The following is a 57671-nucleotide window of genomic DNA, read 5'->3' on the forward strand; positions in this document are numbered from 1 at the left end:
AGATCGCGGGCGATAGCCCGGGACAACACCGCACCGCCAGCCCCGGCGATACCCTGAATAAAGCGGGCGATAATCAACTGGTGGATGTCCTGCGCCAGCGCACACCAGACGGAGGCGGCCAGAAAAATCAGCAGCGAACAGAACAGCGGACGTTTGCGCCCCAGTTTATCGCTCAGCGGGCCGAAGACCAGCTGGCCGGCTCCCAACCCCAGCAGACCCGACGTCAGACTGAGCTGGGAGGCTGAGGCAGAAGTCGATAAATCGAGGGCCAGTTCTGGCAAGGCGGGAAGATAGAGGTCGGTACAAAGCGGGCCGAGGGCGGCCAATAGCCCTAAAATGATTACATAGCCCAGACGGGATGGTGAAGTCATAACGTTAGTCATTGGTAGTGGTTTCAGGAAAAATATGGTTGAAAATGTGTTGGTAGAGCTGGTGAAGTTCCTCTGGCGACGCTTTCAACGGCGCCACCGAGCGGAATGTGGTGCCTTCCGACAATACCGCCATGAGTTCAACCCGGGCGGCGATTTGTGGCGGCGTCAGCTGTGGATAACGTTGTTGCAGGAGGGTGCTGGCTTGCTGAAACAACCGGCTATCGGCTTCCTGTAGGATAGCCGCCACGCGTGGGCTACGGGTAGCTTCTGCGGTGACTTCCAGCATTAACGCCTGATCGTCTTCACGCGTATCGTCGCTCTCCGGTATGATTCGAGTCGACAGCTTTTGTATCATTCGCGAGGTGTGGTCGCCCGTCTGCGTCAGTAGCTGTAATTTGTTGTTCACAATCCGGCTGACGATCTCTTCAATGATGGCGTCCTTATTCTCAAAGTAGCGGTATACCTGACCTACGCTGAGTTGGGCATGTTTGGCGATTTCCGCCATGCCCGCGCCGTGGAAGCCCGAACGCCGAAAACAGAGACGCGCAGCTTTAACAATCTGGTCGCGTCGTGCATGGATACGAGCGGTTTTTGTGTCCGTATGTTGCACGTTTGACTCTCCTTAATGTCAGGATGCTTACCTTTACAAAAACCGGACAAAATCTTGTCGGAAGGGTTAAGGTAGTTTTTTTATAATTGAGAATGAACGTTCATTCTCAATTATAGGGCATGATTTCATGCAAGGTAAACGCTTTATTTTCTTCCTGGTATTTCTACTTTCCGGCTGCGAGCAAGCTTCCCAACCGGCTCAAACTTCCCTACTGGTTGACGTGACCGTTCAGACCTTGCAGGCGCAGCCTGTAACGTTGAATAGCGAGTTAACCGGCCGGACAACGGCGGCAATGGTGTCTGAAGTGCGTCCGCAGGTGGATGGCATTATTCAAAAACGTCTGTTCACGGAAGGCAGTGACGTGCAGGCGGGACAGGTCCTGTACCAGATTGATCCTGCCAGCTATCAGGCGGCCTACGATGAAGCCGCCGCTGCGCTGAAAAATGCGCAGGCCAGCGTCGGCGCGGCGAAACGCAAGGCGCAGCGCTATGCGCGTCTGGTCAAGGAAGAGGGCGTATCCCAACAGGATGCTGATGATGCGCAAACCAGCTATGAGCAAAGTCTGGCCTCGGTGGCGGAAAAACAGGCCGCGTTAAAAACGGCCCGCATTAATCTGGCGTATACGCAGATTAAAGCCCCGATTTCCGGCCGTATCGGTATTTCTTCCGTCACGCCGGGCGCGTTGGTGACGGCCAGCCAGACCACCGCGCTGGCGACCATTCGTCAGCTTGATCCGATGTATGTGGATCTCACCCAGTCGAGCGCGCAGCGGCTGGCGTTGCTGAAGTTACAGAAGAGCAAACAGGCATCGGTATCACTGACGTTGGAAAATGGCGAAGCCTACACATCGCAAGGTTTGTTGCAGCTGGCGGAAGTCGCCGTCGATACCTCCACGGGATCGGTAACCTTACGGGCCGAGTTTCCTAATCCGCAACATATTTTATTGCCCGGCATGTATGTCCAGGCTTCGGTAGAAAATGGTACGGATCCGCAGGGGATTCTGGCGCCGCAGCAGGGGATTACCCGTGATGTGAAAGGTAATGCCACCGCGCTGGTGGTTAACGACAACCAGCAGGTGGAACAGCGTCAGGTGGTCACCGATCGCGTCATTGGCAATAACTGGCTGATTTCCTCAGGGCTGAACGCGGGCGATCGGTTGATTATTGAAGGAACCGACAAGGTCAAGGCTGGCGACACCGTTAAGGCTATGGAAGCGCAGTCCTCTCCGTCAGCGTCGGCATCGGCCACCGCGTCTCAGGGAGATCGCTGATTATGTTCTCCCGTTTCTTTATTTATCGGCCGGTTTTTGCCTGGGTGATTTCGATTGTGATCATGCTGGCCGGCGCGCTGGCTATCCAGTCGCTTTCCATTGCTCAGTATCCCAACGTGGCGCCGCCTTCGGTGTCAATCACCGCTACCTATACCGGCGCCTCAGCGGAGACGCTGGAAAACAGCGTAACGCAGGTGATCGAGCAGCAACTCACCGGGTTGGATGGGTTGCTCTATTTTTCCTCTTCCAGTAGCTCCAGCGGCGAAGTGAAAATCACCGTTACCTTTAAGCAGGGGACCAATGCGGATACTGCTCAGGTTCAGGTGCAAAATAAAGTCCAACAGGCGCTCAGCCGTTTACCGACGGAGGTTCAGCAGTTGGGCGTCACCGTGACCAAGTCGCAAACCAACTTCCTGCTGATCATGTCGCTGTTCGATGTTACGGATAAATCCAGCGGGGCCGATATTGCCGATTACATGGTCAGTAATTTACAGGATCCGCTGGCGCGCGTTGAAGGTGTGGGCAGCGTGCGGGTGTTCGGCTCACAGTATGCGATGCGCATCTGGCTGAACCCGACCCGCCTGGCGTCGTATGATCTGATGCCGTCCGACATCGCTTCGGCGATTGAAGCGCAGAATACGCAGGTTTCCGCCGGCAAGATCGGGGCTCAGCCTTCCCGTAGCGATCAACAACTGACGGCGACCGTAATGGCGCAGTCGCGGTTGAAAACGCCTGAGCAGTTCAGGAATATCATTGTAAAAAGCGAAACCAACGGTGCGATTGTCCGGCTTGGCGATGTCGCCAGCGTCGAGATAGGCGATGAGGATTACAGCACCGTGACCCGGCTGAACGGGCATCCGGCGGCGGGGATTGCGGTGATGCTGGCGCCGGGCGCCAACGCGCTGGCGACGGCCGAACGAGTAAAAGCCAAACTGGCCGAATTCGAGAGTACGATGCCGCAGGGTTACGACATCGCTTACCCGAAAGACAGTACCGATTTCATCAAGATTTCAGTGGAAGAGGTGGTGAAAACCCTGTTCGAGGCCATTCTGCTGGTGGTGATCGTGATGTTCGTTTTCTTGCAGAACCTGCGTTCTACGCTGATCCCGACTATCGCTGTGCCGGTGGTTCTGCTGGGCACCTTTGGCGTGCTGGCGGTCTTTGGCTACTCGATTAATACCCTGACGCTATTCGGGATGGTACTGGCCATCGGGTTGCTGGTCGACGATGCGATTGTGGTCGTAGAAAACGTCGAGCGCGTGATGCGTGATGACGGGCTGTCGCCCAAAGCAGCCACGGAAAAATCAATGGGCGAGATTTCTGGCGCGCTGGTGGGCGTGGCATTGGTACTGAGTGCGGTTTTCCTGCCAATGGCGTTTTTTGGCGGTTCCACCGGGGTCATTTACCGGCAGTTTTCCATCACCATCGTTTCTTCCATGCTGCTGTCCGTGCTGGTGGCGCTGACGCTGACGCCGGCCCTGTGCGCGTCGCTGCTGAAACCGCCGACGCCTCATGTCTCGACGGGGAAAGGCTTTTTCTCCGCCTTTAACCGGCATTATCAGGGAATGCAGGATCGCTATTCCAACAAGGTCGCCCGGATATTGCATAGTCCGCTACGTTACATCCTGCTGTATGGCCTGATTATCGTGGCGATGGGGCTGATGTTTCTCCGTCTTCCGGGCGGATTCTTGCCAACGGAAGATCAGGGCGAAGTGATGGTGCAGTTTACGTTGCCCGCCGGCGCGACCGAAGCCCGGACGTCGAAAGTGGGCAAAGAGATTGAACGTTACTTCCTCACCGAGGAGAAAGCGAATACCGAAGCCATCTTTATTATTTCCGGCTTCAACTTTAGCGGCAGTGGACAAAATGCCGGTATGGCGTTTGTCGCGCTGAAAAACTGGGATCAGCGGCGCGGCGCGGAAAACAGCGCAGATGCCATTTCGGCGCGGGCGTCTAAGGCGCTGTCGGCGACGATCCGGGATGCGCAGATCTTTACGCTGACCCCGCCGTCGGTGGATGGGCTGGGGCAGTCCAGCGGTTTTACCTTTGAGCTTCAGGCCACCGGCACCACCGATCGCGAGAAGCTGTTGCAACTGCGCGATCAATTACTGGCTTCCGCCAATAAAAACGCCCGGCTGGCGGCGGTTCGTCCCAACGATCTGACACAGATGCCGCAGTTGCAGGTTGATATTGATAACGACAAAGCCAGCGCGCTGGGGTTGTCGATAGGCGATATCACCGCGACGCTGAGCAGCGCCTGGGGGGGGACCTATGTTAATGACTTTATCGACCGGGGACGGGTGAAAAAAGTCTATATGCAAGGGGACGAAGATTCGCGCAGCAAGCCGGAGGATCTGAATAAATGGTTTGTGCGCGGCACCGACAGCGCAGGTGACAGCGTGATGACGCCGTTTTCGTCGTTTACCACCACCCGCTGGGTCTATGGCCCGGAAAGCCTGTCGCGCTATAACGGGCTGGCTTCCTACGAAATTCAGGGTACCGGCGCGTCTGGCGTCAGCACCGGGGCGGCGATGGATGAAATGCAGATACTGGCCAAAGCCTTGCCGAAGGGCACAACCTATGCCTGGAGCGGATTGTCCTATCAGGAGCGGTTGGCCAGCGGTCAGGCTTTCTCGCTCTACGCAATCTCGATTCTGGTGGTGTTCCTGTGTCTGGCGGCGCTGTATGAAAGCTGGAGTATTCCTTTCTCGGTCATGCTGGTGATCCCGCTGGGCGTGGTGGGCGCCGTGCTGGCCGCGACGCTGCGCGGACTGGAAAACGACGTTTACTTTCAGGTGGCATTGCTGACGACCATCGGGCTGTCGGCGAAAAATGCCATTCTAATCGTTGAGTTTGCCGAGGCCGCCTACCAGCGTGGCAGCAATCTTTTTGCGGCGGCGCTGGAAGGCGCCACCACGCGTTTGCGTCCGGTATTGATGACGTCGTTGGCATTTATTGTCGGCGTATTCCCGCTGGCGATATCCAGCGGCGCCGGGGCAAACAGCCGCATCTCCATTGGCTCTGGCATTGTCGGCGGAACATTAACCGCCACGGTGTTGGCGATTTTCCTGGTTCCCCTGTTTTTTGTCCTGGTGAGACGCGTTTTCCCCAAACGTGCAGACAAAACCGTGCCCGCTGTTGATGTATCGAAGGAAAAATAATGTTGAGTCATAAATTCATTGCCGTGTTATTTCCGCTGATACTGGGCGGGTGCGTATCACTGGACCCTGACTATCAGCGCCCTGATGCGCCAGTGCCCGCGGTCTGGCCGCAGCAGGGTGTGGCGGCCGGCACGGCGCCTGCGACAACCATCCCCTGGCGTTCGGCGATGATCGACGCCAGATTGCGTCAGGTGATCGATCTGGCGCTCAGCGATAACCGTGACCTGCGCAAAGCGCTGGCCGATATTGAGGCGGCCCGCGCCACCTACGGTATTCAGCGCGCCGATCTGCTGCCTACCGTCAATGCCGGTTTGAGCGGATCGCGCGGTCGCTCGTTATCGAGTTCGTCTGCACAGGGCAACAATGCCACGGCGATAACCCAGAGCTATGAGGCGAATCTGGCCGTGAGTTCGTTTGAGCTTGATCTGTTTGGCAAAACACGCAGCCTGAGCAGGGCGGCGCTGGAGAGTTATTTGTCTACGGAAGCGGCGGGGAAAACTACGCGTCTGACGTTAATTACGGACACGGCAACGGCTTACATCGCGCTGGCGGCGGCACGTAGCGATCTGCTGCTGTCAGAGCAAACCGTACAGAGTGCGCAGAAATCGCTGGAGGTGACGCGTAACCGGCAACGAAACGGCGTCGCCTCCGCGGTTGATGTCGCGCAGGCGGAAACCATCTATCAGCAGGCGCGAGCGGATGTCGCCAGCAATCTCACCGCGGTGGAACAGAGTAAAAATGCGTTGAATCTGCTGGTCGGGCGACCGGTGGACGAAGCGCTGTTGCCGGATAATCTGGATGCGCTGGCTCAGGCGATTGCGCCGGTATCGGCGGGGATTTCTTCTGATGTGCTGTTGCAGCGTCCGGATGTGCTTGAAGCGGAACATAATCTGAAATCGGCAAATGCCAACATCGGCGCGGCGCGCGCCGCGTTTTTTCCCAGCGTGACGTTAACCGCCAGCGGCGGAATGGGCAGCACTGCGCTTTCTTCACTGTTCAGCCATGGCGCGGGCGTGTGGTCTTTTGCGCCCAGCATCAGCCTGCCGCTGTTTGACGGCGGTGCGAATCGGGCATCACTGGCCTACGCCGAGGCGCAGAAAAAGGGCTATATCGCCAGCTATGAAAAAGCCATTCAGTCTGCGTTCAAAGAGGTTGCGGATGCACTGGCGCGCAAAAGCACTATCGATGAGCAACTTTCGGCGCAGCGGGATTATCTGTCGGCGTCTCAGCGCAGCTATCAGCTAGCCGATAGTCGCTATCGGGAAGGGGTGGATACCTATCTGAACGTGCTGGATGCCCAGCGGACATTATACAGTGCGCATCAATCGTTAATTGCGGCAGAGCAAGTTCGGCTGAACAATCTGGTGACGCTATACAATGTGTTGGGCGGCGGGGTGTCGGTAACCCAGTGACGTTTTGCTATTCCTGCGAAGGCTGAACGGTCAGCGTGATGGCTCGCTCGTCGCACTGGATCAGACATTCGCCGCATCCGGAACAACGTGAAGTATCGACAACGGGATATCCGTATTCGTTGGTATCGAGCGCTTGTTCCGTGCAGGACGCCAGACACTGTCCGCAGTGGCGTTGGGGATGAATACAGCGGCTGGTGTCGATAACCGGGCGTAATCCGGTATCAAACTGCGTCTGTGGCTGCAAGGCGCCGCTGGCACAGTGCTGAATGCACTGATTGCAGCCGTCGCAACTGGCATATTCAATGGCAAGCAGGGGATAGCCGTCATCGTCCCGTGTGATGACGCCCATCGGACAATGTTCAATGCATTGCTGGCAGCGAGTGCACTGATGCAGGAATAATTCGGGCGCGATTGCGCCCGGAGGTCGCGGCGTCCGGGCCAGACGCGCCGCTTCCGGCGATGTGTCTGGCGGCACGGTTTTCTGCGAAGCGGTCAGCAGCGCGCGGAACAGCCCGCGCCGGCTGATATAGCGGTGTGAGAGATATTCGCGGTAAAAGTTGTCCGTTTTATCCATCAGCGATATATCCGGTATTCGCGTGGGGACAGCGCGTAACGGTGCTGTATCTCTTGTAGAAATAGCCCGGTAATCTGTGCCAGCTGTGCATAGAACGCGCTCTGGGTGTTGGTGCGCAAAAGAGCCAGATAGCGATGACTCCACGGCAGCAGATGTTCTTCCAGCAGTGTCACCACCGCACTTTCGTTCTCCAGTTCGAGAAAGCAGGCCAAAGCCAGTAACATCAGGCCAAACTGGTCTTCCGGCTCATTATGGAGGCGGTCGAACGTCAACTGGTTGTGTTGTAAAAAGTCCCGATAGCGAGCGGTAGAATCGCCCATCAGCAAATTATCTTTGTCGAGATAGACCGACCCCCAGGGCGGCGCCTGCATTTCGCCCTGACCTTCAAACAGGACGGAAAACTGCCAGGTAAATGTCTCGGCGTCAGGTATGCGCAGTTGCCGGCACAGCTGATATACGGTTTCTTTATCCTGCCAGTGGTACAGTTCAGGGATCTGATCGAGCTTGTCTGTCAGCAGGCTTATTTCCGGCGAACCGGGGGGATAGTAAAACAATGCGCCCAACAAACGCGGTAAGACGGCAACAGATGACATGGTGTATCTCCACGGTGAACAGCGACAGGCCAGCGTGCGCCGGCCTGTCTGCCGGGGCGTTACATCGGTAGCGTCCACAGATTATAGAAAGCAATTCGCCCTGCCAGTTCGCCGACAATCACCACGGCGGCGCTGGCGGCCAGCAGCGTTTGTCCGGCGCGATAGCGCAGATGCAGGACGCCGCCAATCAGGCCGACGGCCAGCAGTATGAGCTGTGCGCTAAACCAGGAAAGCTGGGCGCTGGTCAACGCGCTGTCCGCTGTCATCAGCGTGGATAAATAGCCGGGACGCAAACAGAAGCTTGCCAGTATGGCCAACAGGCTAACGGAGAGTCCCAGACGGCGGGCGCCGAGCGCGGCGGCCAGTGCGCCGCCGCCGATCATGGCCGTCAGCAGCATTGCCGCCGTCGTGTAGCTGTTATCCCAGGTTGCCACGGTCGAAAGCTGGTATACGCGGGGAACGGCCGCCAGAAAGAACAGACCAATCACCGCGGCCAGCCAGGCCAGACCTGAAAACAGCACCCGGCCTCCCCGGTTGAGCAGCAGTCCCAGCGCCGCGACACCGCCGGCGGCGGAGAACAGGGCGGAGAGCACGATCTCGTTGCTCATGGGCGAGTGGCCGACGCGGAACAGCATATTGATGGCCCGCAGCGGTTGGCCGACATGGAAAGTGCCGATGAGCAGGGCCACGCCAAACAGGCACATGGCGCCAAACAGTCCGATGGCCAGACGACGGCTATCAATCTGCCGGCATTGCGCGGCAATCAACAGCAGAATGAATGCGCCGACGGCGCTTTGTGTGAGAACGGTAAAGAATACCAGAGGCAACTCATGCATGGCGAACCTCCTGCAAGTTCTGAATCGATCCTTCCGTATCGCCGGTCAGGCGGGAGTTTGGATGCGGTTTAACAATCAGGTTCGGTTTGGTCAGCGTGGCTGAAGGCAACGGTGCGATTTCATTCTCAGTGCCGTATTTGGCGCGGAGTTCGTCGATTGGACCAAAATCCAGCGCCCGCTGAGGGCATGACTCTACGCAGATGGGTTGCAGATTGTGCTGCAAGCGATCCAGGCAGCCATCGCATTTGCGCATGACTTTTGCCTGATAGTCGAACTGCGGTGCGCCATAGGGACAGCGCATTTCACAATAGCGACAGCCTACGCACAGCTCATCGTTCACCAAAACCAGACCGTCTTCTTCCCGTTTGTGCATGGCGCCGGTGGGGCAGCCCGCCACGCAGGTCGGCTGATCACAGTGGTTACAGGCGATGGAAAGGTAGTAGCTGAACGTATTATTGCGCCAGGCATTACCGTCTTTGATCCAACCGCCGCCGCCATACTCATAAACCCGGCGGAATTTCGGGCCGATATCCAGATCCTTATTATCCTTACAGCTTACCTGGCAGGTTTTACAACCGGAGCAGCGTGAGGAGTCAACAAAAAAGCCATATTGTGTCATCGTTAATCACCTCTTTAGACGCGTCGTATTTCAACCAGATTGGTATGCTGTGGATTGCCTTTGGCCAGCGGCGAGACATCGTGTGTCGTCAGCGTATTAATACAGCCGCCGATATCGACGCCTTCACTGTTGAGTCGCGTCCACGCGCCCTGCGGCATGGCCGCTACGCCCGGCAGGATGCGATTGGTTACCTTGCAGGCGATTTCCACAATGCCCCGATCGTTGAATATTCTGACGCGATCGCCGGACTTCAGATGGCGAGACGTGGCATCAATCGGGTTAATCCATACTTCATCCGGCGCCGCCTCGTGCAGCTGCGACACATTGCTATAAGTCGAGTGGGTATGCCCTTTGGTGTGAAAGCCGCTCAGCTGTAGCGGATATTTCGCCGTCAGCGTTTTATTCAGATGGGATTCACGCGCCGGACAGAATTCAGGGATCGGCGAAATTTTGTCACCGGCAGGCAGCGTCCATTCGCTGGCCAGTTTCGCCAGCGCTTCGGAATAGATCTCCGCTTTCCCCGACGGCGTTTTCAGTGGGTTCGCCTGCGGGTCCTGACGGAAGTCGGCAAACGCGATGCTTTGCTTATCCGTGGCGATTTGCTGATCAATGACCCCTTTATCTTTGGCAATGTCCCAGTCAGGCAGGTAAGGGCGTTGCGCTTTCACCTGTAGGTAATGTTTCTCAACCCACTGCGCCTGCGTTTTTCCTTCGGTAAATTGATCCCGTATGCCGAGATGACCGGCAATGTCTGCACAGATGTCGTAGGTACTGCGCACTTCCCACATCGGATCGATGGTTTTCTGCATCGCGATCATGTAGTTGTGAGCGCCGGACGCATAGGAGTTATTCACCAGATCTTCAGCTTCCAGATAGCTGGTTTCCGGCAGCAGGATATCGGCGAACTTCGCGCTGGGCGTCATATGGTTATCGATGACGATAATGGTTTCACACAGCGTATCGTCTGCCAGTATCTCCCGGGTGCGGTTGATTTGGCCGTGCTGGTTCACCAGCGCGTTGCCCGCCTGATTGACGATGAGTTTGATGCCGACATTGAGCTTGTCCGCACCTTTGACGCCCATGCTGGTCGCCGTCATTTTCTCCGGATTCAGAATGGCGTCTGTCCACAGATAACAGGGAATGGAAACCTTCAGCGGATTCGCGCCGGTAGGCAGTGTCGGTACGCCGTAATCGGTGGCATACGGCCAGTTGCCGTTATTGGTGCCGGGCAAACCGAAGTGTCCGGTAAGCAGTGGCAACGTCTGGATGGCGCGTACGGATTGCTCACCGTTGGCGTGACGCTGCGGCCCCCAGCCTTGTCCGATATAACAGGCATTGGCTCCGGCGATTTCCCGCGCCAGTTGGCGAATGCGTATTGCCGGAATCCCCGTGATGTCGGCTGCCCATTCCGGTGTTTTCTCTATACCGTCTTCGCCCCGACCCAGAATGTAATCTTTATAGCTGGCGTTCGGCGCGGCGGACGCGGGCAGGGTGGAACTGTCGTAACCGACGCAATAGCGATTGATCATCGCTTCATCGATCAGTTTTTCGGTAATTAATGTATGCGCCAGACCGGCGACCAACGCGGCATCGGTTGTCGGCCTGATGGCGAGCCACTCGGCATGTTCAGTGATCACGGAATCGGTATAGCGCGGATCGATAATAATGACTCTGGCCTGCGACTCTTCCAGTGCGCGACGTAACTCTTCCACCTGACCTCCGCCGGACATGCGGGTTTCCGACAGGTTCATGCCAAAAAATACCACCAGATCGGAATGAAGGATCTGGGTGAAATGGCTGCTCACATATGTGCCGTGCGTATAAGGCGTGGCGGCGGCAATCTGCGCGGTAGAATACGTATTGTGGTAATTCAGGTAACCGCCATTCAGGTTTAACAGCCGTTTCCAGGCGTGCGTTCCCTGATTGTGGTAGTAAGCGCCGGACTGATAGTTGTAGTAGATCGCGTCATTGCCATACTTTTCGGCAACCCGTTTTAACTCGGAGGCGACCAGTGCGGTGGCCTCTTCCCAACTGATGCGTTTGAATTTTCCTTCTCCGCGTTTTCCTACCCGTTTCATCGGATATTTCAGTCGGTCGGGGCTATAAACGCGCCAGCGGTTGGAGCGTCCGCGCAGGCAGGGGCGAATTTGATGCTCGCCAAACACGCTGTCGTTTTTGCTGTCTTCCGCTTCGATGCGCACAATGCGGCCGTCTTTGACCACCACCTTTAACGGACAACGACTGCCGCAGTTAACCAGGCAGGCGCTGTGGCGAATGGTTTCCCCCTCATTAACAACGCCAGATGGGGTGGGGGTCCCCGACGGTGAGGCGGATTGCGCATTCACGGCAAAAGGCAAGGTAATACTGCTGGATATAGCCACTGCCGCACTGAGTTTGGCGACATCTTTTACCGCTTCCCTTCGGGATATTTCCCGATGGAGCAGTTCATCGATTATTTTTTTCATCGGTTTCCCCCTTATTGATTGCTTTGCTAACAATAACGCCTGTTATTTATGTGGGATTGATAGCGATCAAGCGAAAGGGGTAAACCGGGTCGAACAAAGTGAGTAATGTGATCTAAATCAGTATTATCTATCGTGTCGTTTCTATTTTTTTAGTTTTTATACTAACTAATTCCTTTGTTTTGGTAAATGATAATGATTTTTATGATCATTTACGGCCTTTGCGTTGGGGCTTGTGCTCCGATCGTCAGTCGCACCTGGACATTACCGTTTGCGCGTGCGGATCGACCCCTGTTGCTGTTCCGTCATAACAACAAAATGGCGGCAACGGGAAGTTTGCTCCTCTTCCCGTCGTCGCCATGTCGTTCCATTTATCAGGATGAGGTCAGCCGTTGCAGGGTGGTCAATTGTTCGACCGCCTCATGCATGGCGTCCATCCCTTTGGCGGCGTCTTTCAACCGTCCCAGATTGGCGGTAACGTTATGACGCTCTTTGCTGGTTTCCTCACTCATGGAGGCAATCTGGTCGGCGGCAGAGATACTCTGATTCGCCATATCCTGAGTCGTTCCGACCGTTTGCGACGCGACATCCCGGATACGGGCGATAGTGTCGACCGCATCGTTGATGCTGTGCCGGGTTGCATCGGACTGCTCTTTGGATGAACGAGCCAGTCGCCTGACTTCTTCGGCAACGACGGCGAATCCCCGACCGGCTTCTCCGGCCCGCGCCGCTTCCACGGCGGCATTGAGGGCGAGCAGGTTGGTTTGATCGGCAATGGTGCTGATCCCGACGGTAATCTGGCTGATATCGTGTGAAATCTGTTCCAACTGATTCAGTTCGTGTTCCAGATGGCTCTGGGCGGTGCGGGTTTGCGTCGCCGCGTCACTGATGGCGCGAATATTGGATTCCGCCATATCCAGCGTTTCCGTTTGCCGCGATGTGGCATGTTCAAGCTGGGGCAGCGCGGTCAGCAACGGACTCAACTCCTCCTGATACGCCACCACCTGATTGATGACTCTGGACTGAATATGATGCATGGCTTCCCAGCGACGCAGCGCCCGCTGGGCATAGTGTCCGGCAAAGGCGGCATACTCGATGGGGAAACGGGTCATGGCCTTGATGTCATGATCGAAAAACGCCAGTGCGGACAGGGTTTGATTGATCGGCACGCCGAAAATCTCGCCAAAACTGGAGAATCCGGCCGCCGGGACATGATCAAATAAGTCTGCCTGCGCCAGACTGTTCGCGTTATTCAGCCTGCGTAGTACACAGTCGTTCAGCAGCAGCCCGACAGGTTTGCCTTTTTCGCTCACGAACTGCTGCCAGTCATGGCGCGTGGCGGCAATAAAGTCGGTCGCCTGGAGCAGATACAGCCGATCGCCAAATTCCAGATCGCAGAAAAAGGTGATGCTATCCGCCTGCATGGTGGCGACGGAACGAATAAAGTATTCATTATCGACCCTCACCCCGAAGGTTTTGCCCTCCAGCTGCTGTGCGATTTGATCGGGTTGGCAGTGAAAATACTCGGTCAGAGCCTGAATAATCGATTGAGGTTTGCCGTTGGCGTCAAACACGGATTGCACCGTACGCGCCACCGGATCGGCTTGCGCCACTAACCAGCTTTGCGGAGTGGGCTCGAAGTTCTGGCTTTTGAAGGGGGCAAAAGATTTACCATCCGCCATTTGGCAAAAAATCAGCACCGCCTTGCCCTGCAATATCTTGCCGTCACAGCCAATATAGGTGGCGCTGAAATCAAGATTGCCGCCCGCCGAGCCGCCGATAGCCATGCACGGAAAACGGCCGCTGGCATACCAGGCCTGCATCAGGAATCCTTCCGATGCGGAAAGTCCGTCGCAGTAAACCATGGCAAACGTCCGATCGGCGGAAAGGCGCATGTTGACATTCAGGCGTTCAAGTTCCTGACGGATAGCCGAGATTCTCTGACTGGCCGAGGCCTTTCCCCTGACATGCAGATCGACAATATGAACTTCGTGATGAGCGATCAGCGTTTGCGGCAGCCACAGCCAGCTACCTTGTCCTCCCGCCATACTGCAATAAGTGGACATGTTGAAGCGATTACACAGGGCGCCTGTTGAAGAGAGCGTAATGACCGTTGTTTTGGCATCAGACAGATGTTGCCAGGCGCTACTGACGGTAGAGAAATCGGCATCCGGCGGAATAAAGATCAGCAAAATACCGCTTTTGTCGGCAATACCGATCTGATGCAGTGACGTGGGCGGAGCATCGCAATCAAAAACGCCGCTGGCGGGAGATTTGAAACCGAAAAAGCCAGCACCAGAACGAAAAGACGATAAAATTCCCATAGTTCCCTCTTTTCAATTTTATCATGGCATAACCAATAGATTTCAAGATGGAGGACAAAACGTTGTCGTTTTAACAACGCAACGCGCCGGCCCTCTACTGTCGAGGTTCATTCATGAGCCTCGTAACGCTGCTTACAGCCAATACTCCTGCGTCTTGAAAGATGAAAGGTATAAAAGAGTCTATGCCGTACATCGATAGAATGTATGAGTTCTATGTCACGTTTATATTCGACATTTCTCAGGTTGCAGGATAAATTCGCTTGAATATATTTACATTTACGTCATCCATGAGATGCCGTTTTTCTGAGGAGAAATAGCAGGGTTTATTTTGAGACAAACAATTCAAATCGGTAATTTTATTATTCGTAATCAGAACGATTAGCGGTTTAATTAACAGACGATCGGCATTTAATTAAATTTACTGAAGTATTATGATTCGCCAATAGGCTATTGGTATATTCCCGTCAGGCTTCACGCTGCCGGCGCGTTGGCCGCATTACCCGGCCCTTCCATGGGCCCCGCGGCAACTCGAGTTATCCGCGTTGACGCACCCGTGCGGTTAACCCTTTCAGAAAGTAGCGCAGGATTTGATCGCCACAGACGCGGTAATTTTTATGATCCGGTGAACGCATCATGGCCGTTAATTCAGGCTGGGAGACTCTGAAATTCTGAGCAGCCAATATTTCCTGAATATCCGTGGTTTTCAGTGAGAATGCAACGCGCAGTTTTTTCAGAATAATGTTATTGGTGATTTTACGCTCGACCTGTAACGCCGGCTGATTTTCATCTTTGCCGCGCTTTTGCAGAATCAGGCCGTTGAGAAAATAGCTCATCACAATATCAGGACACGGCTGGTAGCCGGCTTCATCCTCTTTTTTCACATAGCTTGCCAATTGCTGAGGCGGCACGGTCATTTCCACCAACGCCAGGATCGCCAGCAGGTGGTCGTTATTTAAATTCAGCATATAGCGCACGCTGCGCAGCACGTCGTTATTCATCATTACCGGGTTTTTCTCGCCGTTCATCATCGTTATGGTCGGGTAGTATAAGGGAATGGTGAAAAAATGCAGAGCGGATCTGTGCATCCGATGGCGAAGAGACGGCAAACCGCCTAATGAAAGGTTGTTCTGCCCGCAAAGTGTTCAACCCAGCCTGCCGGATTGGTAAAAACGCGGATCCTATTGGACAGGCAAGAAAAGGAATGGCGTTTGAAAGTCAGTTTACCGAATGGAGTGGGGCAGAAATGGCTATGCGGGAAAACTTATTGAAGTGCTTGATTCTCATCGTACTGATTCGTAAATAATGAACACTCAATACCTCCTGAATATGGTAGAACTGAGTTTTTTATCGATTTCTTTTGCAGGATTTATTTATGAATAACATTATGCTTTAATCGCTATTTTTTTTGGTCAAAACACTAAGAACCATTTTAATAAAATTATCACGGGGCAGGTCATTAATATTGTTGTTCCAAACTAAACCAATATCCCAACTGGCGTGTTCACCAGTCATTTTTTTACAAATCACTTTTGAATTATTTATAGGGATGCTGTTTTGTGGTAAAATGCCTATCCCAATTTGGGATTCCGCCATCGCCATTAAACTATTTACATTATTCACATAGTTAATTGACATTCCATATATCTTGTTTTTTAGCATGAATTGGTTAATTTGAAATGCAGAACCAGGACAAACTTTTGCATCAATGACTAATAATGGGTGTTTGTTTATGGTTTCTATTAATTTCGTTTCATTTAACTTTATTTTCTCATTATAAATAATTGCTAAATGATCTTGCCCTATTTTTTTGTATGCCAATGGACGTTCAACGGGTAAGCGCATGAATCCAACTTGCATTTTTCCTGAAAGAAGCATTTCTCTCTGTAAAGGAGATGAACTATCATTCAATTGAATATTTATTTCAGGATAACAATCCCGAAAAGGAGAAATAAAACCAGGAATTAATGCTGAAACCGAGTTGATAAAACCTATCGATAAATTACCTTCTTTCCCTTGTTTCATGTAGTTACAACGCATTTTAAATCTATCAATTTCTTCCAATAAATTTTTTGCATCATCATATAAAGTCTGACCGTGAGGACTCAGTTGTGTACCATGGTTATCTCGAATGAACAGGATTAGCTCTAATTCATCTTCAAACATCTTGATTTGTTTAGTTAACGTAGGTTGTGTTAACCATAGTTTATCAGCGGCCTCTCTGTAACTTAGGCATTCCGCTAACTTGACAAAAGCACGCAGTTGTCTGATCTCCATTCCAATCTCCTATCACCAAAAGAAATTTTTCCATTATACAAGCAGTTTGTCCCATGTTTAGCTATGTAGCAATGGTTAACTATCCCTCAATAGACCGGAGTAATAATACGATCATGGTTTTAATAATCAAATTCTATATGAAAGTATTAGCTCAAATGACGTCATGTCAGATGGGTCAAACAATGAAAATTTATTTTTTAACAAATTAAAAGGTGCGGCCATGAAGAAGATCGATTTACATATGCATTCAAATTATAGTGATGATGCTGATTTGCCTGTTGATGTCTTAGTTCAAAGATGTATCTCTAATGATATCGATATCATTTCCATTACTGATCATAACTCTATTAATGCTATCAACGAGGTAAAAAAACTGGGGTTGTCAGGAAATGAAATCACTATTATCCCTGGAATTGAAATTGACTGTTCGTTTCAGGGCAAGAATTTTCATTTACTTGGCTATGGTATCGACACTGATTTTTCTGATTTTGAATTAATTGAAAGGAATTTTTTTGAACTACAGTTTGAGCTTACACCATTAAAAATTGAGAAACTAAAAGCGCTTGGTTTTTTTATAGATGAAGAAAATCTTTGTCAGTTGGCTGCTGGTAAGATTCCACAGGAAGAGCAAATGGCTGAATTAATTCTTCAGGATGATAGAAATAAAAGTAACGCATTACTTATGCCATATAGAGAGGGTGGCGAGCGTTCAAATATGCCGTTAATTAACTTTTATTGGGATTTCTTCGGGTATGGCAAGCCATGTTATGTAGAAGCGAATTATCCTATGCTTGAACGGATTGTCGAAATCATAAAAGGTAATAATGGTATTCCGGTAATTGCTCACATAGGTGCAAATATTAAGAATAACTATGAACAAACGCTTAATGATATGTTATCAGTAGGGGTAGAAGGTGTTGAGGTCTTCTCCAGCTATCATACAGATAAACTGTCTGATTTATTATATGATTATGCTTGTTCAAAAAATATGTTCGTGTCATGCGGCAGTGATTTTCATGGGAAAAATAAGCCTGAGATTGATGTTGGAAATTGTATTTATAGTGATAGACACTACCAAAAAATCATGAACCTCGTAGAGTTATTGACCATGAAATGATTCTTTTTGATCGGTTTATTTTTTGCATTGGCTATTTATTCTACTAACGAGCATAGCGATTAGATTACCATATCAATCCTTCTGCGACAGGATCGCTTCCAGCAAGCCAGGGAAACGCGCTTCCATCTCGCCATGACGGAGCCGGTTCATGTGCGTGGTGCCGATATTGGTAGTATGAATCAGTCCCGAGTCGCGCAATACCCGGAAATGGTGCGATACGCTGGATTTAGGACGACCGCCGTCCAGTTCGCCGCAGGTGGCTTCGCCCAGCGAAGCCAGACGACGGACAATTTCCATACGCATGGGGTCGCTCAGGGCGTAAAGAACGCGCTCAAGGATGAATTCGTCGGCTGTAGGGTGCTTAAAGGGTCTCATGGATGAATTATAGTGGGTAGGTTGTTTAAAATCTATTGTTCGATTAATATCGAAATACAGAAGTAATCTAACCACTGAGGAAATACCATGTCAGCATTATTTCAACCCTTCAGATTGAAAGACGTTACGCTGCGTAACCGTATCGCGGTTCCTCCGATGTGTATGTATTCCGCTAACGATGGCCTGATCAACGACTGGCATCAGGTACATTACGCCAGTCTGGCGCGCGGAGGCGCCGGACTGGTGATCGTTGAAGCCACTGCCGTCGCGCCTGAAGGCCGTATCACGCCACACTGTGCCGGTATCTGGAATGATGATTTGGCACAGGCATTTGTGCCCGTGGTTAAGGCGATCAAGGCCGCCGGTTCGGTGCCGGGAATCCAGATTGGTCATGCCGGGCGTAAAGCCAGCGCCAACATTCCGTGGGAAGGCGACGATCATATCGCGGCCGACGATGCCCGCGGCTGGCCGACGATCTCTCCCTCCGCGATCCCCTTCGGCGGTAATTTACCCAAAACGCCGCGGGAAATGACGCTGGAAGATATCAACCGGGTACGTCAGGATTTTGTGGCCGCGGCCCGTCGGGCGCGTGATGCCGGATTTGAATGGCTGGAACTGCATTTTGCTCATGGCTATCTGGGGCAGAGCTTTTTCTCGGTACACGCCAACCAGCGCAGCGATCAATATGGCGGCAGCTTCGATAATCGCAGCCGTTTCCTGCTGGAAACGCTGGCGGCGGTGCGCGAAGTTTGGCCGGAGCATTTACCGCTGACCGCGCGCTTTGGCGTAATTGAATTTGACGGACGTGATGAGGAAACCTTGCAGGAATCCATTGAGCTGACGCGCCGTTTCAAACAGCACGGCCTTGATATGCTCAGCGTCAGTATCGGTTTTTCTACGCCGGATGCCAACATTCCCTGGGGGCCCGCCTTCATGGGGCCGATTGCCCAACAGGTTCGCCAGCAGGCGGATATTCCGGTGTCATCAGCCTGGGGCTTTGGTACGCCGGAACTCGCTGAGCAAGCCGTAAAATCCGGGCAGTTGGATCTGGTGCTGGTGGGTAAATCCCATCTGGCCAATCCGCACTGGAGCTATTATGCCGCCCGTGAACTGGGCATCGAACGTGCCTCATGGACATTGCCTGCGCCCTATGCCCATTGGCTTGAAAGATATTAATCGCGCATCGTGATTCTTATTCCGTGACGCTGGCTTAAGCCGCATCCGTGCGGCTTATCCTGAAAATCCCTCCCAACTCAGCCCTTTTTACGCCAGAGGGAAAACCGCTGGTTAGCGCGTTCTTATGCGGTCTCTTTTAAGAAACATTCAGCGCCTGACGTAAATCCTCGATCAGATCCTGCGCATTTTCGATGCCGACGGATAAACGCACCAACTGTGGCGTAATGCCTTTCTGTAACCGTTTTTCCAGTGGAACCGAGGCGTGTGTCATGGCAAAAGGTTGACTAATCAGGCTTTCTACACCTCCCAGACTTTCTGCCAGCGTGAACAGACGGGTGTGTTTAATGACCTCCCGAGCGTAATGCTCATCCCCTTTGAGCCGGACGGAAATCATGCCGCCAAAGCCGCGCATTTGTTTTTGTGCCAGCGCATATTGCGGGTGCGACGGTAATCCGGGGTAATAAACCTGCTCTACCTGTGGCTGTTGCTCGAGCCATTGGGCAATCGCCAGTGCGCTTTCACTGTGACGCGCAATCCGCAGCGCCAGCGTCCGGATGCCGCGCAGGGTCAGGAAACTGCTGAATGGATCGAGAATTCCCCCGACGGCGTTTTGCAGATAGGCGAGCTGCGACGCCAGTTCCCGGTCGCGTCCGACGACCGCCAGACCGGCAATCACGTCCGAATGCCCATTCAAATATTTGGTTGCGGAATGAATAACGATATCGAACCCCAGATCCAGCGGTCGTTGAAGCGCCGGGGAGGCAAAGGTGTTATCCGCTACGCTGATTAACTGATGCTTTCTGGCGACATCGGCGATAGCCGCCAAATCTGCCAGTTTCAACAGTGGATTGGTGGGCGTTTCAACCCAGATCAGGCTGGTTTGCGGGGTAATCGCCTGCTCCAGCGCCTGAAGATCGGCGGGGTCAACATAGGTAACCTGTAGTCCGGCGGTGCGTTTGCGTACATTTTCCAGCAGACGCCAGGTGCCGCCATAGAGATCGTCCACCGCCACGATATGACTGCCCTGATCGAGCAGTTCGAGGATGGTTGAGCTGGCCGCCAGTCCGGAGGCAAAGGCAAAACCTTGCAGGCCGCCTTCCAGTTCGGCAATCGCCGCTTCAAGCGCGGCGCGGGTTGGGTTGCCGCTGCGCGAATACTCATAGCCGGTATGTTCGCCCGGCGCAGGCTGAGCAAACGTGGACGTAGCGTAAATGGCGGGCATGACCGCGCCGGTGCTGTCCGGGGTGTAACCCGCGTGAACCGTCTGGGTATCAAATTGCGACATACATAACTCCTTATATAGAATCAAAACATCCAGAGCGAAAAAGTACGGAATAGGGAAATACGCTTAACGTAGCGTTTGCCGCCAGTGATTCAGAACATCGGTGCGGGTAATCAGACCGAGAAAACGCTCACCATCGAGAATAACGGCCACATAGCCCTGATCGAATATCGCCAGCAGTTCATCGCGTGAGGCTTCTTTGGCCAACGTTTTGACCTGATCGGACATGGCTTCACGGGCGGTAAGCGAGAAATGTTGCGTATTGTTCTTCAGGCTATTGAGCAGATCCCACTCGTCAATCACGCCGACAACGCGCTGATTCTCCAGTACGGGCAACTGGGAAATGTCATATAAACGCATACGGGCGTGAACGATGCTGAGCGTATCATCGGGAGAAACGGAAACCGTGGCGCCTTCATCGTGCCGGTAAGCAATCAGATCACGCAGATCGCCGTGCGGCGGGCGTTGAATCAGCCCTTGTTCGATCATCCAGTAATCGTTGAACATCTTTGACAGATATTTATTGCCGCTATCGCAGATCAGCGTGACCACGCGTTTCGGTTCCGTCTGTTCTCGGCAATAGCGCAGGGCGGCCGCCAGTAGCGTACCGCTGGACGAACCGGCCAATACGCCTTCTTTGCGCAGCAGTTGGCGGGCGGTATGGAAAGATTCGGCGTCGCTGACGGCGTAAGCGTGTTTGACCTGATTAAAATTGGCCAGCGCCGGAACGAAATCTTCCCCAATGCCTTCCACCAGCCAGCTTCCGGCTTCACCATAGGCGCCGTGTTGCAGGTAGTCGGTGAGGATTGAACCGGCCGGATCCGCCAGAATAAAAGCGGTTTGCGGCGAAACCTGCGCAAAGTAACGGCTGAGACCGCCTAATGTGCCGCCGGAACCCACGCCAACGGCTATCGCGTCGATCTGATGATCCATTTGCTGCCACAGTTCCGGCGCCGTGGTGCGGTAATGCGCCGCCAGATTAGCCGGATTATTGAACTGGTCGATGTAATAGGCTCCTGGCGTTTCGGCCGCCAGACGGCGGGCGTAATCCTGATAATAGTCCGGGTGCCCTTTGGCGACATCGGAGCGGGTCAGCAGTACCTCTGCGCCCAGCGCCCGCAGGTGAAAGATTTTCTCCCGGCTCATTTTATCCGGCACAACCAACACCAGCCGGTAGCCTTTCAGCGCCGCCACCAGCGCCAGCCCCAGCCCGGTATTGCCGGCGGTGGCTTCGATGATGGTTCCGCCGGGTTGCAGCCATCCCTGCTGTTCGGCATGTTCCACCATGGATAAGGCCACCCGATCTTTAATCGAGCCGCCGGGATTCTGGCTTTCCAGTTTCACGAACAGGCGGCACGGTCCGGTATCAAAATGGGTGAGTTCCAACAGTGGGGTATGACCAATAAAGTCGAGAACGGAGGTTTGAGTTTCCATCTGTCTTTCACTTCTCGGTGGGAATCGTGGGGGGACATATTAGATCTGCTACAAATGACATATAAACGAAATAAATCACCAATAGATATGCGATTATTTAATATAATATTCTGTTTGGCCGTAAGGATGTGTGGAGGCGTAGCGGTGTGGACGTATATCCTTCTGACGGTATAGCGACGAATCAGAACCGGGCCGGCCGGTTTGTCGGTAACGTCAGATACGTGGATACCAGCCGGAAGCCGTGGAAGATGAAGGCGTGAACAGATAAAGAAAAGGGACAAGCCTTGCGTGGGCTTGTCCCTGGCGGATTAAGGCAAGGATTAGAGTTTAAAGCTCTGCACCACCTGTTCGAGCTGTTCGCTTTGTTCTTCCATGGCCCGGGCGGCGGCGGAAACTTCTTCAACCAGCGCTGCGTTGTGCTGAGTGGTGCTATCCAGTTGGTTAATAGCCTGATTCACCTGCTCAATGCCCATGCTTTGCTCACGGCTGGCGGACATGATTTCACCCATCAGCGTCGTCACATTGCTGACCCCTAACATCAACTCATCCATGGTTTTCCCTGCTTGCTCTACCAGCTGGCTGCCGGCATCAATGCTGGAGACAGACTCTTCAATCAGCTTTTTGATTTCACGCGCCGAGTTGGCCGAGCGCTGTGCCAGACTACGAACTTCCGACGCGACCACCGCGAATCCCCGTCCTTGTTCTCCGGCGCGGGCGGCTTCAACGGCGGCATTCAGCGCGAGGATATTGGTCTGGAAAGCAATGCTGTCAATCACGCTGATGATATCCACGACCTTGCGTGATGATATGTTGATCTCGCCCATGGTTGAGACGACCTCTTTCACTACCTGCGTTCCCCGTTCGGCGACCAGTGACGCATCGCTGGCCAGTTTGTTCGCATGGGTGGCATTGTCGGCGTTTTGTTTTACCGTGCCGGTCAACTCTTCCATCGACGCCGCCGTTTGTACAATCGAACTGGCCTGGTCTTCGGTACGGGAGGATAAATCCATGTTGCCTCTGGCTATCTGGCGGGAGGCGGCGGTGATGGCCAGCGCGCTATCGCCAACCTGATTCATCAAATCTTGCAGGAATGAGATGAAATCATTGAAGCTCCGGGCGACATTATTGAATTCCGGGCTGCTGCTGGCCGGCAGGCGCTGGGTCAGATCGGCGCCCCCTGTCGAGAGCGCCTGAATATTCTCATTCAGGATGTTGAGGCGTTTCATCATCGAGCGGATAAAACCCAGCAACACCAGCAGCAGGATAATCGCCAGCGGAAGCTGAACCGCGCCCAGACGGGTCAGCATACTGCTGGTTTGCGAAGTCAACTGGCTGGTGAGAACATCGCTGGCAAGATACCAGGGGCTACCGGCAATTTGCTGAACGAACAGCGTATGGTTGCCGTCTTCGGCGTTATATTCGCTCTGAATGTGATCCTGACCTACGTCCTTCAGCATGGCGCTGAGCGGGGCGGCCATTGGCAAGGGGAGCGCGCTGAGATATTCCAGTTTAGGGGCGCTGTCGACCAGTTCCGCGTTGCCCACCACTTTGCCATCGGCTTCAATAATCAGCACGCGACCGTTAATAGCCTCACCCATCGTCTTCGCCAGAAGATTAAAGAAGCCGAGCGTCACATCAATGGTGGCAACGCCCCAGGCCGTGTCGTTGCGATAAATTCCCATTGCGCAATTGGTTCGGGGCTGTGGACTGGCAGCATCCTGATACGCTTTTGCCCAGGCGCACATGCCTTTGGCCGCCGCCATGCCATCTTTATACCAGGGCTGCTCATAATATTTATCCGCTTCCGGCGAGTTCCAGTAGGTATTCACTTTGAGCTGATTACTGCTGTCGCGAGCGAAGAAGGTCGAAAACTTATCGCGCTCCGGATCGCGCTGGTGCGGCAAAGGCCAGATACCGCCGCCGAACACGGTGGTGTCCTGATACTGATTGACCAGCGCCGGCAGCAAGACGTCAATGGATGCGCTATCCATTATGCTGACCGATTCGGTAATACTGCGTTGCTGTGCTTGTACCCGGTTCATTTGCTCCACGATGGTAGCGGCAAGAGAATCAACCTGATAGCGAACAAGTCGCTCTTCATTCGTGGTCAATTGTGGGGCAACAAACGTCTTAATGACTACAATAGTAACAATGAGAAGTAGGGTAAAAAAACCAATGATAGAAACGGTAAAGCGGGACTGTGTTGTTTTTAGCATATGCGCACCACTTAAGCTGAAAAAGCATAATTGCTCGAATAAGGTCAACGGCATCCTAAAAAGTAACTTGAGTGACTATCTTCACATTATTGAAACTTTGATGATGGCATCACGTTATTTCCGCCGACAGGAAGCCCGAATGAAATACTGCTGTTAACTTACGAAGGAAGGGTATCTATTGTTATTTTTTGCTTATTATTTTCCTCTCTGAGGGAATGGAATACATTAAAAGTCATCGTAATCACGAAATCTATACGCCATATACCGTCATCCTTCAGGTCGCCTGTGCATTGGCTTTTCCCGCTCTCTCCAGTCCAGCCGCTGGCTGGATAAGTCCGTGGTGAATGAACTTGTCTTGGTGTCGCCGCGTTATTCGGCCTTACGGCCTCACCCCTTCGGGGTCAGCGCAAGCGCTGTTCAAAAACGCTTTTGACGTTTTTGTCCGGCCACTCGGATTATCTAGGGTATAGCAATTATTTGGATTAGCTTTCTAATTATTAGTATTTTACCCCATCAGGCAAATCGGGATTAATGAAGGAAAGTGAATCAGGTAATCGATTGGCAAGACCGAATCGGTATGAGATATAAGTATAAATGATTTTTGTTTATTTAATTTATACCTCCGTTTACTTCCGATTGATTTTCCAGAAAAGGATAAATAGCGTTTTTCTTATTCTCATTAAGATTAAAGAGGCCCCATGATGTCTGATTATCGTTGTTGCCGTGACTCCAAATTCTATTTTATCAATCCTTATTGGGTAATTAACGGAGTCAGCCATGAGCAATACGCAGTCCCTGCCGATACTCGATCTATCGCTGCTTGACGGAAACATTGAACAGCGGGCGCGATTTTTATCAACCCTGAATCACGCTGCCCGGGACGTTGGTTTTTTCTATTTAACTCACCACGGTATTGATGCTGTTCTACAGCAGCGTCTTCAACAGCTATCGCGAGATTTCTTTGCCTTACCGGCAGAAGAAAAACAGCGTGTCGCCATGATTCATTCCCCCCATTTTCGCGGCTATAACCGGGCCGGTTCCGAACTGACCCTGAGTCAGCCTGACTGGCGTGAACAGTTTGATATCGGCGCGGAGCGGCCTGCGTTGACGCTGTCGGAAACCGATCCGCGCTGGCGGCGGTTGCAGGGACCAAACCTGTGGCCGACGGCGTTGCCTGAATTGAAAACCGTTCTTTTGCAGTGGCAGCAGGAAATGACACGTATGTCGTTGCGTCTGCTGAGAGCCTTCGCGGAAGCGCTGGAACTGCCGATTACCGCGTTTGATGCGCTGTATGGCAACAAACCCAACGAGCATATCAAGCTGATTCGTTATCCCGGTCAGCCCGCAGACGGCAAGCGGCAAGGCGTCGGGGCGCACAAGGATTCCGGCTTTTTAAGCTTTCTGTTACAGGATGATCGGCCGGGATTGCAGGTGGAAGTCGAACCGGGCCGCTGGATTGATGCTCTGCCGCTGGCGGGCTCGTTTGTCGTCAATATCGGTGAATTGCTGGAGTTGGCGACCAATGGATATTTGCGGGCAACGGTGCACCGTGTGGTGTCGCCACCGGTGGGGCAGACGCGTTTATCCATCGCATTCTTTTTAGGCGCGCAACTGGACGCGGTGGTGCCGGTATACCAACTTCCTGATCATCTTGCCGCCCAGGCGCTGGGGCCTGCCAGCGATCCGCTCAACCCGCTGCTGCGTGATGTGGGCTGGAATTATCTCAAGGGAAGGCTGCGTTCCCATCCCGATGTGGCAGCGCGTTATTACGACGATGTGTTACCAACCAAAACAGCGATGACTATCTGAAAAAAGGAAATAATAATATGGAAAAGCGTGGCATTTTCTCACTGGCGGGCGTGGCGTTTTCCGTTGGCATGGCATTGTTTGCGGGCAGCGTGTTCCCGGTTCAGGCGGCGGAGGCCCTGCGCGTTGCGGCTGACCCCGTACCGCATGCAGAAATTCTGGCGCAGGTGAAAAAAATCGATCCGTCACTGGATTTGAAGGTGGTGGAATTGACCAGCGGCGTCAACGCCAATGAGCTGCTGGCACATGGGGATGTGGACGCGAACTATTTCCAGCATGTGCCGTACTTGCGCGATCAGGAAAAGGCGCTGGGTAAAGAATTTGTCGTTGCCGCTACGGTACATATTGAACCATTAGGGATCTATTCAAAAAAATACAACGCATTGAGCGAGGTAAAAAATAACGCCACGGTGGCGGTGCCGAATAACGTCACCAACCTCAGCCGCGCGCTGTATCTGCTGCAAAAAGAGGGGCTGATTAAGCTGAAGAACGGTTATGACGATCCATCGAAAGATCAGGCAACGCCAAAGGATATTGCGGAGAACCCGAAAAACCTGAAGATCAGGGAAATCGAATCCCCCCAGATTCCCCGTTCGCTGGATGATGTCGATTTGGCGGTGATTAACGGCAACTATGCGCTGGAAGCCGGACTGGTGCCCGCCAGAGATGCGCTGGGGCTGGAAAGCGCCACTCATAATCCTTACGCCAATATTCTGGTCACTACGCCAGCGTTGAAAGACGATCCGCGCATCAAACAGCTGGCTAAGGATTTGGAATCAAAGTCTATCGCTGATTTCATCGACGAAAGCTATAAAGGCTCGGTTATTCCGGTTGCCGGGAAGTCATCGTAGTAATCAACCATAGTGATCAACCATAGTCATCAATTGCGGGGCGGCACGCATGATAGCCATTGAACGATTGGGGAAACGTTATCCGGATAATCCCCGGCCCGCGCTGGAAAATGTCTCGCTGACCATTCCGGATGGTTCGGTATATGGCATTCTGGGGCGCAGCGGTGCAGGGAAAAGCACCTTGATTCGCTGTCTTAATTTGCTGGAACGGCCCACATCGGGCCGTATTCTGATGGATGGGCGGGATATCACTACGCTGACGCGGCAGGAATTGCGTCAGCACCGGCAGCGAACCGGCATGATTTTCCAGCATTTCAATTTACTCCATGCGCGTAATGTACAGGATAACGTTGCCGTTCCTCTGGAAATTGCCGGACTGAATAAACGCGAGCGGGCGATCAGAGTGGCGGAATTGCTGGAGTTGGTGGGGCTGAGTGATAAAGCGCGCGCTTTTCCCTCCCAGCTTTCCGGCGGGCAGAAACAGCGTGTCGGGATTGCCCGTGCGTTGGCCGTGCGGCCCGATTATCTATTGTGTGATGAGGCCACCAGCGCGCTGGATCCTGAAACCACGGAGTCGGTTCTGGCGTTGCTGGGTGATATCAACCGTCAACTGGGTCTGACTATCGTACTGATCACTCATGAATTGGCGGTGGTAAAGGCGATTTGTGATAACGCGGCCTTGCTGGAACAAGGACAGGTTGTGGAAAGCGGCCCGCTGAGCCGTTTACTGGCGGATCCTGCGTCACGCCTGCGTAAGGCGCTGTTGCCGGATTATGACGCAGAAGCGGCCTTTTTACGACGTCACGGCATTGAGGATGTTCATTTATGCAAAGTCGCCTGAGCTGGGAGGATTTCTGGCCGCTGATGCTGAATGCCACGCTGGAAACGCTTTATATGGTGGCGCTGGCGGCGCTGTTTACCGTGGCGATCGGTTTGCCGCTCGGCGTGCTGTTGTTTATTAGTCGCAAGGAGGGCGTATTACCCTTACCGCGCCTTAATCTGGCGCTGGGCAGCATTATCAATGTCGGCCGCTCGCTGCCTTTTGTGGTGCTGCTGATCGCCATGATCCCGTTTACTCGCCTGATTGTAGGCACGACGTTGGGCAGCACCGCCGCGGTGGTGCCCATTACCGTCGGGGCATTTCCCTTTTTTGCCCGCGTGGTGGAAAACGCGCTGGATGAGGTCGATCGCGGCAGGATCGAAGCCATTCTCTCAATGGGGGGAACGGTCTGGCATGTCATCAGCAAGGTGCTCTTGCCGGAAGCGCTGCCAGCCATTCTGGCGGGGATTACGCTTACCGTGGTGATGCTGATCGGCTTTTCTTCCATGGCCGGGGTGATCGGCGGAGGCGGGCTGGGCGATTTGGCGATTCGTTATGGCTATCAGCGATTTAACGATCGGGTGATGGCCGGAACCGTGGTGATTCTGGTGTTGCTGGTACAGGCGGTACAATCGGTCGGCGACCGTATTATCCGTTCGCTGGCGCATCGCCGTTAGCGCAAGGCGGGCCGGCGCCCGCCACCTTTCTGGTTTGAGCGCTTACTGATCGACGACCGAACCATCCACATGAAGCCGCGTTTTGAGACCCCGGCGGCGATAGGGAAAACGTGCTTCCAGATCGTCCGCCAGTTCAATGCCAATGCCTGACCGGGTCGGAATTTCCATGAATCCGTCCACGCATTTGAAGGTATTCTTCACCACGTCTTTTTTCCTTACGCCGTTCTCGACGCCCGTTGCGCCAAATTTTTCCGACAGCGCAGGCTGGTCGTCGCCGGGGTACTCCAACAGGGCGAAATTCGGGATGCTGACGGCAATTTGCAGGCAGGCCGCAGTGGAGACCGGGCTGAGCGGATTATGGGGAACCACCATCAAATCGTGCGCTTCCGCCAGCGCGGCAACCTTCTTCGCGCCGGTAATGCCGCCGCACATGCAAACATCAGGACGTACATAGGCGACTGCATTGCGCTTAATCAGCATGGCGAATTCCTGCGGATTATTCAGCCGTTCGCCGGTCGCGATAGGAATATTGATCTTGTCCGCCACCTCCGCCATGGAATCGAAATTGTCCGCCCCGATCGGATCCTCGATAAAGTACGGATAAAACGGCTCGATGCCGCGGGCAAACACGATCGCATCGGCCGGTTTCAGGCGCCGGTGTACCTCAATACACAGATCAACGTCGTTGCCCACCGCTTCCCGGTACAGGCCGATGCGCTCAATGGCTTCGCCGATCTCTTTGGCGTGGGTGGTGAAATAGGGGGTATCACGCGATTCGTCCAGAAAAGGCGTGAGGTGACCGATAGCGGTAAAACCATCGGCTTTCGCCTTTTTCAGATTGGCGATGGTTTCTTCAGCCGTTCTCCCGCCCGCATGGGCGTATACGCGGGCTTTATCGCGGCAGCGGCCGCCCAGCAGGTTATAAACCGGCGTATCGTAATATTTGCCAGCGATATCCCACAGTGCGATATCAATGGCGCTGATGGCGCCCATAATGGCCGAACCGCGAAAGTGCCAGCAGCGGTACATATACTGCCAGTGGTGCTCGATGCGTAAGGGATCCTGACCGATCAGATAGGTGCGCAATGCCTCGACCGCGCCTTTGGAGGCATCCAGAAATCCCCAGGCGCCGGACTCGCCAATCCCCGTCAGCCCCTCGTCGGTCGTGATCTCTACAAACATGTAGCGGTTAGCTAAAATTGTGCGCACATCCGTAATTTTCATCGATTATTGCCTTTCAATTCGTTTGTCAGGCATGGAGTCTAATCATAGGGCGTTGCCCGTTGTCAATGGCGAAACCGCGCCCGTAATCTGTTTGTTTATGGATGACAACGTTCCTTGCCATCGCCTGCCCACTGGCGCGCTGTTGATGCAATCCGGGTCGCCAGTCGGGCGATGACCTGCTGCTGGGCGAGGAACATATCGGTATATCCTCCCGGGGCATTTTCGGTGAACTGGCTGCTGCATACCAGCCGCTTGCGTTTTTCGCCATTCACCAGGCTCAGGCTCCAGTCTGCTTCAAATTTGACAAACTGACCGGGCCAGGTATCAAAACGCCGGACCTGAACCAGAATTCTGATTACCGGTATTTCTTCCGTTCGCGCCAGTCCGGAGACATCCTGAGTATCCAGCCGTTTAACCAGTTCTGTGGATAATGACGTTTGGATCTCATCGCCCAGCGGACTTAACCAGCGTTCATTCTCCAGCACAATGGCGTCGTTTTTACCCTGACGTACCACCATCTGCGGCATGTCGAGCTGTGCGGGGACACCGACAGGCAACACGGCGATGAAAAAAGGCGCGGGCTGTATCGCTTTCACTTCCTCAGAGGAAGGGGCGACCAGCGTATGGTAACGGACTGACGGCGAGGAGCAGGCCGCCAGCGAGATCATCAGCGTAAAGAAGCAGAGTCGTGGGATCGCGATCATTTGTTCGAACCTTTCTTGGGCGGAATAGCGGTTGCGGCGTCGGGCAGATCGGGATCGTCAGAACGGCCTTGTAACAGTGATTCAGGACGCCGATCGAGCTGGTCGGTCAGATTGCGTATTGCCCGCAAGGTACGCTGGACTTCCTGTAAAGATTGCATCACGCCGATCAGAAAAGGAGAGTCGTCGGCAAGCAGACTCTGTGCGCTGAGGGTTGTCAGCCTCATTTGCTTTAGTAGCTGATTTGCTTCGGGTAATGTCTGGCCATTGACCTGATTGAGCGTTTTATTCACCCCTGACAGCGTGGTATTCAGGTTATGCGCAATGGATTCCAGCGGCATTCTATCGACTTTGCCGATAATGTTTGCCATCTGTTCCTGTAGCCGGTCAAAGCCACCATTGAATGTCGGCAGCATGAGTGGACGGGCATTCATGTCAAACGGGACTTTCGCCGCATCGGGAACAAAATCGAGGGAAATATAAAGCTGTCCGGTCAGCAGATTACTGGCGGTGACCTGAGCGCGCAGGCCGTGATCAACCAAATCACGGGTAAATTCGGCCGTCTCGTCTTCCAGCGTTTTTCTCCGTTTTGGCAGTTTCTCCAATACGCCGCCGAGCCGGTTGGGGTAGACCTCGATGCTTACCACCGTTGGGAACCGATAGCCTGTGGCGCTGTAATCCAGCTCGACGGCAACGACCCGACCAATTTTTATGCTGGAAAACTCAACGGGGGCGCCAATCTCAAGACCATGCAGCGAGCGTTCAAAACGCAGTTTGAATGTGATTGCCGGACCGTCCGGCGGCGCCATCGCAGATTCCTGATCTTTGGCCAGCACATACTCTGTTTTCGACGGGGTTTGGCGTGCTTTCTGGCTATTTTCAGGTGTGTAAAAGGCGATGCCTCCCGCCATGATAGCCGCGACGGTTTGTGTTCTAAGCCGGAAACCGTTGGCGCCGACGGACAGGTCCATCCCACTGACATTCCAGAAACGGGTATCTGGCGTGACAAACCGATCATAGGGCGTATCAATGAATACCTGTAGATTGATACCTTTACCATCATCCCTTAGCTGGTATGACGCAATGCGGCCGACCTGAACGCGGCGGTAATAGACCGGTGAACCAATATCCAGCGATCCTAAATCGTCGGCCTGCACGACGAAACGGGAACCCGGCATACCGTTAATAATCGCGGGAGGGGACTCCAGCCCGGTGAATCGTCGGCTTGTCTGAGGCGAATCTCCTTTGTCTGCGCCAATGTAGGCGCCGGAGAGCAGGGTATCAATGCCGGTTACCCCTTCAATGCCCACTCGCGGGCGGACTACCCAGAAACGCGAGTTGGCGCGCGCCAGATTTTCTGCGCTGTTGTTGAGTTGTACGGTGGCAAGAACCTGCTCGCTGTCATCGCTTAAGGTAATGTTCTTAACGATCCCTACCGTTACGTCTTTATATTTGACCGCCGTTTTGCCCGCTTCAAGACCGGTGGCGGTCTGAAAGGAGATGATGATTTCCGGACCGGATGAGAACCAGGTATGTATCAACATGGACGCACCGGTCAGCAGTGCAATGCAGGGAACAAGCCAGATCAGCGATACCTGCCAGCGGCGCCGGATAATGGCGGGGGCGCCGGGCTGTGGGGATTCGTGGGTCATTTCACATCACCTTCCCAGATAAGACGAGGGTCGTAATTTATGGCGGACAGCATGGTCAAAATCACCACCAGACCGAAAAACAGGATGCCGCTGCGTGGTTCGGCTTCACTGAAGGACTGAAATCTGACCAGAGACGACACGGCAGCGATGACCACCACATCCAGCATGGACCAGTAGCCAATCCATTCCGTCATTCGGTAGAGCTTTGCCCGTTCGGGCATCGCCCAGGTCCGTTGCCGCCGGGAGGCGAGCAGCAGGAACGCGAGGATCAGGAATTTCAGACAAGGGATCACCACGCTGGCGGTAAAGATAAGCAGGGCAATACCATAAGAGCCGCCGCGCCAGAAATCGATGACGCCCGCCATGATAGTGCTCTCGCTGCCATTGCCGAACATACTGGTATACATCACGGGCAGAACATTGGCCGGAATATAAAAGATCATGGCTGCGATCAGCAGCGCTCCGGATCGGGTCAGACTGTCGTGATGTCGATAGGTCAGACGGGAATGGCAGCGCGGGCAGACGGCCGCAGTATCGGTTGCGGCGTCATGCTGACAGACAAGGCCGCAGACATGACAGGCCGTCACATTGATTTGCCGGGCATACGGTATGTTAGCCATGATGCGCCGCCTTACTCTGATGGCGATCCGGCACAAGCATCCATAGCGACCGGGGATCCTGATTATTGATTAAGATGATGAACAGCATTAACACCAGCATGGCCCAACATCCCGGCCCCGGAATAACCTGCAAAAAGCCGGAAAGTTTGATGGCCGCCACCAGAAATCCCAGCATTCCGATTTCAATCATGCTCCAGGGACGCAGCCACGTAAGCACTTTCATTAAGCTGATGAAACCCGGCGCACACTGGCCGTTTCGCGCGAAGAACACGATCCATCCAAAGAGGGTGATTTGCAGAAAGGGCGCGACAATCAGCAAAAACAACGTGCATACCGCCAGCGGGAAGGTCGTACCATTCGCCAAAGCCAGCGCGGCCTGCCACACGGTTGCAGACTGCTGTACCGAATGAAAGCTGACGCTGATAACCGGATAAACGTTAGCCATGACAAAGGTAACGGCTGCCGTCAGCGTCAAGGCCAGCATGTACTCGGTATTAAGCCGTCCTGAGCGATACAGGATCGCCTGACAGCGTTCGCACCGGGCGACTTCGTCAACGTTGAGCGCCCGGTGTTGGTATACGCTGTCGCAATGTGTACAGACCACCAGATGGGGATATGTTTTCATAGTGTCAATCTGACAACATCTCTGTAAGAAACGAACGGCAGATAACCCGTGTGGTTAACCGGTTATCTGCCACTGTTATTGGTTATATGCACGGTGCTGCGCTTTTTCCCTGGTGCCGGATGATGCGATTTGCCTCATCGGCGTCCGGCTTATTTCAGCATGTCGGCCAGTTCTTCGGCTCCTTTATCCAACCCGACTTCCGCAGCACTCAGTGAACCAATGGTGGCGCCGACGTTCATGGCGTTCGGATACTGTTTTGCCACATAGGCATTGAGTAGCGCATTGGTTGTGGCGTCATAAATTTCAACGGCATAGTTTACAGAACCATCAAGCAATCCCTCTTTTCCACGGATAGACTGCACGATGTTATAAGGGCCGCCGGCCAGATCGAATTTGGTAAAAGTCCCCGCAACCTGGGTGGTGGTGTCGGCGCCGGTTAGCGTCAGTTTCAGCCTTAGCGTGTCTGGTGATGCAGCAGTGACTTCTCTGAAGCGCGGACGCAGGTTTTTACTGAAGGTATCGTACATGTAGGTTGCCAGTGCTTGCCGATCTTCCTGTGAAATATCATCAAACTGGTTATCTGCTCCCTGATAGACGACCACGGGGTCAATGATGATGTTGGTGTATTTCTTCCAGTCGACAGCGGTGGAATAGCGATAAGGAATACGGTCTGATTTGTCATCAGTATTAGGTTTCAATTGGGATGAGGAACTGATACCAGAATAATGAGCGGGTGGGGTTCCGGCACAGCCCGCCAACACAACCGCCAGAGTCAAAACCGCAGAACGAGAGACCTTAGAGAATGTGAACATGTGAAATATCCTGTATGAAGAAAGCACCATCAGTAAAGATGTAACCTATTGTTTATGTTGTGTTTGTTTTATTGTCTCATCAGGGCCGCATTTAACACGGCAAGCGAGTCTATAAAATTAACAAAACACGACTGTACGGTTTAGTTTTGCATTGAAGTTCTTTAGGTGTCAAGAAAATGTACTATTTTGTTTAATTATCTTTGTGTAAGTTGAAAAGGCGGGGACGGAGGCCACCTTATGGTGTGAGGCGCTTTATCTAAAAAGATAAAACAAGGTGTTCTCTTTTTATTAAAGAGAAAGAGGTATTTTTTATCGGTTATCCAGGCAGGTATTTCATTAAAATGATGACGATTTTACTGATTGTTACGTTAATCATGGCGGTAACAGTATACGCCTATCTCAAACAGCCTCAGTTCGGCCAATCGCCGTCGGGGACTGAACTTGAAAGACTCAAACAGTCATCTTTTTATCATGATGAAGGGTTTAGAAATTTAGCGGCCACACCACAGTTGACCGGCGGAAGTCATCCCTTTGTGACGATTGCAAAGTTTCTTTTGGGGACGGATGCTGATGCTATTCCGCGCGTTCCGCTGCCTTCCATCAAGACCGATTTGCACGCGCTGGATAAAAATCAATCTCTGGTCATCTGGATGGGGCATTCATCCTATTTTCTGCAAATAAATGGTAAGCGTATTCTGATCGATCCGGTATTCAGCGCCAGCGCTGCGCCGGTTCCAGGGATGAATAAAGCTTTTGACGGCAGTAACATCTACACCGCTGATGATATCCCGGACATCGATTACTTGCTGATTTCTCACGACCACTGGGATCACCTTGATTACCCGACGATAATGCAATTGAAAGCAAAAATTAATCATATCGTTTCACCCTTGGGCGTGGGGAGCTATTTTATTCAATGGGGATTTGATCAGCAGAAAATACATGAGGGCGACTGGTTCGATACGATTCAGCTTGAACAGGATCTGGCAATTCACGTGTTGCCTGCCCGTCACTTTTCGGGGCGTCTATTGGAAAGAAATAAAACGCTTTGGGCATCCTTTGCGCTATTCACCCCGCAGCACAAACTCTATATCAGCGGCGATAGCGGTTACGGCCCTCATTTTAAAGAGATTGGCGATCGGTTCGGGCCTTTTGATTTAGCCATCCTGGAATGCGGCCAATATAACGAAAACTGGCGTTATATTCACATGATGCCAGAAGAAACCGCACAGGCCGCTCAGGATCTGAACGCCGCGGCGGTAATTCCCTCACATAACAGTAAATTCAAACTCGCCCATCATACCTGGTATGACCCGCTTAAACGGTTAGCCACGGCCAGTGAGAATAAAGCGTATCGGTTACTGACTCCCATGATAGGCCAAACGGTCAACATGGATGGAAAACAGCCGCCTTTCCCTCGCTGGTGGGAAACGGTGGCCCGTCGTCCGGGAAATTCAAAATAATGCCGGCAGCATCAGTTCGCTAGAGCGAGCGCAAACAAGATGCTCTGGCCGCTTCAACGTTAGAGTCAAACCGTAAATAGGCTGAATAGGCCGGTAACCCTGTCTGATTTCCGCGCGAGGCGTGCCGAGAACACGGTTCTGCGTTGAAAATTCTGAGAAAATGCTGTTTTCTTATATACTTATCCTTGGTGTTATTTGCAGACACGATAATGAGAAGAACGACGATGAGAATACCGATTCGCACGGATAATAAACTGCTTCAACGCCTGCTATTGCTGGCCGCCCTGGTGATTATCATGATGGGAATTCACATGGCGGCATCGATTCTGTCGATATTGCTGCTGGCGCTTTTCCTGGCGATCGTGTTGGAACCGGTGGTAAGCCTGTTGTGCCGCACGCGGCTGCCGCGCCCGCTAATTGTGGTTCTGTTAGGCCTTGTCTTGTTAATGGCGCTGGTATACACGTTGCTGAAACTTGTTGCGGCATTGCCGGAATTTAACCAGATGAGCATGCAGATGCAGGGGCTGCTTACCCGGCAACTGGCCGATAGCTGGCTACCGTTGCAGAGCATGGGATTGTCGTTGACGCCGGAAGCGGCGGTATCACTGGTTAATCCGGGACAATTCCTGTCGCTGATCGCACGTATGCTCAGCGGAATATCGAGCCTTTTTTCCGCCATGTTAGTCATCTTCCTGACGGTGATTTTCATGCTGATTGAAGTCCCATCGCTGGTGGCGAAATGCCAAAAACTATTTCGGGCGACATCGCCTGAAATGCAGATGGTTCGGCAGGGGGTTGCCAGCGTATCCCATTATCTGGCGTTGAAAACATTGATCAGCGCAGTGAATGGATTGGCCGTTTGGGGCGTGCTGTCATTGTTGCAGGTGAAATTTGCTTTCCTCTGGGGCGTTGTCGCTTTTCTGTTTAACTTCATTCCGGTTGTCGGTTCGATGGTGGCTTCCATTCCTCCACTGATTCAGGCCTTTGTTTTCAACGGGTTCAGTACGGGTGCTGCCGCGCTGGTCATTATTCTATTGATCAACCTGCTACTGGGCTGGGTGCTGGAGCCGTATCTGTTCGGACGCAATCTCAACATGTCCACCAGTGTCATTATTATCTCGCTTCTGGTTTGGGAGGGGTTACTGGGAATGACCGGCGTACTGTTGGCCGTTCCTCTCACTATGATACTCAAACTGGTGTTAGAACAGGTTGAGGGGGGGAAAACGCTGGCCCGTCTGCTGGAAGGATAACGGCCCTCTTGTGAAGGCTAAGTTACTGACATCGCCTCATTTTCATACAATGTAGCGGTATGATATACTTACAGCTGGTAAACTGAACTGTTTAGTAATTTGGTCGCTTATTGTTTTATCACACTGCTTCTTATTATTAACGTAACAGCAGAGACTAACCCAGGGAGGTAGAATGAGAACTCTGACAGAGGAACGGCGTCTGGCAATAATCGATGCCGCCTCACAGCTATTCCAGGAAATGGGGTATGAGCGCGCATCAATGAACGAGGTCGCGAAGCGAGTCGGTGGCTCCAAGGCGACGCTTTATAACTATTTCACCTCGAAAGAAGAGCTGTTTGAAACGGTAGTGCGTACTCACAGTACCCGTTTTCTGACAGAGGCAGCATCGCAATTGACAGGGAACAACAGCGAAGCGCTTAATCTTGAACAAAAGCTGGCGCAGTTTGGCGAGGGGATGCTTCAGGTGCTTGGCGGCGATAATCAGGCCATGCAGATTTACCGTGTGGTGGTGGGGGAGGCCGGGCATTCCAATATTGGTAACCTGTTTCTTGAATCCGGCATCCAGGAAAGCATGGAAAAACTCGCTCAGGTGATGGCCGATGCCATGCAGAAAGGAGAATTGATGGAGGGAGAACCCATGCTTCGGGCGAAGCAGTTTACCTCACTGGTTAAAGCTGAAATTGATGTGATAATCCTTCAGCGTGAACTACCGAATTTTACGCATGGGCAGATCCAAAAGATGGTTAAGAACAGTGTCCTGCTTTTTCTTTATGGCGCATTACCCCGGCAGGAAGGCAATAAAAAATAATATCCAGCTATTTCTTCTTGCTACCCCTTTTCAGGTAGAGTGCGCGTCAGTCTCTGTTTTAACCTGTCGCCATTAGGTTGCGTTACAGCTTATGTCACGCCTCAGCCTGAAAATTGGTTCTGGGGTAAACCAGACAGCTTCTTGCAATGGGGCGTGGTGCCGTAACAGACCCTAAAACCGGTTATTAAGGCTTGAAACCGCGGTTATCCGGTTTTCTGTTTAGATCATGTGTTCTCCGCTTATTTAATCCACTAAACCTTACCGCCTGCGCCTTAGTATCCGGTCAATGATGGTACTCGCGCACAGTTCGGGACACTGCTTAATTGCGTCACCGAGATCCCTTGTAGTCGCAACTCCCTTAAGTCAGCGGAAATACACTCTGTTCTTGACAATATTTGAAATTTTTATAAAACTGTACAGTACGGTATTAATGTGAGGAGTGGTTATGAAAATTATCGTACTGATTGGTTTCGTTTCGTCAGTCTTTCTCCTGACGGGATGTGTATCCCTGTTTTAATGAACAGGTCTTCTACTTTTGTGTTTCAGGAGCAGATATGAAAATTATCGGATTGGCAGGTGTTATTGCTATGGTCTGTATATTGAGTGGTTGTCTTTCTATCGGCAGTCACCTCTAACAAGGCCGCGCTTTCCCCCGCGATATACTGGACCGGGTAACCGGCCTGGTATTCTTCGAGGTTTTAACAGGGCAGCCCTTGTAATGGCATGCCCGTTTTTTCGGAATGGGTATTTCTTTCTCTTTCTCATGGCGTTCGTTTTACTCATAGATACCGGCATACAGGTCGGTATCTATGAGTATGCTTTATCACTATCCCCGATTAAGAATACGGAGAAAATCCTGCTTATTTGAAATAAGCGAGAGCGCATTAGCAATGATTTCATCACTAAAAATCGATGCGACCTGTTTTAGTACATCGATATGCTGTTTCTCTTTAGCGATAACACCAATGGCAATGAACATCACATTACCTCTATCCCAAATAACGCCATCAGGAAATTGAAAAATCTCAATGCCCTTTTTAACAATGATATTTGTGGCTGATTTCGGTAGATGAGGAAGGGTAATGCCATTTCCCAGGAACGTGGATACCTGTTGCTCTCTCTCATTGAGAAAAGCAATACAATCCTGACTGACATAGCCTTTTTCTTTGAAAGAATTACCTACCATCGATAAAACTTCAGCTTTGTTTTTTGCCTGGCAACCTAAATGAAGGTTATCGATTGTAATATCATCTATCATATTCTGTCTCCTTTACGAGATAATTCATTTTACTTCGAGTCAAACCTCTTTTTACTATGCTCCTGAAGACAGTTCTTCCTCTAATTGCTCTAATGATTTATTCGATGTTTCTGGCAATGCGAATACGACAAATAGTATAACCAGATAGTTTATGACAGCAAGGATCAGGAATACGGGGCCCAGGCCGAGTTTCGCCTGAAGTACCGGGAATAAATAGCTGACGACGGCGTTCATAATCCACATGAAAAATACCGAAATGCCCATGGATAGCCCACGGATTTTTAACGGGAAAAGTTCAGCTAATACCACCCAGGTAAGAAAACCCATGGTGCCTTGCATAACGCCGACAAATAATGCGCCCAGCAGCCAGATAGCCGTGGCTTTTACATCGCCAACCAGGTAATAGTCAGCCGCGGCGATGACCAGATGTAATGTTGCCATGAGGGCAAAACCAGAAATAATCAGTGTTTTCCGTTTAAACCGGTCAACCAGAAATATAACCCCGATTAACATGCCACCGACAGAAAAAACGCCGTTTAACACATTGCATATCAACGCCATTCTTTCGGAAAATCCCGAGGTGCGGAGTATTTCCGTACCGTAATACATAATAACATTCACCCCGGTTGTTTGCTGCAACGCAGCCCAGGCGATACCAACCAGCAGTAATTTGAAAATCCACGGCGTGTTGATAATGATTGACAGAGCGCCTTGAGAATGCAGTTTTTTTTCTGCTTCGATATTAATCAATGTTACGATATCTTCAAATTCTTTAACCGCTCTTTCCGCAGGCCGAATTTGTTTTAAAATGGATAATGCTTCTTCCCGACGATTTTTGCTAATCAACCAGCGAGGACTTTCCGGCGAATTCCACATGCCGATAAGCAAACCCATGGCCGGTATCGCCTGAATAATTAACATATACCGCCAAACATCGGGGAGATGTCCCCAAACATAGCCAATAACGGCGTTAATCGCGAACGCGGATAACTGGCCGATAACAATGGCTACTTCATTTAATCCAGTGAGTTTCCCTCGCCTTTCGGTTGGGGCTATTTCGGATATGAAAGCGGGCGCGGTAACTGATGCTCCCCCTACGGCATAACCGAGTAAAAACCTGGCAAGCAATAGACTGGTGATATTGGGTGATACTGCGGACATCATAGCGCCGAACAAGAAAACGAATGATAAATATAATAAATATTTTCGTCGGCCAAAATAGTCGGCCAGTTTGCCGCCGCAGACACTACCAAGCGCGGCCCCGACTAAAAGTACGCTCATGACGAGGCCTTCAGTTGTCGGTGTGAGAGCCATATTTTCTTTTAGGGAGGGGAACGCGCCATTGATAACACCTGTGTCATAACCAAAGAGCAAGCCACCGAACGTAGCGACCAATGTTATTTGGTGTAATCGTTTTCTTTGTTGTATATTGAGTTCCATAATTAGCGACATGTCTTTACCTTTTATTCAGTTAATCAGGTGATGCCAAAAACCCCTTTAAAATACTCATGCTCATGGTGTTAACATCTCATAAATCAAAGGTGATGAGGGCTTTTGGCACTGTGAGTTATTATTTGTCTAAAATAATTTTTATAGGGCAAATAAATTTGATAAAAAGTTTTATATTAATCTGATTGCTAACGAAGGTTTTATTTGCTGCGCTTATTACCCTTTTATTATTGTCTCGTGTTAAACCTTAACCCATCGACGTTCCTGCGCTGAGTGGGCAATAGCCTCCAACACTTGAGAGACTCGTAACCCTTCTTCAAAATCGGGCCACATCTTGTCGCCGGCGGCAATACCGTTAATCAAATCCCTTATTTCGATAGTTTTTTGATCGTTGAAACCAAATCCATGACCGGCAGAGACGCAGAAAGGAGCATAGTCAGGATGAGAAGGTCCGACTAAAATAGTTTTGAAACCTTGTCTTTCCACTGGATCGTCATGCCGATAGAGTTTTAATTCGGCCATTCTTTCCTGGGTGTAGGTAATTGAACCCTTGGTTCCGGTTACCACATAAGTTAATCCCATTTTGCTGCCGCTGGCGATTCGCGAGGTTTCAATAACCCCCATGACGCCGGATTCAAAACGGACTAACGCACTTGCCTGATCCTCATTTTCCACCTTGACCCGTTTAGCCGGATTGTGCGGATCGGGGCGTTCGGCAATAACGGTTGCCATATCGCCGGCAACTTCACTGATATTGCCGATAAGATAATGGGCCATATTAACGATATGCGCGGCAAGATCTCCCAGCGCGCCTAAACCGGCTAATGCTTTTTTGCAATGCCAGTCAATGGGGGTCTGGGGACTGGCTAAATAATCTTCGTTATGAGTGCCGTAAAAATGCACTATCTCGCCAATTTCGCCATTTTCAATAATTTGCCTGGCTAACTGTGCCGCCGGGTTTTTCATATAGTTAAAACCCACCAGCGTTTTGACGTTGGCTTTTTTGGCGGCGGCCACCATTTCACGGGCGTCGGCAGTCGTCAGCGCCAACGGTTTTTCGCTATAGACATGTTTGCCATGCTTGATGGCTTCGAGGGCGACTTCTTTATGGAGAAAATTGGGCACACAAATATCAACGACGTCGATTTGCGGATCGCTGACCAGCTGACGCCAGTCCGCCGTATAACGATTAAAACCAAAATCTTTTGCTTTTTTTTCTGCCAGTTCTTCATTTATTTCCGCCAGCATTTCTTTCACTATTTTCCCTTTTAACGGAAAAACAGTGGGTGCCTGTGCATAGGCGATGGCATGGCAACGTCCGATATAACCCGTACCGACTAGTCCAATTTTGATTTCTTTCATTAGTGGCTCTCCATCTTTTTACTTAACCCGCAAAATGCATCACTGCGGGTAGCCAATAACCGCAAGGCAAAATAGGCCTTGCGGAGAAGTAATACATCATCAGTGCGCAGAGCGCACCGACGCTAAAGGCCAGCGACCTCGCGAATGTAGCGTCTGGCTTTAACGGCATATTCAAAGGGATTGGCTTTGGCGGGATCTTGTTCTGCCTCCACCACGATCCATCCCTCGTAACCAAAATCTTCCAGCAGCTTAAAGACCGGTTTGAAATCAATCACCCCGTCGCCTGGTACGGTAAAGGTTCCTTTTTTTACCCCGTCGAGGAAGCTCAGCTTATGGGCGCGAACCTCGGCTACGATCTTATCCCGCACATCTTTCAGATGGACGTGGTTGATGCGCGGCAGGTATTTTTCCAGAATTTGCAGCATCGCTTCCTGTGAACCTTCCGAGTAGTAGGCATGACCGGTGTCATAGAGCAGGTAAACATCGTCATCCACCAGGTCCATGAAGCGATCGATTTCCTGGGCTGTCTGAATGCCGGTGCCCATATGGTGATGCAGACCGACGGTCATCCCTTTTTCAGCGGCGAGATCCGCCAACTCGTTATAGCCATCTGCCACCAGTCGCCATTCTTTATCGGTGAAGGTAGGACGGCCTTCCAGTACCGGCTTTGGCGTACCCTGGGTACTGCGCGACTGTTCGGAACAGCCGATGACTTTCGCCCCCATGGCATGAAGAAAGTCACGGTGAGTGATGAATTCATCGATGGTTTTGCCTTTTTGTTCGTCAGCAAAAAAAGTACTGAACCAGGCATTGCAGATTTGAATGCCGCGGATATCCAGCATCGGTTTGAGAACCTTGGGATCCCGTGGATATTTACTGCCCACTTCACTACCGGTAAAACCGGCCAGCGCCATTTCGCTGACCGTCTGCTGGAATGTATTTTCCTTTCCTAAATCTGGCATGTCGTCATTGGTCCAGCCGATGGGGGCAATGGCGAGTTTGACTTTGTTTTTGTCCATGATAAATACACCTCGAATAGAGCGATAATCGAAAAATATCCCACGTGCCTGCTCGCTGCGCGTAAACCGATTCATAGCATTCTTAGTTCTTATTAAAGAATATATCTTTCATAAGATTTTAATGCAGAAAAAATATTCCGTTATGAGATAAAGATCATATATTGAAGGCTATTTTTTGCATCCGGTGCTGAGTTTCCTCTTCCTTTCTCGGAGAGGATTGCCAATCGTTTTGTAATAAACGTATGTTTTATAAGTATATTATTTGACATATTTTGCCGTGGTTTTATCGGTTTTATTCAGGCTGGCATGAATAATTGTTAAAAAAATGACCCAAAATGATGATGAATAATCAGTGTAATGGGTTTTTCCATCAAAATTTTTTAAAAATTAAATTTTCCATTTAAATAATCATAAAATATTTATTTTGTTTATTCGTCATCTGAACCCTTTTTAAGAGTATCGATCGTCAGCGTTATCACTTCATCAGCAAGTTTTCACGCCGTGATTAATTTGCGCCCCATCCAAATACCCAGCCGGTTAACCGCGTTGAATAAATAACGCTGTGCAGGATGATGCCCGGACCAACCGCTACCCAAGACATGGATGGGACAGCGATACGGTTGTTTGAAAAAAGCGTCGGAATAAAAGTGAAAACGCGAGAGCGCTGTCAGTTGAACCACGGATGCCAATTAGGTTGGAGCCGCCGCTGTTGGGGAGGATTTACCGCTATGTTGGCCGGCGCCGTATCACCGGCGGTTTATGGGGACATAACCGCCGGGTGCGGGCAGGCAATGCTCAGTATTGACGGGCTTTGCCGATATTCTCTGCCAGCATGCGAGCCACGGCCTGTATATCAGCGCTGGCGGATACCTGCGCACCGCCGACCCGCCACCAGCTGAAATAACCGTGGATCATGGTCTTTGGCAGCACTTTGATATCAATCAGCGTCGAGACGGTCTGCCGTCTGGCGTCTTCCAGCGCATGATGTAATTCCTCCACCGTGGTGACCCGGTAGCTTTTACAACCGTAGCCCTCGGCAATCCTGGCGAAATCCACCGGTACAAGGGCGCCGTCAAGCCGGGATGGAGATTTATCACGGAAGCGGAATTCGGTGAAAAAACTTTGCATACCGTGCCCCAATTGCAGGTTGTTGATGCAGCCGTTGGTCATATTGTCGAACAGTACCACATTGATTTTACAGCCTTCCTGAATGGAGGTAACCAGTTCGGAATGTGACATCATAAAGGCGCCGTCGCCCACCAGGACATATACTTCCCGGGCTGGCTCGGCCATTTTAACGCCCAGCGCCGCGTTGACTTCATATCCCATACAAGAGTAGCCGTACTCCACGTGATAACTCTGGGGGGAGGTTGTACGCCAGATGCGCTGCAAATCCCCCGGCAGGCTGCCCGACGCGGCGACAATCACCGCATCTTCCGGGATGGTTTCATTGACGATGCCCAACACCCGGCTCTGGGTCAGCCGCGAACCGGTGATACGGTTGAATTCGGCAAAGACGGATTTGTGATCGAGAGTATCGTCGACTTCAGGCACAAAATCGTCGCCGGTGTAATTAATGGCATAAACGCGTTCCCGTTCCGTTTGCAATTGGTTACGCACCGCGGCTATACGATCTCCCCAGTCCGCGCGCCGATCTTCCGGCGCCAGATATTGATTGAGGGAACGCAGCGCCTCGCGCGCATCTGCGGTGACCTGGCAACCGTCGAGTTTGAAGGCGTCGAAACGATTGATATTGAGGTTCAGGAACGAAACCTCCGGATTCTGGAAAATCCATTTGGAAGAGGTGGTGAAATCGGTATAGCGGGTGCCGACGCCAATAATTAAATCCGCCTCTTTGGCCAGCAGGTTGGCGGCCAGGGTTCCGGTTTCGCCGATACCGCCGACATTCAGCGGATGGTCGGAAATCAACGTGCCTTTTCCCGCCTGGGTTTCGGCGAAAGGGATGCGATAACGTTCGGCAAAGTCCCGCAGCATCTGTCCGGCGTCCGAGTATTGAACGCCGCCGCCGCAAATCAACAACGGTTTGCTTTTACGTAACAACAATTCTTTCGCTTCGTCCAGCATCGCCGCCGTGGGTAGTCGTCGCTCGATGCGGTGTACCCGTTTTTGAAAGAAATAATCAGGATAATCATAAAATTCGCCCTGGACGTCCTGCGGCAGGGACAGGGTGACCGCGCCGGTTTCCGCCGGGTCGGTCAGCACGCGCAGCGCGCTGATGCAGGCGCTCATCAATTGTTCGGGGCGGGAAATCCGATCCCAATATTTGCTCACGGTGCGAAAAGCATCGTTAGTGCTGATACTGAGGTCATAAGACTGTTCAATTTGCTGTAGCACCGGATCGGGCTGGCGGGTGGCGTAGACATCACCGGGCAGCAGCAGCAGGGGAATGCGGTTGGCGGTGGCGGTGGCTGCCGCCGTGATCATATTGGCGGCGCCGGGACCGACGGAAGAGGTGCAGGCGTATATCTGCCGGCGCAAAGATTGCTTGGCGTAGCCGATGGCCGCGTGGGCCATGCCTTGTTCGTTACGGCCCTGATGGATGTGCAGTTGCCCGCAATCCTGCTCCAACGCCTGCCCGAGCCCCAGGACATTGCCATGGCCGAAAATGGCAAAAATTCCTTTAATGAATTTGGTTTCGACGCCGTCAACCTCGACATATTGGTTATCTAAAAAACGCACCAGCGCCTGTGCCACGGTTAATCTGATTTTGTTCATGTTTCCCTTCCATTGCCCTGGCCTGAGGGAGGTCCCTCCGACCAGAATAACCGCCGGTCATAAAGGGGTCCGTGAAAGACGTAGGGTTATGATGTTGTCGAATCGGATGATGAAGCCATAGCGCCATTATATGAACTTATTTGTCCGGTAAAAATCAAAAATAAAATATTAATTTCATTTATGGGATAAAGGTCAAATATTGGAAGTCCTGAAGCGGCCTTGACCAGGCCGCGTCTTTCGGGAGCGCAAGCTTGATGGACTTAATAAAATGACGAGATATTTTCAATAATAGGTTGATTTGAATTTTTCAATCGTAATAATCAAGATAAGCGCTTTTGCTGAAATTCACGGTGTGCCGTTTTCATGACAACTTCTTCTTCCCAACTCTCGTCATTGCAGGATGATATCCGTAACCGCTACGATACGCTCAGTAAGCGATTGAAGCAGGTGGCGCGCTATATGCTGGATAATAGTACCAGTATCCCTTTCGATACGATTGCTTCCATCGCTGAAAAAGCCAATGTTCCCCCCTCGACGCTGATTCGTTTTGCCAATGCGTTTGGTTTTGACGGTTTCAATGAAATGAAACAGGTATTTCGTCAACATATCATGGAGGATACGGTCAGCTATACCGAACGCGCCCGGTTATTCCGTCAGACCGCCGGTAAAGAGGCCGATGCGCCGGAAACGCCGATGGAAATACTGAGCATGTTCAGCATGGTCAATAGCCTGGCGTTGCAGCAGTTGCCGGGGCAGATCAAAGAAGAGGATTTATCCCGGGCGGTGCAACTTCTGGCGAATGCCAATACCATCTATGTTATCGGGCTGCGCCGCTCTTTCAGTCTCGCTTCTTATTTGACCTACGCCTTGCGGCATCTGGAGCGTCGCGCTTTTCTTATCGACGGGTTGGGCGGGATGTTTTCCGAACAGCTAAGCATGGTACAGCCCGATGACGTGGTGATCGCCATCAGCTATTCGCCGTACGCCCAGGAAGTGGTGGAGCTGGTCTCTATGGGAGCTAAAAGCGGCGCCAAGCAAATTGCCATTACCGATAGTCTGGTCAGTCCGCTGGCCGCATTCAGCGAAGTCTGCTTTGTGGTGCGCGAAGCGCAGGTGGACGGATTCCGTTCCCAGATCTCTTCCATGTGTTTGTCTCAGACGCTGATGCTGTCTCTGGCGATGCAAAGCGCCACCCACCTGTCCGACGATACGAAAAAAGCCAGCTGATGCCCATATGGAGCCCGGATTGATAATTAGCGCCCTTCAGGGGCGCTTGATCGGGAGCATACACGCCGCTTTAGCCTTCTGAAGGAACGGCTAAGACTCCCTGGGATACTCCGCTGAGTTGATCCAGGCATGATCCTTTTCCCAGGTGAACTGCCATTTTCGTACCGGGCCAGCCATAACATTAAGATAATAGCTATCGTAACCGGCGATGGCGGCCACCGGATGATAACCGCGCGGGACTTTTACCACATCGCGATCGTACACCGGCAAACATTCGTCAAGCGAGCGGTCATCGGTGTAAACCCGTTGCAGGCAAAACCCCTGGGCAGGATCGAGACGATGATAATATGTCTCTTCCAGATAGGTTTCATGCGCCGAATTTTCCGTATCATGCTTATGGCTGGGGTAGGAGCTGGTATCCCCTTCCGCGGTAAAGACCTCTACCACCAGCAGGCTATCCGCCGGGTCGTTTTCCGGCAGAATATTATGAACCAGCCGTTTATTGCGTCCCTTACCTCGTTGTTCCACTCCGACATCGTCCGGTGCGATCAGCCGCGCCGGTAAATCGCCGTTGCCGGGCGCCCGGCAAACCGCAAGTTCCAAATCGGTTTGCGCGATGATATGCGCCTGGTCATGGTGAGGTACGTAAACTGAATAGGGCGGTATGCGTTCAAAAGGACTCATGCGTTTGCCGATATCGCGGAATTCGGCATGACGGGTGGTGATGGTGGCCACACCTGCCACCAGTACCAGACAAAGCTCCTGGTCGCCGCTGTCGAGATCCAACGTTTGTCCTTGTTTTAGCTGGTAGGCGTCAAAACCGACATAACGCCAGCCGGCATTGGCCGGGGTAATGTGCTGGATACGTCCGCTGGCGTCTCCTGCATGGTACTTTGATAATAATGTGGTCACATCATCCTCCTGTCCAAATCAACGCTACCGCTCCGACGTCCTGGTTACGGCCCGACTAAGGCGAATGAGGGATCGTAGCGAACGTTGTCGAAATTTTTATCACCATATCTTTATGGAATAAATATTTCAAATCGATTGTTATGAAATTTTAATTTAATGCGAAGCGTCGCACAATTTTGGCGAATAACCACAAGTGAAGGAAAAAGGGGAAGGGACGGATATCGCAATTCTCACGCCGTTTCGCAAACGGGGCCGTCAAATGACGACCCCGTAACGCTTAATCAAAATCAATAATGCCGATTAGATCGTGCCGTCCCAGGAATCCACTTTTTCACGCTTACGCTCTTCCTCGTCAAACCAACGGCTGGTGACGCACTTGGTTTCGGTATAAAAGCGCATGCCGTCTTTGCCCAGACAATGAAGATCGCCAAAGAATGAGTTCTTATGGCCCGAGAAGGGGAATACGCCGACCGGTACCGGAATACCCACATTGATGCCCACCATGCCGCCGTGGGTCCGTTTCTGGAATTCCCTGGCATAATGGCCGTTCTGCGTGAAGATCACTGAACCATTGGCGAGCGGATTCCGGTTCATGACGCGCAGACCTTCTTCAAAGTCTTTCACCCGTTTGAAACAGAGAACCGGTCCGAAAATTTCCTCGGTGCCGATGCTCATCTCCTCGGTTACACGATCGAACAGCGTCGGGCCGACATAATAGCCGTTCTCAAACCCTTCTACTTTATAGCCGCGGCCGTCCAGCACCAGTTCGGCGCCTTCTTCGATCCCCTTGGTTATCCAATTTTCCACCGACTTTTTATGTTCGGCGGAGATAACCGGCCCCATATCCGTCTCTTTGCGATAGCCCGGTCCCACCTTCAGCGCTTGCGCTTTTTCCAGGACGGCCGCAATCAGCCGATCGGCGATCTCCTCCTGGACCACGATCACCGGCAACGCCATGCAACGTTCTCCCGCACAGCCGAAGGCGGCATTGATAATGCCTGCCGCGGTACGGGAAATGGGTGCGTCCGCCAGCACCAAAGCATGATTTTTGGCTTCGCACAGTGCCTGGACGCGTTTACCGTGCGCCGCCGCTTTGGAGTAGACATGCAGACCCACCGAGGTCGAACCGACAAAAGAGACGCCGTTGACATCAGGATGGGTAAGGAACAAATCGGCCTCATTGCGCGAGCAGGTCACAATATTAATGACGCCGTCGGGCACGCCGGCTTCCTGGTAGAGCTTGGCGATTTCCATACAGGTAATCGGCGTCATGCTGGCCGCTTTAATCACGATGGTATTGCCGGAAGCGATACACAGCGGGGCCATCCAGCCCATGGGGATCATGGCGGGAAAATTGAACGGCACGATACCGGCAAATACGCCTATCGGTTCACGATAAAGGGTGGTGTCAATTCCCGCCGAGGCGTCCATGAGGCTTTCACCGGCTAATAATGTCGGAATAGAACAGGCCAGCTCGGTCCCCTCTTTGGCCTTCAGCACGTCTCCCTGAGCATCGCCCCAGGCTTTGCCGTTTTCTTTGGCGACCAGCTCCGTCAGGCGCTCCTCATGCTTAATCAGCAATTCGCGAACCTGAAACATGATTTGCGCACGTTTGATCGCCGGCGTATTCGACCAGCCCGGGAACGCTTTACGGGCGGCGGCAATGGCGGTTTTCACTTCATCCTCGGTGCAGCAGGGGGCCTTGGCAATAATTTCGCCGGTGCTGGGGTTATGCACGTCCATAAAGCGGGTAGTTTTGGAATCAAGCCAGCGGCCGTCGACCAAATACTGCAATGTTTTCACTGTAGACATATCCATTCACTCCATCATTAGTAAAGCTCTCTTTCGTTTGTCAGGCGTCGTCATGCCCAACGGCTTATACCTTGGCTGCCATGCAGTCCTACTGCTTATTTAAAAATCATTACCCTCTATTTTTTTGTCCGGCTGACTGGCGGATCTGGTTTACCTTTTTATCGGTTTTGTTTTTTGCCGGCCGGCAGGACGCCGTCATTACCGCCGATGATGCTTTTTGGCGCGCTGGCAACAGGGCGCCAAAAAGGTAGAGGTATCGCGGGCTACTGACGGCATTATAGGGTTGTAATGTTTTATAAAAACCAATTTTAGAATAAAAATTCTATTTGTGGGAGGTTGATCAAAAAAAATGAAATTTCCATTCCCTGACGCGTTCCAGTGAATAGGAAAAACGTGATTTTTTATAAAATAGACATATTAAACAGGGTATTAAAATAAGTTAGCGTATTTACTTATATTGAACTGTTCGATTACTGTTTTTTTTAATAATGCTGAATATCATCAAGTTATAATGAAATGGTCATATAGAGGCTATCAGCTCCCTACATTTTGTGAGGGAGGTTTGTTTTAACATGATTGAAAATGAAATTTTTATTCCTCATAATGTTCCCAAGCTTTTTATTGATAAGGGGACTACACATTATGGGTACAGCGCAGCAGCAAAAGACGCTTGATGTGATTTGCATCGGGCGCATCGCGCTCGATTTGTACGGACAACAAATCGGCTCCCGACTGGAAGATATGACCACCTTTGCCAAATACCTGGGCGGATCGTCGGGAAATGTCGCTTATGGCACGGCGGTCCAGGGCCTGAAGTCCGGCATGCTGGCGCGGGTGGGTGACGAGCATATGGGCCGTTTCCTGCGCGAGGAATTACAGCGCGCCGGCGTGGATACCCGTTACCTCATTACTGACAAAAATCGGCTGACGGCGCTGGTGATTTTAGGCGTAAAAGATCAGGAGACGTTTCCGTTAATTTTCTATCGTGATAACTGCGCGGATATGGCGCTGAGCCCCGATGATATAAACGAGGACTACATCGCTTCCAGCCGGGCGGTGGCGATAACCGGCACCCATCTTTCCCATCCCAATACCCGTGCCGCGGTGCTCAAAGCGCTGGAGTACGCTAAGCGCCACGGTCTGCGCCGGGCGTTGGATATCGATTACCGGCCGGTGCTCTGGGGCCTCACCGCCCTTGGGGACGGCGAGACCCGTTTTATCCCTTCCGAGCGTGTTACCCGTGAATTACAGGAAGTGCTGCACCATTTTGATTTGATTGTCGGTACCGAAGAAGAATTTCATATTGCCGGCGGCAGCACCGATACGCTGACGGCGCTGCGCAATGTCCGTCAGGTTAGTCAGGCGACCCTGGTTTGCAAGCGGGGAGCGCAGGGATGTTCGGTATTTGAAGGGGAGATCCCGGCCAGTTGGGATGCGGTGGCGCTCTACAGCGGTGTCCGGGTGGAGGTGCTGAATGTGCTGGGGGCGGGAGACGCCTTTATGTCCGGCCTGTTGCGCGGTTATCTCAACGACGAGGGTTGGGAACAAGCCTGCCGTTACGCCAATGCCTGCGGCGCGCTGGTAGTGTCCCGCCACGGCTGTGCGCCGGCGATGCCGACTCGTCTTGAACTGGACGACTATCTGTTGCGTGAGAAATCGGTGCCGCGGCCGGATAAAGATGTGCAGTTAAATCATCTGCACCGTGTGACCACCCGCAAGCAGCAGTGGCCCGAGCTATGCGTATTTGCATTTGATCACCGCAAACAATTGGCGGACATGGCCCATGCCGCCGGGCGGAACGAGAACGATATCCGCCAACTGAAACTGTTGTTATTGCAAGGGGCTCAAGCCGCTGCCGCCGAGGCGGGGTTGAACGCTAATAGCGGTATTCTGGCGGACACGACATACGGCCAGGCTGCCCTTAACGACATCACCGGGCAGGGATGGTGGATAGGTCGCCCGATAGAGTTGCCGGGTTCGCGGCCATTGCGTCTGGAACATGGCGATATCGGCTCGCAACTGGTGAGCTGGCCGCTGGAACACGTGGTGAAATGCCTGGTGTTTTATCATCCCGGGGATAGCGAGGCGATGCGGCTGGAGCAGGAGGCGCTAATCTCCGAGGTGTATCATGCCTGCTGCCAGTCCGGCCACGAACTGTTGCTGGAAGTGATTTTGCCGAATGACAATCCGGACCGGGACGAAAGTCACTACGGACAAATCCTGTCGCGCTTTTATGCGCTGGGGATCCAACCGGACTGGTGGAAGCTGCCGCCGCTGTCACCGGCGGGCTGGCGGGATATCGGCCAGATCATCGAACGTCATGACAGCCACTGCCGGGGGGTGCTGATCCTGGGGCTGGATGCGCCGGAAGCCACCCTGAAAACGGGGTTCGCGGCGGCGGCGGATGCACCGTGGGTGAAAGGATTCGCGGTAGGGAGGACGATTTTTGGCGAACCAGCCACTAAGTGGTTCAGGGGCGAGCTGGATGATGGTCAAGTGGTAGAGGAAGTGAAACAGAATTTCCTCAGGCTTATCGGTTACTGGCGAACTTATCGTCCTGCAACTCGCTGAAAACGACCGCAACGGCATGTCTTTGCGCGGGGGGAAATGACCGTCCCGCGCAATCATTCACGATGATGCCGGGTTCCTCTTTCACTCCAGCGTAATTGCTTTTAGCTACTGGTTTCGAATAGTTTGATCTCGTTCTCAAAATAAAATTATTTTTCCATAAAGTAATTTTATGAAATTTTAACGCGTATATACTCATTTCATACTTCAATTCGGGACAGGGCAGGATCTTGATCAGGTACTGGAGCAAATGTTGGATGGTGATTCACACTGGCAGCCGGCATCAGCACTGTTAAAGGTGAAAGTTCTACCGAAAACAATGATTCACGGTTATTTCAATTGATTGAATGTCGGCGGTATTAAGGTTTCTGATTCCGGGCGTATTCAGGCCGGGCGTGTTGACTGTCTGGCGAATATGGAACGATGAAATTGTGGGGTCAGAATAATCATACTTTTTATGGAATTAATTTTTTATTGTGAGGATCATCATGTTGAAAATTGCATTATTAGGAGCAGGCCGTATCGCCAAGATCCATGCTAATAATATCCATGCTCATCCTGATTCAATGCTGTACTCCGTTTCAGATATCAGCGCCGAGGCCGCCCGGTCTTTGGCCAGCGAATATCAGGCCAGGGTTCTCACCGTCCAGGAAGCGATAAACCATCCTGAAGTGGATATTGTATTAGTCGCGACATCGACGGAGACCCATGCCGAGTTCTCTTTGCTGGCGGCTAAAACCGGCAAGGCGATTTTCTGTGAAAAGCCTATTGATTTGAATATCGATCGTGTGAAAGCGTGTGTGGCTGAAATCAACCGGCTCGGAGTGCCTTTCATGATAGGTTTCAACCGCCGTTTCGATCCGAATCATGCACATCTGCATCGTGCTTTACGTACGGGTGAAATCGGTGAGTTGGAACACCTGCAAATCAGTTCCCGGGATCCGTCCCCGGTACCTGATGATTATCTGGCGGCATCCGGCGGGATGTTCAGGGATATGACCATCCATGATTTTGATATGGCGAGGTTCCAGCTTGGCGAAGAGCCCGTCTCCGTCTCGGCAATCGCATCCGCACTGGTCAGTCCTGCGGTAAAAGCGGCGGGTGATATCGATACGGCAGTCATCACATTGCAAACCGCCTCAGGAAAGATTGCGGTGATCAATAATAGCCGGCGCTCAGGTTACGGCTATGACCAGCGGATTGAAGCCCATGGTCAGAAGGGGGCTTTGCGCGTTGATAACGTTCCCACGACGACATTGGTTAAACTCACCGAAGAAGGCGGCGTACAGGCGCAGAAACCTCTGCACTTTTTCCTTGAGCGCTATCACGATGCATTCAGGGAAGAGTGGGATGCATTTATTACTGCCGTCAAGAACAAAACACCGGTTCCCACCACAGCCAGCGACGGTTTGAAAGCATTAATGCTTGCCGAGGCGGCGATCGAGTCGCTGAGAACACAGAAGGTCGTTAACGTCTCATTAGAAGGGGTTTAACATAAGATTGGGTATCATAGCTTCAGCAAGCTTTCAACGGATGAGGTGATTGAAAAACGCCACGGAACCCGGTGGCGTTCTAACGCGTTGAACCTGGCTCTCTGACTGGACGATACCCAAAGAGCCTGATTTTATCCGCCCGGTTAGCTTTTTTCCTGCTCAGCCGCCGGTGCGCGTGGCGCTCCATTGCGTTCCGTCATCCGCCGTTCCTTTCATCGTGTCGCCGTCAACCTGGCCGGTGTATTGTCTGTCACCCACGTTGAAGGTAATACCGGCGCCGTTAAGCCGGGCATCGCTGATTGGCGTTGAATTTTCGCCACGGCGCAACGTGCCTGATAGCATCTGGAAAGACTGCGTGAAGGCCAGGTCGCCATTGTCCAGGCGCCAGGTTCCCTCAACGTTGGCCGGGACAATCCATTTGTGCGCCTGGCAAAAGCTGGCACACCCCTCATGTACTGCGGCCGTCTCATCGGGCAGCCAGTCTTCCATCATAAATGAGTTGGAGACCACCCGCGTGCCCGGTTTCATCGCCAGTAGCGTTGGACGTAGCTTGAGATTAAGCTCCGGCAGCAGAAAGAGCGTCACTACCGTGGCGTCGGAAAAGTCCGATTCAAAGATATCGGCCTGTTCGAAGGTGGCGCGTTCGGCCACGCCCTCGTTCGCCGCGGCACGTTTCGATAGCTCAACCAGATCGGGATTGTACTCAATGCCATGCGCACGAGTGCCGAGCTTGGCCGCCGAGATGACGGTTCTGCCATCACCCGAGCCCAGATCGACAAGATAGTCGTCCGGCGTTAATTCAGCCATCCTGAACATCATATCAATCAGCGCCTGATCGGTCGGCACCCAGACGACATCCTTGCCCGCCTGACCAACTTGTGGTTTGTACTCGTTATCGGCAACGGGTGAGGGCGCGGCAGCCCAGGCGGTATTCAACATTATCGCGCACAGGGCGGCGGCGAGAAGAGAAGTAAAAGAGGTTGTCATTGTGAGTCTCCTGGTTGAGGATTGTCATTAGAACAAGTCAACGCCCGCACGGCATCCTGCCGTTCAACGTCATCTTCATCATCTTTTTTGCAGAAGAAAAGAATCGGCATGCCCGCCGCGAGCACCGCCAGGCCAATCAGGGCGGCCACGCCGGTGTAGGTAATGCTGGAGTACAGCATGTAGAGGCAAGTGATGCAGAAAATGAGAGGAGTAATAGGATAAAGCGGTACTTTATAGTGCAGCACACGTTCCGGCCTGCGCCAGCGAAGTACGAATACGGCAATGCCGGTCAGCAGAAAAAAGCCCCAGAACACTGGCGCGGTGTAATCCACCATAGCTTTAAAGCCCTCCCGGGTGATGGCGCCAACCAGAATCAATACCAGCGCCACTATGCCTTGCATGATCAATCCGTTGGCTGGCGTTTTGCCCCGTCCGTTCCATACGCCGACCCAGGGCGCCAGCGTCAAATCACGCGCCATCGCGTAAAAGCCGCGGGCTCCGGTGAATATTGTGGCATTAAGCGTCGAGATGGCGGCGATCACAATCGCCAGGCTGACCACAAGCTCTCCTGAGGGGCCGGCAACCATACGCATCATGTCGGCCGCCACGGTATCCGATCCGCGCAGCCCTTCAAGCCCGAGTATTGAGAGCAATGCCAGATTGGTCAGCACATACAAGGTCACCAGCACCGTGGTGCCGAGAAGTAGCACCTTGGCAATGTTGTGTGGCGCATCCTTGAGTTCACCCGTAAGATAGGCCGCTTCGTTCCAGCCGCCATAAGTGAGCAGGACGAAGATCATAGCCATCCCCAACGCGCCCGCCTCCGGCGGTATTGCAGGAGAGTTGACGGGTACCGGTTCGGCTGAACCGAATAATCCGAACAGGATTATCAAAACCACCGCGCCGATCTCAATCAATGTCACCACGATCTGTAGGTTTTTACCTTCAATCGTACTGACAATATTGACCGCAGTTAGCATGATTATCGCCACGGCGGCATAGATTTCCGGCCCATAAGGACCAATAGGAACCATCTGTGCGACATAGTCGCCGAGCACGAACGCAACGGCGGCTATTGCGCCGGTTTGAATCACCGTACAACGCGCCCAGCCAAACATCATGGCAACAGGTTTGCCATAAGCCCTGGACAAAAAATGATATTCTCCCCCCGCATGCGGGTGGGCGGCGGATAGCTCGGCGTAACAGAATGCGCCAATAAGCGTTACCAGCCCCCCGGCCACCCATACCAAAATAAACATCAGCTCGCTGCCGACATTGCCAGCCACCAGCGACGGTGTGCGGAAAATGCCGATACCGACCACCAGACCGACCATGATTGTTACCGCATCAAACACCGATAGCAGGGATTGGGGACCCGCTCGACTTTCCTGGGACATTATTCAACTCCTCATGTTATTTACCTCGTTGATGAACAGACTTGAGTATCTGAGCTTCATACCCGGATATGACGAGTGATTTTTACGCAACGGTTTCCCATGTATTTATCGGCTCTGAATACTATCGACTCTGAATACTCTGGGCACTGAAGCAGTCGTATCGGACTGCTTGATTTCCATTGCGAAGAACAGGACGTTGCATTAATTGCATCAGTGGCTTCATCCCTACTATATTGAAATCTGTTTATTTTCTGGGATAAAGCAGGCTATTGGCATTCGTTTTCTTCTTTGAAAACGGTGTCCAGGGACAGGGGCTTTTCTAATCAACGCGCCGGCCGTTGTAAGGTTTACGAATAAGATATTTATTCATCGTTATCGCCCCGTTTGACTAAGGAAAAACATGATGGCGTTACTTTATAATATTAATCTTGTCATTATGCTGACAGCAGGCTGACATGACTGTCAGGAATTGCTATTGACTGGCGGATCATTCAGGGCAGAACCGGCGGCAGCGCCTCGTTCTGTGGTCACAACGTTCGCGGTGCCTGCTTCGGGGACCATCGCCAGTGAAAAGCCGAAGGTATTGATTCCGTCCCGGCTGCTGGCAAAAACCTCACCGTGATGCATCAGCGCCACCGCACGTACAATGGATAACCCCAAACCATGGTGCACATCGCTGCGCGTACGGGAGGAGTCCGACCGATAGAAGCGCTCGAACAGGCGCGCCAGATGTTCTTCAACGATGGGATCTCCCTCGTTGGCCACGGCGATATGGGCGAAGCCCCGCTCTTGTTTGAGCAGGATAGTTACATTGCTCTCAGGGAAGGCATGACGGGCGCTGTTTTCCAGCAGATTGGCCAGCGAGCGGTGAAACAGCCGACGATCGATGCGCGCGCGCACTTCGCCGTTAATCTGGATGGTCAGTGATTTTTCTGCAAACGAGGGCTCCACGTACTCCACCGTCTTGAGACTTTCCTCACGTAGCGACACTTCGCTCAGTTGCGTGGCGTACTGGCCGGCCTGGGCATGGGACAAGAACAGCATATCATTGACGATGGAAGCCATACGCTCAAGTTCTTCCAGATTGGATTGCAACAGTTCCTCCAGTTCGTGCAGGCCGCGCTCCCGCGACAATCCCAACTGGGTCTGGCCGATCAGGTTGGTCAGCGGAGTGCGGAGTTCGTGCGCCACATCCGCATTAAAACTCTCCAACTGGCGCCAGGCTACCGCCTGACGGGCCAGCACGCCGTTAAACGATTCCGCCAGTTGTTGCAGTTCGACCGGCAGTGCGGCGGTGTCCAGGCGTTGGTCGTGGTTCCCCGGCGACAGGTTCTGCGCCTGCCGACTCAGGCTGTTGATGGGTTTCATGCCGATGCGCGTGATGGCGAACCCCAGCAGCGCCACCAGCAACACGCCCAGGACGGTGATCACAATCAGCGCACGGGTAAATTCCGCCAGCGTGCCCAGATAGGGAGCGGAATCAATCGCCACCACGTAGCGCAGGGCAGGGCGATCGCCCTGCGACGGGATGATGGTCGTCAACAGGTAAAGGCTGGTACCGTCCTTGCCCGAGGTCATGGAATAACCGTTGGCCAATTGTTCCCAGGAGATACCTTCAGGGGAGTGTCCGCCGACCTGGTATAGCGGCGTGTCGCTCAGCAGCCAGTATTTTACTTTGCCGCCTTCGGCGGTGGTCAGATTGCTAAACTTGCTGCGGACCATTTGCCAATCATTCCGCGAAGTGAGCGACTTCAGATAAGGCGTCATCAATGATTGGCGGAACTGGAGTTCATTATGTACTTGATTGATCAGTGATTCATTTAACGAATGGCGCAGCAACAGGGCATACGCTGAAACAATCATGACCGCGCCCAGGGCGAACATCAGCGCCAGCCGTCCGGAAATGGATAGTTTCATGAGGTCGGGATCCGCTGTTCAACCTGGGGGCTCGATCGGTTTTCAAGCACATACCCCATGCCCCGTACCGTATGCAGTAACTTAACCTCGAAGGGCGCATCCACTTTGGCACGCAATCG

At 52.3% G+C, this 57671-nt stretch carries 47 protein-coding genes (2 of these 47 cut by a window edge); 16 read left to right on the forward strand and 31 right to left on the reverse strand.

Features of this window, described 5'->3' with window-relative positions; translation table 11 throughout:
* Positions 1-371: the beginning of a multidrug effflux MFS transporter gene (locus DDT52_RS01870; protein WP_425591527.1), read on the reverse strand. 808 nt of this gene lie to the left of the window's left edge; the window shows 371 of its 1179 coding nt (coding positions 1-371); its start codon is at positions 369-371; the stop codon falls past the left edge of the window.
* Between the two features lie 4 nt (positions 372-375).
* On the reverse strand, positions 376-981 hold the full coding sequence (locus DDT52_RS01875) for a TetR/AcrR family transcriptional regulator (protein ID WP_136154849.1): 606 nt from the start codon (positions 979-981) through the stop codon (positions 376-378).
* Between the two features lie 127 nt (positions 982-1108).
* Between DDT52_RS01875 and DDT52_RS01880 the strand changes: the two genes are divergently transcribed.
* Genes DDT52_RS01880 through DDT52_RS01890 form a run of 3 tightly spaced genes read left to right on the forward strand, consistent with a single transcriptional unit; the run spans position 1109 to position 6824 of the window.
* On the forward strand, positions 1109-2251 hold the full coding sequence (locus DDT52_RS01880) for an efflux RND transporter periplasmic adaptor subunit (RefSeq protein ID WP_136154850.1): 1143 nt from the start codon (positions 1109-1111) through the stop codon (positions 2249-2251).
* A gap of 2 nt (positions 2252-2253) precedes the next feature.
* The gene (locus DDT52_RS01885) at positions 2254-5412 is read left to right on the forward strand and encodes an efflux RND transporter permease subunit (protein ID WP_136154851.1); all 3159 of its coding nucleotides are present in this window, start codon (positions 2254-2256) and stop codon (positions 5410-5412) included.
* A 2-nt stretch (positions 5413-5414) separates the two neighbouring features.
* Entirely contained in the window at positions 5415-6824 is a 1410-nt protein-coding gene (locus DDT52_RS01890) for an efflux transporter outer membrane subunit (RefSeq protein ID WP_425591529.1), read from the forward strand.
* Between the two features lie 7 nt (positions 6825-6831).
* Here the strand turns inward: DDT52_RS01890 and DDT52_RS01895 are convergent, their stop codons facing one another.
* The 7 genes from DDT52_RS01895 to DDT52_RS01925 form a co-directional block, all read right to left on the reverse strand.
* Positions 6832-7398, reverse strand: coding sequence for a 4Fe-4S dicluster domain-containing protein (locus tag DDT52_RS01895; protein ID WP_136154853.1), 567 nt, complete (start codon positions 7396-7398; stop codon positions 6832-6834).
* A complete protein-coding gene (locus tag DDT52_RS01900) occupies positions 7398-7991 on the reverse strand; it encodes a molecular chaperone TorD family protein (protein ID WP_136154854.1) in 594 nt (197 codons plus the stop codon). Before DDT52_RS01900 ends, DDT52_RS01895 begins: the two co-directional genes overlap by 1 nt.
* 59 nt (positions 7992-8050) lie before the next feature.
* The gene (locus DDT52_RS01905) at positions 8051-8827 is read right to left on the reverse strand and encodes a dimethyl sulfoxide reductase anchor subunit family protein (protein WP_136154855.1); all 777 of its coding nucleotides are present in this window, start codon (positions 8825-8827) and stop codon (positions 8051-8053) included.
* Complete coding sequence (locus DDT52_RS01910; RefSeq protein ID WP_136154856.1) at positions 8820-9446, reverse strand: DMSO/selenate family reductase complex B subunit; 627 nt, start codon at positions 9444-9446, stop codon at positions 8820-8822. The genes DDT52_RS01905 and DDT52_RS01910 overlap by 8 nt, the downstream gene beginning before the upstream one ends.
* Positions 9447-9460: 14 nt before the next feature.
* Positions 9461-11911 (reverse strand): DMSO/selenate family reductase complex A subunit, encoded by a 2451-nt coding sequence (locus tag DDT52_RS01915; protein ID WP_136154857.1) that lies wholly within the window; start codon positions 11909-11911, stop codon positions 9461-9463.
* 371 nt (positions 11912-12282) lie between these two features.
* Entirely contained in the window at positions 12283-14232 is a 1950-nt protein-coding gene (locus tag DDT52_RS01920) for a methyl-accepting chemotaxis protein (RefSeq protein WP_136154858.1), read from the reverse strand.
* A gap of 533 nt (positions 14233-14765) precedes the next feature.
* Complete coding sequence (locus DDT52_RS01925) at positions 14766-15233, reverse strand: YehS family protein (protein ID WP_109053447.1); 468 nt, start codon at positions 15231-15233, stop codon at positions 14766-14768.
* A 113-nt stretch (positions 15234-15346) separates the two neighbouring features.
* Between DDT52_RS01925 and DDT52_RS01930 the strand changes: the two genes are divergently transcribed.
* Positions 15347-15535: a hypothetical protein gene (locus DDT52_RS01930; protein WP_136154859.1), complete on the forward strand. Its 189-nt coding sequence runs from the start codon at positions 15347-15349 to the stop codon at positions 15533-15535.
* Between the two features lie 86 nt (positions 15536-15621).
* Here the strand turns inward: DDT52_RS01930 and DDT52_RS01935 are convergent, their stop codons facing one another.
* The gene (locus DDT52_RS01935; protein WP_136154860.1) at positions 15622-16506 is read right to left on the reverse strand and encodes a LysR family transcriptional regulator; all 885 of its coding nucleotides are present in this window, start codon (positions 16504-16506) and stop codon (positions 15622-15624) included.
* Between the two features lie 220 nt (positions 16507-16726).
* Here DDT52_RS01935 and DDT52_RS01940 point away from each other — a divergent pair, with 220 nt between their 5' ends.
* Positions 16727-17623, forward strand: a complete 897-nt coding sequence (locus DDT52_RS01940) for a PHP domain-containing protein (protein ID WP_136154861.1) — start codon at positions 16727-16729, stop codon at positions 17621-17623.
* A gap of 72 nt (positions 17624-17695) precedes the next feature.
* Here the strand turns inward: DDT52_RS01940 and DDT52_RS01945 are convergent, their stop codons facing one another.
* Positions 17696-17926, reverse strand: a complete 231-nt coding sequence (locus tag DDT52_RS01945) for an ArsR/SmtB family transcription factor (RefSeq protein ID WP_247595455.1) — start codon at positions 17924-17926, stop codon at positions 17696-17698.
* Between the two features lie 159 nt (positions 17927-18085).
* Between DDT52_RS01945 and DDT52_RS01950 the strand changes: the two genes are divergently transcribed.
* Positions 18086-19174 (forward strand): NADH:flavin oxidoreductase/NADH oxidase, encoded by a 1089-nt coding sequence (locus DDT52_RS01950; protein WP_136154863.1) that lies wholly within the window; start codon positions 18086-18088, stop codon positions 19172-19174.
* A 136-nt stretch (positions 19175-19310) separates the two neighbouring features.
* Here the strand turns inward: DDT52_RS01950 and DDT52_RS01955 are convergent, their stop codons facing one another.
* From DDT52_RS01955 to DDT52_RS01965, 3 genes are all read right to left on the reverse strand, one after another.
* Positions 19311-20459 carry a trans-sulfuration enzyme family protein gene (locus DDT52_RS01955; RefSeq protein WP_136154864.1) on the reverse strand — a complete coding sequence of 383 codons (1149 nt, stop codon included), beginning with the start codon at positions 20457-20459 and terminating at the stop codon, positions 19311-19313.
* A 63-nt stretch (positions 20460-20522) separates the two neighbouring features.
* On the reverse strand, positions 20523-21890 hold the full coding sequence (locus DDT52_RS01960; protein WP_136154865.1) for a pyridoxal-phosphate dependent enzyme: 1368 nt from the start codon (positions 21888-21890) through the stop codon (positions 20523-20525).
* A 320-nt stretch (positions 21891-22210) separates the two neighbouring features.
* A complete protein-coding gene (locus DDT52_RS01965; RefSeq protein WP_136154866.1) occupies positions 22211-24106 on the reverse strand; it encodes a methyl-accepting chemotaxis protein in 1896 nt (631 codons plus the stop codon).
* Between the two features lie 777 nt (positions 24107-24883).
* Between DDT52_RS01965 and DDT52_RS01970 the strand changes: the two genes are divergently transcribed.
* From DDT52_RS01970 to DDT52_RS01985, 4 genes are read left to right on the forward strand one after another with little or no spacing between them, the layout of a single operon-like run.
* A complete protein-coding gene (locus DDT52_RS01970) occupies positions 24884-25915 on the forward strand; it encodes an isopenicillin N synthase family dioxygenase (protein ID WP_136154867.1) in 1032 nt (343 codons plus the stop codon).
* Between the two features lie 17 nt (positions 25916-25932).
* Positions 25933-26763: a MetQ/NlpA family ABC transporter substrate-binding protein gene (locus DDT52_RS01975; RefSeq protein WP_136154868.1), complete on the forward strand. Its 831-nt coding sequence runs from the start codon at positions 25933-25935 to the stop codon at positions 26761-26763.
* A gap of 49 nt (positions 26764-26812) precedes the next feature.
* Positions 26813-27604: a methionine ABC transporter ATP-binding protein gene (locus DDT52_RS01980; protein WP_136154869.1), complete on the forward strand. Its 792-nt coding sequence runs from the start codon at positions 26813-26815 to the stop codon at positions 27602-27604.
* Positions 27589-28260 (forward strand): methionine ABC transporter permease, encoded by a 672-nt coding sequence (locus DDT52_RS01985; protein ID WP_136154870.1) that lies wholly within the window; start codon positions 27589-27591, stop codon positions 28258-28260. The genes DDT52_RS01980 and DDT52_RS01985 overlap by 16 nt, the downstream gene beginning before the upstream one ends.
* Positions 28261-28302: 42 nt before the next feature.
* Here the strand turns inward: DDT52_RS01985 and dgoD are convergent, their stop codons facing one another.
* From dgoD to DDT52_RS02015, 6 genes are all read right to left on the reverse strand, one after another.
* Positions 28303-29484 (reverse strand): galactonate dehydratase, encoded by a 1182-nt coding sequence (gene dgoD / locus DDT52_RS01990; RefSeq protein WP_136154871.1) that lies wholly within the window; start codon positions 29482-29484, stop codon positions 28303-28305.
* Positions 29485-29579: 95 nt separating this feature from the next.
* A complete protein-coding gene (locus DDT52_RS01995) occupies positions 29580-30188 on the reverse strand; it encodes a PqiC family protein (RefSeq protein ID WP_136154872.1) in 609 nt (202 codons plus the stop codon).
* Positions 30185-31837: a PqiB family protein gene (locus DDT52_RS02000; RefSeq protein WP_136154873.1), complete on the reverse strand. Its 1653-nt coding sequence runs from the start codon at positions 31835-31837 to the stop codon at positions 30185-30187. Before DDT52_RS02000 ends, DDT52_RS01995 begins: the two co-directional genes overlap by 4 nt.
* Positions 31834-32457 (reverse strand): paraquat-inducible protein A, encoded by a 624-nt coding sequence (locus tag DDT52_RS02005; protein ID WP_136154874.1) that lies wholly within the window; start codon positions 32455-32457, stop codon positions 31834-31836. Before DDT52_RS02005 ends, DDT52_RS02000 begins: the two co-directional genes overlap by 4 nt.
* Entirely contained in the window at positions 32450-33082 is a 633-nt protein-coding gene (locus tag DDT52_RS02010) for a paraquat-inducible protein A (protein ID WP_136154875.1), read from the reverse strand. The genes DDT52_RS02005 and DDT52_RS02010 overlap by 8 nt, the downstream gene beginning before the upstream one ends.
* 149 nt (positions 33083-33231) lie before the next feature.
* On the reverse strand, positions 33232-33894 hold the full coding sequence (locus DDT52_RS02015) for a DUF3313 domain-containing protein (RefSeq protein ID WP_136154876.1): 663 nt from the start codon (positions 33892-33894) through the stop codon (positions 33232-33234).
* Between the two features lie 341 nt (positions 33895-34235).
* Between DDT52_RS02015 and DDT52_RS02020 the strand changes: the two genes are divergently transcribed.
* The 3 genes from DDT52_RS02020 (at position 34236) to DDT52_RS02030 (ending at position 37415) form a co-directional block, all read left to right on the forward strand.
* Positions 34236-35357 (forward strand): MBL fold metallo-hydrolase, encoded by a 1122-nt coding sequence (locus DDT52_RS02020; protein ID WP_136154877.1) that lies wholly within the window; start codon positions 34236-34238, stop codon positions 35355-35357.
* Positions 35358-35581: 224 nt separating this feature from the next.
* Positions 35582-36607 (forward strand): AI-2E family transporter, encoded by a 1026-nt coding sequence (locus DDT52_RS02025; protein WP_168709718.1) that lies wholly within the window; start codon positions 35582-35584, stop codon positions 36605-36607.
* 172 nt (positions 36608-36779) lie between these two features.
* The gene (locus DDT52_RS02030; RefSeq protein WP_136154879.1) at positions 36780-37415 is read left to right on the forward strand and encodes a TetR/AcrR family transcriptional regulator; all 636 of its coding nucleotides are present in this window, start codon (positions 36780-36782) and stop codon (positions 37413-37415) included.
* A gap of 826 nt (positions 37416-38241) precedes the next feature.
* Here the strand turns inward: DDT52_RS02030 and DDT52_RS02035 are convergent.
* From DDT52_RS02035 to iolD, 5 genes are all read right to left on the reverse strand, one after another.
* Positions 38242-38673, reverse strand: a complete 432-nt coding sequence (locus DDT52_RS02035) for a PTS mannitol transporter subunit IIA (protein ID WP_136154880.1) — start codon at positions 38671-38673, stop codon at positions 38242-38244.
* 54 nt (positions 38674-38727) lie between these two features.
* Positions 38728-40125, reverse strand: a complete 1398-nt coding sequence (locus DDT52_RS02040) for a sugar porter family MFS transporter (RefSeq protein ID WP_136154881.1) — start codon at positions 40123-40125, stop codon at positions 38728-38730.
* A gap of 237 nt (positions 40126-40362) precedes the next feature.
* Entirely contained in the window at positions 40363-41484 is a 1122-nt protein-coding gene (locus tag DDT52_RS02045; protein ID WP_136154882.1) for a Gfo/Idh/MocA family protein, read from the reverse strand.
* Between the two features lie 122 nt (positions 41485-41606).
* Positions 41607-42503, reverse strand: a complete 897-nt coding sequence (iolE, locus tag DDT52_RS02050; protein WP_136154883.1) for a myo-inosose-2 dehydratase — start codon at positions 42501-42503, stop codon at positions 41607-41609.
* Positions 42504-43298: 795 nt separating this feature from the next.
* Positions 43299-45239 (reverse strand): 3D-(3,5/4)-trihydroxycyclohexane-1,2-dione acylhydrolase (decyclizing), encoded by a 1941-nt coding sequence (iolD, locus tag DDT52_RS02055; protein WP_136154884.1) that lies wholly within the window; start codon positions 45237-45239, stop codon positions 43299-43301.
* A gap of 363 nt (positions 45240-45602) precedes the next feature.
* On the opposite strand from iolD, the gene DDT52_RS02060 reads away from it, so the two are divergent.
* Positions 45603-46466 (forward strand): MurR/RpiR family transcriptional regulator, encoded by an 864-nt coding sequence (locus DDT52_RS02060; protein WP_136154885.1) that lies wholly within the window; start codon positions 45603-45605, stop codon positions 46464-46466.
* Between the two features lie 90 nt (positions 46467-46556).
* Here DDT52_RS02060 and iolB read toward each other — a convergent pair whose 3' ends face one another.
* Positions 46557-47378, reverse strand: a complete 822-nt coding sequence (gene iolB / locus DDT52_RS02065) for a 5-deoxy-glucuronate isomerase (RefSeq protein WP_136154886.1) — start codon at positions 47376-47378, stop codon at positions 46557-46559.
* A 300-nt stretch (positions 47379-47678) separates the two neighbouring features.
* Positions 47679-49190 carry a CoA-acylating methylmalonate-semialdehyde dehydrogenase gene (locus DDT52_RS02070; RefSeq protein WP_109053444.1) on the reverse strand — a complete coding sequence of 504 codons (1512 nt, stop codon included), beginning with the start codon at positions 49188-49190 and terminating at the stop codon, positions 47679-47681.
* Positions 49191-49832: 642 nt separating this feature from the next.
* Between DDT52_RS02070 and DDT52_RS02075 the strand changes: the two genes are divergently transcribed.
* Positions 49833-51761, forward strand: a complete 1929-nt coding sequence (locus tag DDT52_RS02075; protein WP_136154887.1) for a bifunctional 5-dehydro-2-deoxygluconokinase/5-dehydro-2-deoxyphosphogluconate aldolase — start codon at positions 49833-49835, stop codon at positions 51759-51761.
* 485 nt (positions 51762-52246) lie between these two features.
* The gene (gene iolG / locus DDT52_RS02080) at positions 52247-53251 is read left to right on the forward strand and encodes an inositol 2-dehydrogenase (RefSeq protein WP_136154888.1); all 1005 of its coding nucleotides are present in this window, start codon (positions 52247-52249) and stop codon (positions 53249-53251) included.
* Positions 53252-53410: 159 nt separating this feature from the next.
* Here iolG and DDT52_RS02085 read toward each other — a convergent pair whose 3' ends face one another.
* The 4 genes from DDT52_RS02085 to DDT52_RS02100 form a co-directional block, all read right to left on the reverse strand.
* Complete coding sequence (locus tag DDT52_RS02085; protein ID WP_136154889.1) at positions 53411-54238, reverse strand: SAM-dependent methyltransferase; 828 nt, start codon at positions 54236-54238, stop codon at positions 53411-53413.
* Entirely contained in the window at positions 54235-55635 is a 1401-nt protein-coding gene (locus tag DDT52_RS02090; RefSeq protein WP_136154890.1) for an APC family permease, read from the reverse strand. Before DDT52_RS02090 ends, DDT52_RS02085 begins: the two co-directional genes overlap by 4 nt.
* Before the next feature lie 462 nt (positions 55636-56097).
* Entirely contained in the window at positions 56098-57552 is a 1455-nt protein-coding gene (locus tag DDT52_RS02095) for a heavy metal sensor histidine kinase (RefSeq protein ID WP_136154891.1), read from the reverse strand.
* Positions 57549-57671: the final stretch of a heavy metal response regulator transcription factor gene (locus tag DDT52_RS02100; protein WP_136154892.1), read on the reverse strand. The gene runs 588 nt beyond the window's last position; only the last 123 of its 711 coding nucleotides appear in the window; its start codon lies off the right edge, out of view — the gene reads right to left on this strand; its stop codon occupies positions 57549-57551. The genes DDT52_RS02095 and DDT52_RS02100 overlap by 4 nt, the downstream gene beginning before the upstream one ends.

This window comes from Brenneria roseae subsp. roseae, from assembly GCF_003115845.1.
Lineage (GTDB): Bacteria > Pseudomonadota > Gammaproteobacteria > Enterobacterales > Enterobacteriaceae > Brenneria > Brenneria roseae.

Excerpts from the sequence above, each read along its gene's own strand:
- DDT52_RS01880 (WP_136154850.1), top strand. The coding sequence starts at position 1,109 with ATGCAAGGTAAACGCTTTATTTTCTTCCTGGTATTTCTACTTTCCGGC.
- DDT52_RS01885 (WP_136154851.1), top strand. The coding sequence starts at position 2,254 with ATGTTCTCCCGTTTCTTTATTTATCGGCCGGTTTTTGCCTGGGTGATT.
- DDT52_RS01895 (WP_136154853.1), bottom strand. The coding sequence starts at position 7,398 with ATGGATAAAACGGACAACTTTTACCGCGAATATCTCTCACACCGCTAT.
- DDT52_RS01900 (WP_136154854.1), bottom strand. The coding sequence starts at position 7,991 with ATGTCATCTGTTGCCGTCTTACCGCGTTTGTTGGGCGCATTGTTTTAC.
- DDT52_RS01905 (WP_136154855.1), bottom strand. The coding sequence starts at position 8,827 with ATGCATGAGTTGCCTCTGGTATTCTTTACCGTTCTCACACAAAGCGCC.
- DDT52_RS01910 (WP_136154856.1), bottom strand. The coding sequence starts at position 9,446 with ATGACACAATATGGCTTTTTTGTTGACTCCTCACGCTGCTCCGGTTGT.
- DDT52_RS01915 (WP_136154857.1), bottom strand. The coding sequence starts at position 11,911 with ATGAAAAAAATAATCGATGAACTGCTCCATCGGGAAATATCCCGAAGG.
- DDT52_RS01920 (WP_136154858.1), bottom strand. The coding sequence starts at position 14,232 with ATGGGAATTTTATCGTCTTTTCGTTCTGGTGCTGGCTTTTTCGGTTTC.
- DDT52_RS01925 (WP_109053447.1), bottom strand. The coding sequence starts at position 15,233 with ATGATGAATAACGACGTGCTGCGCAGCGTGCGCTATATGCTGAATTTA.
- DDT52_RS01930 (WP_136154859.1), top strand. The coding sequence starts at position 15,347 with ATGAAAGGTTGTTCTGCCCGCAAAGTGTTCAACCCAGCCTGCCGGATT.
- DDT52_RS01935 (WP_136154860.1), bottom strand. The coding sequence starts at position 16,506 with ATGGAGATCAGACAACTGCGTGCTTTTGTCAAGTTAGCGGAATGCCTA.
- DDT52_RS01940 (WP_136154861.1), top strand. The coding sequence starts at position 16,727 with ATGAAGAAGATCGATTTACATATGCATTCAAATTATAGTGATGATGCT.
- DDT52_RS01945 (WP_247595455.1), bottom strand. The coding sequence starts at position 17,926 with ATGCGTATGGAAATTGTCCGTCGTCTGGCTTCGCTGGGCGAAGCCACC.
- DDT52_RS01950 (WP_136154863.1), top strand. The coding sequence starts at position 18,086 with ATGTCAGCATTATTTCAACCCTTCAGATTGAAAGACGTTACGCTGCGT.
- DDT52_RS01955 (WP_136154864.1), bottom strand. The coding sequence starts at position 20,459 with ATGTCGCAATTTGATACCCAGACGGTTCACGCGGGTTACACCCCGGAC.
- DDT52_RS01960 (WP_136154865.1), bottom strand. The coding sequence starts at position 21,890 with ATGGAAACTCAAACCTCCGTTCTCGACTTTATTGGTCATACCCCACTG.
- DDT52_RS01965 (WP_136154866.1), bottom strand. The coding sequence starts at position 24,106 with ATGCTAAAAACAACACAGTCCCGCTTTACCGTTTCTATCATTGGTTTT.
- DDT52_RS01970 (WP_136154867.1), top strand. The coding sequence starts at position 24,884 with ATGAGCAATACGCAGTCCCTGCCGATACTCGATCTATCGCTGCTTGAC.
- DDT52_RS01975 (WP_136154868.1), top strand. The coding sequence starts at position 25,933 with ATGGAAAAGCGTGGCATTTTCTCACTGGCGGGCGTGGCGTTTTCCGTT.
- DDT52_RS01980 (WP_136154869.1), top strand. The coding sequence starts at position 26,813 with ATGATAGCCATTGAACGATTGGGGAAACGTTATCCGGATAATCCCCGG.
- DDT52_RS01985 (WP_136154870.1), top strand. The coding sequence starts at position 27,589 with ATGCAAAGTCGCCTGAGCTGGGAGGATTTCTGGCCGCTGATGCTGAAT.
- dgoD (WP_136154871.1), bottom strand. The coding sequence starts at position 29,484 with ATGAAAATTACGGATGTGCGCACAATTTTAGCTAACCGCTACATGTTT.
- DDT52_RS01995 (WP_136154872.1), bottom strand. The coding sequence starts at position 30,188 with ATGATCGCGATCCCACGACTCTGCTTCTTTACGCTGATGATCTCGCTG.
- DDT52_RS02000 (WP_136154873.1), bottom strand. The coding sequence starts at position 31,837 with ATGACCCACGAATCCCCACAGCCCGGCGCCCCCGCCATTATCCGGCGC.
- DDT52_RS02005 (WP_136154874.1), bottom strand. The coding sequence starts at position 32,457 with ATGGCTAACATACCGTATGCCCGGCAAATCAATGTGACGGCCTGTCAT.
- DDT52_RS02010 (WP_136154875.1), bottom strand. The coding sequence starts at position 33,082 with ATGAAAACATATCCCCATCTGGTGGTCTGTACACATTGCGACAGCGTA.
- DDT52_RS02015 (WP_136154876.1), bottom strand. The coding sequence starts at position 33,894 with ATGTTCACATTCTCTAAGGTCTCTCGTTCTGCGGTTTTGACTCTGGCG.
- DDT52_RS02020 (WP_136154877.1), top strand. The coding sequence starts at position 34,236 with ATGATGACGATTTTACTGATTGTTACGTTAATCATGGCGGTAACAGTA.
- DDT52_RS02025 (WP_168709718.1), top strand. The coding sequence starts at position 35,582 with ATGAGAATACCGATTCGCACGGATAATAAACTGCTTCAACGCCTGCTA.
- DDT52_RS02030 (WP_136154879.1), top strand. The coding sequence starts at position 36,780 with ATGAGAACTCTGACAGAGGAACGGCGTCTGGCAATAATCGATGCCGCC.
- DDT52_RS02035 (WP_136154880.1), bottom strand. The coding sequence starts at position 38,673 with ATGATAGATGATATTACAATCGATAACCTTCATTTAGGTTGCCAGGCA.
- DDT52_RS02040 (WP_136154881.1), bottom strand. The coding sequence starts at position 40,125 with ATGTCGCTAATTATGGAACTCAATATACAACAAAGAAAACGATTACAC.
- DDT52_RS02045 (WP_136154882.1), bottom strand. The coding sequence starts at position 41,484 with ATGAAAGAAATCAAAATTGGACTAGTCGGTACGGGTTATATCGGACGT.
- iolE (WP_136154883.1), bottom strand. The coding sequence starts at position 42,503 with ATGGACAAAAACAAAGTCAAACTCGCCATTGCCCCCATCGGCTGGACC.
- iolD (WP_136154884.1), bottom strand. The coding sequence starts at position 45,239 with ATGAACAAAATCAGATTAACCGTGGCACAGGCGCTGGTGCGTTTTTTA.
- DDT52_RS02060 (WP_136154885.1), top strand. The coding sequence starts at position 45,603 with ATGACAACTTCTTCTTCCCAACTCTCGTCATTGCAGGATGATATCCGT.
- DDT52_RS02070 (WP_109053444.1), bottom strand. The coding sequence starts at position 49,190 with ATGTCTACAGTGAAAACATTGCAGTATTTGGTCGACGGCCGCTGGCTT.
- DDT52_RS02075 (WP_136154887.1), top strand. The coding sequence starts at position 49,833 with ATGGGTACAGCGCAGCAGCAAAAGACGCTTGATGTGATTTGCATCGGG.
- iolG (WP_136154888.1), top strand. The coding sequence starts at position 52,247 with ATGTTGAAAATTGCATTATTAGGAGCAGGCCGTATCGCCAAGATCCAT.
- DDT52_RS02085 (WP_136154889.1), bottom strand. The coding sequence starts at position 54,238 with ATGACAACCTCTTTTACTTCTCTTCTCGCCGCCGCCCTGTGCGCGATA.
- DDT52_RS02090 (WP_136154890.1), bottom strand. The coding sequence starts at position 55,635 with ATGTCCCAGGAAAGTCGAGCGGGTCCCCAATCCCTGCTATCGGTGTTT.
- DDT52_RS02095 (WP_136154891.1), bottom strand. The coding sequence starts at position 57,552 with ATGAAACTATCCATTTCCGGACGGCTGGCGCTGATGTTCGCCCTGGGC.